We start from the raw sequence: 57,671 nt of genomic DNA on the forward strand, positions 1-57,671 counted from the left end.
TGATTGTCCAAAGAAAACCCCAGGAGAACGGTGTAGCTGAGATACTACTACACGCTCGGCACCATTAATTACAAAGGTACCACTTGGAGTCATGTAAGGAATTGTTCCAAGATAAACATCTTGTACAATAGTTTCAAAATCTTCGTGTTCTGGGTCTGTACAGTATAGTTTTAACCTGGCTTTTAAAGGCACACTATAGGTAAGTCCTCTCTCTATACATTCTTGAATTGTATAACGTGGCGGGTCTACAAAATAATCCAGGAACTCCAATACAAAGTTGTTTCTTGTATCTGTAATTGGAAAGTTTTCCATGAAGGTGTTGTATAGACCTTCGTTGCCTCTTTCGTCAGATTTAGTTTCTAATTGAAAAAAATCTTTAAAAGATTTAACCTGAACATCTAGAAAATCCGGATAGTCAGGAATATTTTTTGTAGAGGCAAAATTCAATCTTTCAGTCTGATTTGTTATCATCAATGAACAAAATTTTGATTAAAAAAAAGTAGTTTTTTGTGTAAAACACATTGTTTAGTTTATACTTTCTTTTTAGAATCAATACATCTTTAAAAATAAACCGGACAAACCAGGTTCTATTTTTTTTCTTCGTATTGATCAAAAACTCTTCCGTATTTTAAACTATTTGATAATAAAATTTAATGTATTTTATTATACGAAAAATGGTTTAGGCCTTTGAGTGTTAACTCAGGACCTAAACCTAGTTCTTAAAACTGAGTTAAATTATTTAAGCTCAACTACAGCTCCAGCTTCTTCTAATGATTTTTTAAGACCTTCAGCCTCTTCTTTAGAAACACCTTCTTTAACGTTACTTGGAGCACCGTCAACTACATCTTTAGCTTCTTTAAGACCTAAACCTGTAAGTTCTTTTACTAATTTCACAACTGCTAATTTAGAAGCTCCAGCTTCTTTCAATACAACTGTAAATTCAGTTTGTGCTTCTTCAGCAGCACCTTCTCCACCACCAGCAGCAACTACTACAGCTGCAGCAGCAGGCTCGATACCATACTCGTCTTTTAATATTGTTGCTAATTCGTTAACTTCTTTAACTGTTAGGTTAACTAATTGTTCTGCGAATTGTTTCAAATCTGCCATTTTTTCTATCGTTTAAAATGATTTGTAAAATTATATTTTGTTTATTGTGCGCTATTTAAGCAGCAAGGAGAATAAACTCCCTGCGGTAATTATTATGCTTCAGTTTCTTCTTCGCTACCTGCGAATTTGTTTTGTAAAGCAGAAATAATTCTTTGAGCTGGTGATTGTAACAATCCAATAAGTTCTCCAAGAAGTTCTTCTTTAGACTTAATAGTTGCTAATGCATCTAATTGATTGTCTCCAATGTAAATTTCATTGTTAATGAAAGCACCTTTTAAAACTGGTTTATCAGATTTCTTACGGAAATCTTTGATAATTTTTCCAGGAGCATTAGCTACATCAGAAATAAATATAGCACTGTTACCAGTTAAAACTGTTGGTAAATCACCATAATCATTAGCAGAAGCTTCCATTGCTTTTGCAAGCAAAGTGTTCTTTACAACTTCTAATTTGATTCCAGCTTTAAAACAAGCTCTACGTAAGTTTGAAGTTGTCTCTGCGTTTAAACCAGAAATATCAGATACATAAATGATATTTGTACCAGCTAACTGCGCAGTTAAATTTTCAATCGCGATTGATTTTTCTTCTCTAGTCATACTAAAAATTTTTAACTACCAATTATACTGCTTTTGGGTCTAATGCTATAGCAGGACTCATAGTGCTTGTAAGGTGAATACCTTTAATGTAGGTACCTTTAGCAGCAGTTGGTTTAAGTTTTATTAATGTTTGAATAATTTCGTGTGCGTTGTCAACAATTTGCTCAGCTCCAAAAGAAACTTTACCAATTCCTGCGTGAACGATACCAGTTTTATCAACTTTAAAGTCAATTTTACCAGCTTTAACCTCTGCAACAGCTTTTGCAACATCCATAGTTACAGTACCTGTTTTAGGGTTTGGCATTAAACCTCTAGGTCCTAAAATACGACCTAATGGACCTAATTTACCCATAACAGCTGGCATAGTGATGATTACATCAACATCTGTCCAACCATCTTTAATTTTTTGTAAATAGTCATCAAGACCTACATAGTCTGCACCAGCTTCTTTAGCTTCCGCTTCTTTATCTGGAGTAACTAATGCTAATACTTTAACATCTTTACCTGTTCCGTGAGGTAATGTAACCACACCTCTTACCATTTGATTCGCTTTTCTAGGATCTACACCCAAACGAACTGCGATATCAACAGACTCATCAAATTTTGCAGAAGCAACAACTTTCAATAATGCCGCAGCATCTTTTAGAGAGTATAATTTGTTCTTTTCAATTTTTGAAGCAGCCTCTTTTTGCTTTTTTGTTAATTTTGCCATGTCTTTTTCTTAATTAAAAAGGAGCATCTCCTGATACAGTTATACCCATAGATCTAGCTGTTCCAGCAACCATACTCATAGCTTTCTCAATTGTGAAAGCGTTTAAGTCCGGCATTTTGTCTTCAGCGATAGTTCTAATTTGTTCCCAAGTAACGCTAGCTACTTTTTTACGATTAGGCTCACCAGAACCAGATTTTAGCTTTGCAGCTTCCATTAACTGAACTGCTGCTGGAGGAGTCTTAACGACAAAATCAAATGATTTGTCTTTATACACAGTGATTTGCACTGGGCAAATTTTGCCAGGTTTATCCTGAGTTCTAGCATTAAATTGCTTACAGAACTCCATGATGTTAACCCCAGCAGCTCCTAAAGCAGGTCCAACCGGTGGCGACGGGTTCGCAGCACCTCCCTTAACTTGTAGTTTAACTACCTTACTAATTTCTTTAGCCATTTTTAAAAAATTTATCACTGTAATCAATGGAAGCGATTACAATGGTTTATTATAGTGTAACAAAAAATTATACTTTTTCAACTTGCATAAAACTCAATTCTAATGGTGTTTTTCTTCCGAAAATCTTAACCATAACTTCAAGTTTACGCTTTTCTTCATTGATTTTTTCAACCGAACCGTTAAAGCCGTTAAAAGGACCATCGATCACTTTTACCGTTTCACCCAGGCTGAAAGGAATAGCGCGAGTATCTGTATTAACAGCCAACTCATCCACTTTACCTAACATTCTATTTACTTCAGAAAGTCTCAAAGGAACCGGTTCCCCGCCTTTGATCTCACCTAAAAACCCAATTACACTAGTAATTGACTTAATAATATGAGGTATCTCACCAACTAAATTGGCTTCGATCATAACATATCCAGGGAAATAAACTTTATCCTTAGACATTTTCTTTCCTTCTTTTACAGTAACTACTTTTTCTGTAGGTACTAAAACTTGGGAAACATAATCGCCCATACCTAATCTGGCAATCTCGGTTTCGATGTAAGCTTTGACTTTATTTTCTTGCCCGCTTACAGCTCTAACCACATACCATTTTTTCACATTATTATCTGCCATCACAAAAAAAATTATCCTTTTAACCAGTTAAAAAATCCAGCCAAAGCTTTTGCAAAAAATTCGTCTACTCCCCATGTTGCCAAAGCGAACAGAATCGAAAATACAGCTACAACAATTGTCAATTTTTGAACCTCAGCCCAAGCTGGCCAAGTAACATTTGACTTTAACTCTTCGAAAGCCTCTGATAAATAATTAGTAACTTTTGTCATTTGATATATTTTTTTATTGCACGGGCGGAGGGATTCGAACCCCCATCAACGGTTTTGGAGACCGCTATTCTACCCTTGAACTACGCCCGTAATTAAAAGCCAGTGATTTCAATTAAGAAAATCAGCTGGCTTTTTTTTTATTTTTTTATAGGATTATCCTACGATTTCAGTTACCTGACCTGCTCCTACAGTTCTACCACCTTCACGGATAGCGAAACGTAAACCAACACTCATAGCGATTGGGCTTAATAAAGCAACATTGATAGTCAAGTTATCTCCTGGCATTACCATCTCTACTCCTTCTGGTAAAGTAATAACTCCTGTTACGTCAGTTGTACGTACGTAGAACTGTGGACGGTAGTTATTATGGAATGGAGTATGACGTCCACCTTCTTCTTTTTTCAAGATATAAACCTCTGCTTTGAAAGTAGCGTGTGGTTTTACTGATCCTGGCTTAATGATAACCATTCCTCTTTTGATAGATTCTTTATCAATACCTCTTAACAATAAACCTACGTTATCTCCAGCTTCACCTCTATCAAGGATTTTACGGAACATCTCAACTCCTGTAATAGTAGAAGTTAATTTATCAGCTCCCATACCAATGATTTCAACTGGATCTCCTGTATTAGCAATACCTGTTTCGATACGACCTGTAGCAACAGTTCCACGACCAGTAATTGTAAATACGTCTTCAACCGGCATCAAGAATGGTTTTGCTACGTCACGTACTGGCTCTTCGATCCAAGCATCAACAGCATCCATTAATTCAATGATTTTTGGTACCCAAGCAGGATCATTATTCAATCCTCCTAAAGCAGAACCTTGAACTACAGGACCATTATCTCCATCATATTCGTAGAAAGATAATAAATCTCTAATTTCCATTTCAACAAGCTCTAACAACTCAGCATCATCAACCATATCCACTTTGTTCATGAAAACAACGATTCTTGGAATACCAACCTGACGACCTAAAAGGATGTGCTCACGAGTTTGTGGCATTGGACCATCTGTAGCAGCAACTACTAAGATAGCTCCGTCCATTTGAGCTGCTCCAGTAACCATGTTCTTTACGTAATCCGCGTGACCTGGACAGTCAACGTGAGCGTAGTGACGGTTAGCTGTTTCATACTCTACGTGTGATGTATTAATAGTAATACCTCTTTCTTTCTCCTCTGGAGCGTTATCGATTTGATCAAACGATTTTGCTTGACAGTAACCAGCATCAGACAATACTTTTGTAATTGCTGCAGTTAATGTAGTTTTTCCGTGATCCACGTGTCCAATTGTACCTATGTTTAAGTGCGGTTTGGAACGATTAAAATTCTCCTTTGCCATTTTACTTAATTTTTAATCTTAGTTATATATTAATTTTCAATTTCCTACTTACTTGAGCCAACTACGGGAATTGAACCCGTGACCTCTTCCTTACCAAGGAAGCACTCTACCCCTGAGCTAAGTCGGCAGAGAGTTCTGACTTTTAGATTTAGATCTCAGATTTTAAAAATCCGAAACCGATAGCCCAAAACCTTAACTTCTTCTTTATTTGTGGGGAGAGCAGGATTCGAACCTGCGAAGTTCACACAGCAGATTTACAGTCTGCCCTCGTTGGCCGCTTGAGTATCTCCCCTTAATAATTTATGATTCCAGAATCCTGATTTTAGATTTAACTCCAAAACTTCACCCTGCTAACCACAAACCTTTTTCAATAATTTTTAAGAACCAATTTCAAATCGCATTTGAAATATTTTTGAGCCGATAGAGGGACTCGAACCCACGACCTGCTGATTACAAATCAGCTGCTCTAGCCAGCTGAGCTACATCGGCAATTACATTAAAAAAGTCCGCTATTTCTAACGGACTGCAAATGTAGCTATTTTATCTTTGAATCAAAACATTTTTTGAAAAAAATTTCAATTATATATGTGCTCTTATTTTTTCTTTCCTTTTAACAAGTAATCTTTCTAAAGATTCTGCTGAAAGCTCAACCGCCTCTTCAAATGTCTTACACTGCTTTTTAACTAAAAAATCATCCCCCGGTACATTAATCTTAATCTCTACTGCTTTATTCTCCTTATCACTTGTTCTTTCCACTTTTAAAAAAACATCCGCCGAAACAACACGATCATAATATTTCTCCAATTTATCCATTCTTTCCTGAATAAAATCTACCAATTTTCTGTCAACAGTAAAGTTAACTGCATGAACATCTACCTTCATAATACAAATTTTAGGGTTAAACATTTCAGAACTATTGTTTATTCCTAGGATGCGCATTTGCATACACTTTTTTAAGCTCCGCTAAACTATTGTGAGTATAAACCTGTGTAGACGCTAAACTCGAATGCCCCAATAATTCCTTAACTGAATTCAAATCTGCTCCGTTATTTAATAAATGAGTCGCAAAAGTATGCCGAAGCACATGCGGACTCTTTTTTACCTTTTCAGAGACTTTACTAAAGTAAGAATTTATTAATCGATACACAAAAGATTCACTCAATTTTAACCCTTTGCCTGAAATAAAAAAATACTCTTCGTCTACTACCTTTTCAATCAAAGCTCTTTCCTGCAAATACAATTTCATCTGCCCCGCAATTATTGGCAATATCGGAACAATACGCTCTTTATTTCTCTTCCCCAAAACCTTCAACAAACCAGAAGACAAATCAACATCACGTTTCATTAAATGAATCAACTCAGCCCTTCTTATCCCGGTGGCATAAAACAAATCTACAATAAGCCTGTCACGAACCTCCTCGAACCCACAAGGATCTCCAACCTCCAACAACAAATCAGTCAGCTCTTTTTCAGAAAAAGGAATCTGGATAATCTTAGGCGTTTTCAATACTTTATGCTTTAACATCGGACTCACTTCAATTTGCTTTGTTTTCAAAAGAAACCGATAAAACGCTTTCAAAGACGACATTTTTCGATTAACAGAAATATTCGAAACACCCTCATCCACTAAAGAAACAATCCAACTTCTAATTTGACCGTAATTCACCCCCTCAATTCCCTCTTGCTCAAAATTAACTCTATTAAATTCTTTAAAAGAAAAAACATCGTTCAAATAAGCCGTAATCGTATGAACCGAATACTTCTTCTCCAATTCCAGATAATCACGAAACGCCTCTACATTTGATTTCATAAAAACACAATTCTTACAACACCTGTTAGTCCGATAAAAAGAAAACCAACCCAGCCAAAAATTAAACACAAAAAAACCGTTAGTATCAAAATTAATTCTTTTTGATAACTAACGGTAATTATTTTTAAAAAAGCTACTACTAACTCTCTAAACTATCTTTCAATGTTTGGATGTAAGCCGCTTTTTGAATTTGAGCTCTTTTGATAACAGAAGGCTTAATAAAAGCAGTACGTGCTCTTAATTGACGAACAGTTCCTGTTTTATCAAATTTTCTTTTATAGCGCTTTAATGCTCTATCGATATTTTCTCCGTCTTTAATTGGTATAATTAACATAATATTGACACCTCCTCTCGTTAAGGCTGCAAAAGTATGTATTAATTATGGATTATGGATTATAAATTGTGATTTTTTTTAGAAAATAGAATATAGAGCAAAGAATAAAGACTTCAATACTGTGTATCCTGCATTCTTCATCACGTGATTTTTTTTTTAGAAAATAGATTATAGAGCAAAGAATAAAGACTTCAATACTGCGTATCCTGCATTCTTCATAATGTGATTTTTTTTTTTAGAAAATAGAATATAGAACAAAGAATATAGATTTCAATACTATGTACCCTGTATTCTTTACTCTGTATTCTTTACTCTATATTCTTTACTCTATATTCTTTGTTCTATTCTCTTTACTCTATATTCCTTACTCTTTCAACAAATTTCTGGAAATAACCACTTTTTGAATTTCGGTTGTTCCTTCTCCAATGGTACACAATTTAGAATCTCTATAGAATTTCTCTACCGGAAAATCTTTTGTATAACCGTAACCTCCATGAATCTGAACCGCTTCGTTGGCAATTTTCACGCAAGCTTCGGAAGCATACATTTTAGCCATAGCTCCTAATGTTGTCACCGACTTATGTTGTTGCTTTAAATAGGCCGCCTTATGCAATAACAACTCCGACGCTTCTATTTCGGTAGCCATATCTGCTAATTTGAAAGATATACCCTGAAAATTACTGATAGGCTGACCAAATTGGTATCTCTCTTTTGAATATTTCAAAGCTGCTTCATAAGCTCCTTTTGAAATTCCCAAAGATAAAGCTCCGATTGAAATTCGTCCCCCGTCTAATATTTTCATCGCCTGAACAAATCCTTGTCCTACTTCTCCCAATCTGTTTGCATCCGGAACGCGACAGCCGTCAAAAACCAACTCGGCAGTTTCACTGGCACGCATTCCCAATTTATTTTCTTTCTTTCCTGAGCTAAATCCTTTCATTCCTTTCTCCAAAACAAAAGCCGTCATTCCTTTTGAATCTCCTTTTTCACCGGTACGAACAATTACTACTGCAATATCTCCGGAGATAGCATGTGTAATAAAGTTTTTCGCTCCGTTTATAATCCATTCATCTCCCTCTTTAACTGCGGTCGTATTCATTCCTCCCGCATCTGAACCGGTATTGTGCTCGGTTAATCCCCAGGCTCCAATATGTTCGGCCGTTGCCAATTTTGGCAGCCATTTTTTCTTTTGTTCTTCGTTACCGAAAGTCAAAATATGATTGGTGCATAATGAATTATGAGCTGCAACAGATAAACCAATTGAAGGATCGACTTTTGCAATCTCTTCAACAACGGTGATATATTCGTGGTACCCTAAACCGGAACCACCATACTCTTCAGGAACCAAAACTCCCATAAACCCCATTTCTCCCAATTGCTTGAACAGGGAAACTGGAAAAATTTGAGATTCATCCCATTCCATGATATTTGGTCGGATATTTTTCTCAGCAAAATCTTTTATTGATTGCGCAATCATCAACTGCGTTTCATTATATTGAAAATCCATTGTAATTCTGTTTTTTTTTAGAACTCCAAATATAAACTAATTATTTTTGCTTTTTCAATAGGAAAACCTTTAATTTTTGACAAATCCTCAATATTATTAATATTTCCATTCATACTTCGATACGTTACAATTTCTTTGGCCAATGCATATCGGAAGTAAGGAAACTTTGCCAACTCTTTTAAAGAGGCTTCGTTTATGGAGATTTTTTTTAAAGAGGAAGGAATTACCACTTTAAAATGCGCCGTCAATTCTTTTACAACCTCTGGTGAAAGCCCCCAAACCTCATTCATTTGTTCCATGGAAACAAAACCTCCCAAAACTTCTCTTTGCTTCAATATCCTTAACGATAAAGCTTCCCCTATACCATATATCTTAACTAAATCTTCCTGGGTAGCATCATTAATATCCAGCACTATAATTTTCCCTTTCTTATAAACAGGTTCTTTTACAAACTCGTTTCTTTCCATCTTATGACTTGATTTATTCTTAACCCAGTTCGGAAATTTAAAAAGTGGAGAAATTACATCCAGTAAAGAATCTGAGATTTTTGTGACCTCCTGAAATTCTTTTGCTGAATTTACATATTTGTTCTCTTTTCGGAACGCCAGCAGACGATCGATCTCCTGAACAGACATTCCTAATTTGTACGCTTTGTAATCGGTGATGAAATTTGGATTAAAAGCATAGACCTTTCTTTTCTCTCCAAATTTTAAAAGTTTTAAAGAATCTATTTCGGATTGCAAAGTCAACCACTGCTTTTCTTGAGGAGCAATCTTCTCCGAAATATCGAAATCAACAAGAAAGTAAACCGCCTGCAGTACAACTATAATAATAAAGAGCAAAAAAACTCCTTTACGCTGTTCTCGTGTAAACTTCAAAAGAACTTCAAAACGCTTTAATTTCATTTTATTAAAAATTTTCTTTCATTTTGTAAATTGCTAAAATAAGAAAATCTTAAAGCTTTATTAAGAAAATTAGCAAAAATATTGCGTTTTAAAAAATTACATTTTTCATTATTTATGACTAATTAATTTAATGAATCTCAGCCCGGAAAGATTGATAAACGGAGGTTTTGTCAAAATATTTAATATTTTACAACTAAAAATGAGATAATTGTTTTTATTTTTTACAAAAAACGATACATTTGGAGCTTAGTAACAAATAAACCAATATAATATATGTCAATTTGGAGAGTTAAACCTATATCAGCCTTTGAGGCCGATATGAAAAAAAGTGATTTAAAAAGAGTTTTAGGAAAATGGAGCCTTACAGCCATTGGTGTTGGTGCCATTATTGGAGGAGGAATTTTTGTACTTACAGGTACCGGAGCCTATTACCACGCTGGTCCGGCCTTAGCTGTTTCCTTCATCATTGCAGGGATTGCCTGTGTTTTCGCAGCTCTTTGTTATTCTGAGTTTGCCTCTATTTTGCCTGTTGAAGGTTCTGCTTATGCCTACGCATATGGAACAATTGGAGAAATTTTCGCCTGGATTATCGGTTGGGGACTTATCCTCGAATATGCGATGGGATCGATGACCGTCGCCGTTTCCTGGTCCGGATATTTTAACAAATTGCTTAAAATGTTTCACATCCATTTGCCCGAATGGCTCACAACAGACCCTGCCAGTTACTCGGGAGAGGGTTTTTCTATGAATCTTCCGGCTTTTTTAATTGTTATTTTGGTTATTTCTTTACTTATTAAAGGAACTAAAAGTGCTGCAAAAGCAAACAATTTCATTGTTATTCTTAAAGTTTCAGCTGTAATATTTGTAATTATCGCTGGTCTTTTCTTTATCAATACTGCAAACTGGAGTCCATTTATTCCGGCAGCTACTCAAATTATTGAAAAAGAAACTACTCACAATGCTTACGGTATTGGAGGAATTGTTTCCGGTGCTGCTGCCATTTTCTTTGCTTATGTAGGTTTCGATGCTGTTTCGACTCAGGCCGGAGAAGCGGTAAACCCTAAAAAGGATGTTCCGTTTGCGATCATTGCTTCCTTATTAATTTGTACTACCTTATATATTCTTGTTTCTTTAGTACTAACAGGAATGATGAACTATAAAGATTTCAATCCACTAGGAAAATATCCTGATGCTATTAAAGCTCCTGTTGCGTATGCATTTGATATTGCCGGACAAGGATGGGCTGGTTTTATTATTACAATTGCTGCAACAATAGGTCTTGTTTCTGTATTAATGGTAATGATCATGGGGCAATCCAGAATTTTCCTTGGTATGTCAAAAGATGGATTAATTCCTGCTGTGTTCTCTAAAGTAAATCCACTTTCAGGAACTCCAAAAACGAATCTAATCATCTTAGGTGGTATCATTGCTACAGTTGCTGCTTTTACACCTATTAATAAACTAGCTGATATGACGAGTTTTGGAACTTTGTTTGCCTTTACAATGGTTTGTATCGCAGTTTGGATTTTAAGGGTAAAACAACCTGGATTAACGAGAACTTTCAAGGTTCCTGCTTTACCAATCATTGCTGTTTTAGGTATCGCTATCAATACTTACTTAATGATCAATTTAAGCCATGATGCTCAACTACTTTCACTTGGTTGGCTGGCAGTTGGTATTCTGGTTTATTTTGGATACAGTAAGAAGAGATCAAGACTTAACAATAACGAAATCGAAGAATAAAAAACTAAAAAAGCTCCAAATAAAATTTGGAGCTTTTTTTATAAATCAAATACCGAAGTTCGTTTGGCGCGAATCAGATCTTTTAAACGAATCCAAAAAGCCAGAGTAAGGTAAATTCCGAATCCAAGTCCGGCGGTAACAAATGAAATGTAAATAAAAAACAATCTCACACTTGTCACGCGCATTCCAAGTTTATCAGCTAATCTTGAAGATACGTGAAAACCATATTTTTCAAAAAAGAATTTAAGTTTTAAAATAGCCGACATTTTATTGATTTTAGATTGTAGATTTTTGATTTGTCTATTTCTACAAAAATACAAAATTATCACATTGTCTCGTTTTCTAATTTTCTAATTATTCTTAAGCAGCTCAATGCCCAATGCACATCTTAAACAGGCTTTCTGATTGCAATATTCTTTTTTAAGTTCTAAAAGTGCCTGAGTTTCAAAAGCATTTTCAGCCTTTACTCCAAAGAGCTCAAATTTACTAATAATCGCATTGCTCTCCGGTGCTACCTGATTCATAAAAGAAATTAACTCTTCAGCAATTGATTCATCTCTTGTAGCTGCATAGGCAAACTGCAGCGGAATAATCGTATTTATAATGAGTAAGTCGATAAATGCACGAGATAAAGCCTTTGGTTTTCTGGAACTTTCTCTATCAAACTGATAATGGTTCTGCCAATATGGATTTGCAGATACTATTAACAGCTTACGTACTTCCTCAACTGATTTTGCAGCGATTATTTTTGAAAACAGGTTTTGTTTTTGATATAAATTAGCAAGTTGTGAAAGCCGAATGGTTGGAAAATTATCCGGACGATGCTTATAAAACTGAATTGGATCTATATGGCGCTTTTTTAACTGGTATTTGTTCAACAGATAATAATACCTAATTTTTAAGTTCGTAAAATACACATCTTCTTTATCAGCGTCTAACAACCCAATGGTACCGAAAAACAATGCTTCCAGGTTTTCAACTTCAAAACTTTCCTTTCGAACAATTGAAAACGGAAGGGATTTTGCCATTTGCAGAAAAGAATTTCCATTGGTATTCAATCCAAAATTCCTTGCGAACAATGAGAATAAGACTTCTTCCCAGTCCTGCTGATATTCCTCCAGTAAATCATAAATAAATATTGCTTTACGCTCTAAACGCTCAAAAAATAGTCTTTCCTGCCAGTTTTTAAAAACAAACTCGTCAACTTCAGTGATACTTTTTTCGCAGAATATCCATGATTTGGGTGCTATAAGAGCATTATAATTAGTAATCATTTCTTTAGAAGTATACTCTTTTAAAACCAAAACCGGAATCTCGATATTATTCTTTCCAAAAATCTCTGTATCGTGTTCCCAAACCACATGCAAAATTACATTGTCGTAAGCGGTATCTTTTTCGTGACCGTGTACATACCAATCTGAAGACTTGAGATGTATTTCGATATTACCCGCCCATTTTTGATTTTCTATTATAATTTGAGCATTGAAGAAATCCGGCCCGGAAAGTTCCAGATAATCACCCGTTTTAATAATGATGAGCGGTTCATTCTGAGTAGTTCTAAGATCCAGAGTTTCAAATTTTTTGAATCTCCACAGGTAATGAAGAAAATCTTCTTTCATAATTCAGGCTTATACAATGATTACATTGTCCTAAATTAATGAATTTTACTAATATTCTTACAAAAAATATTCTTTCATTTACTTAAAATCCATACTATACAAACAAAACTGATTTACATTTATACAAAAAATCCATAAATCCAGTCGCTTAAAACTAGATTTATGGATTTAAAAATGTATAAAAAGGATCTTATTTTATTGACCCAATGATATCATATTTTGTAATAATATGATGGCTTCCGTTTCCAAGATCTACTAAAACGGCATCATTTTCTTTTGTAAACAGCTTAGAAACTTCTTCAATTGGAGTTCCTAATTTTACGATTGGAAAAGGTTTCCCCATTACTTCTTTAATTGGTTTTTCGGCAACGTTTTTATCGGCAACGTAACTTCTGAATAAATCCGTTTCGTCAACAGATCCAACAAATCCATTGATATCTACCACCGGAATTTGTGAAATTTTATACTTACGCATACGTTCGATGGCATGAGACACTAATTCTTCAGTACGAACGACGATTAATTGTTTATCGATATGATCTTTAATAACGTCTTCTGCTTTTGTAACATTTTCTTCCAGGAAACCACGTTCGCGCATCCAGTCGTCATTAAACATTTTACCTACATAACGGCTTCCTGAGTCATGAAATAACACTACTACAACATCATCCGGTTTGAAATGCTCTTTTAACTGTAACAATCCTTTTATACAGGCTCCTGCTGAATTCCCAACAAAAATAGCTTCTTCCAAAGCAATTTTTCTGGTGTAAACTGCCGCATCTTTGTCAGTTACTTTGGTGAATCCGTCAATTAAAGAGAAGTCGACATTTTTAGGTAAAATATCTTCCCCAATTCCTTCTGTGATATAAGAATAGATTTCATTCTCGTCGAAAATTCCGGTTTCATGGTATTTTTTAAAAACAGAACCATAGGTATCAATTCCCCAGATCTTAATATTTGGATTTTGCTCTTTTAAATATTTCCCAACTCCCGAAATAGTTCCTCCTGTTCCTACTCCCACTACAAAATGAGTAATCTTTCCCTCTGTCTGTTTCCAGATTTCCGGTCCGGTTTGCTCATAATGCGCCAATGCATTAGACATGTTATCGTATTGATTTACGTACCATGAATTTGGCGTTTCACTAGCCAGGCGTTTTGAAACCGAGTAGTAAGAACGTGGATCGGTAGGCTCAACATCGGTAGGGCAAACTACCACTTTAGCTCCTACTGCACGTAAGATATCCATTTTTTCTTTCGACTGTTTGTCAGACATTACACAGATCAATTTGTAGCCTTTAATGATCGCTACAAGTGCTAATCCCATTCCTGTATTTCCTGAAGTCCCTTCAATAATAGTTCCTCCCGGTTTTAATCGGCCATCTGCCTCTGCATCTTCAATCATTTTCACAGCCATTCTGTCTTTAACAGAATTTCCGGGATTAAATGTTTCGACTTTTGCCAATACCAGTGCATCTATTTCAGCAACAATTTTGTTGAGTTTTACCAATGGTGTATTACCTATTGTTTCTAAAATGTTTTTTGAAAAGTCCATTTCTATTTGAATTTTAATATTTGGTTTTTAATCTATGAAGCGCCTAATCTTATTGGAAGAAATTCCAAACCAAACCAAATCGGATTACAAAATCACGATAGGGATTATTAGGTGCTGAATAATAATCGCTTTTTGAGAATAATGCGTTTATGTGTTCTGCTTTAAAATAAAAGCGGGTCTGACGAATTCTGGCGTTCAGAAAAAGATCGAATAACGGATAACCGCCAATCTTTTTATCATTCTGAACAAAAAACTCTCCTACAACCGGATTATAGTCATTTCCGTAATATTTTGTAAAATAATTGAATACAACTCCGGATTGCATGTACAATGCTTTCTTAAAAAAGTAACCTGAATAATAGAAGGTATTTCTGGTCACAAAATCAGGTACATTAAGAATCAAATCCGACTGACCAACCTTTTGATATAAAAGTGTGTTGTCTAAAGCAAATCGGCCAAATTTAAACTCACGGCTTGCTTTAATTTCCAGATAGTTAATCGCATTCCCATATTGAGCCGGCTCAATAATCTGAATATGTGCAGCTGCCTGAGCATCAGTAGATTTATCTCTAAAATAAAGATGATCGTTTAAAACGGTATATTGAACTTCTGCATTTAACCAAGGTGTTGACACATTAGCACTAAGCGAGTTAATTTTTTCATTTTTAAAATTATTCGACCAGTTGTACTCTGTGTAACTGCTTTGGTATAAATTGAAGTTGTTGTTTGGTAATTTATTGATGTTACGATATCTGAAATCAAACTGAATTTTATCATTCATATCGTATCTTAGTTTTGCATCTAAGTTAGAAAGCGACTGATTTGTAATCGATCTAGAATACAGAAAACGACCGTTCCATTTATTTTTTTGGTATTCGTACTGACCTCCGAAATTATTAATTTGTACAAATAAATTATCCGGTACAACTGTTTTGTCTTTCCTAATAATAATTCTTCCATACTCGTAATTGGATCGGTAATCGTCTACAAAAAAATTAAATTTTCCTAAAAGGGAGTTTTCGTAAGTAAGTCCTGCCTTATTGTAAAGTCTTTCGTATTTCGTTTTATCGTTAATACCACTTGTAACATACGAATCTCCAAAGCGTTGAAACGCCGTCCCATTGCCAATATTTGAAGCTAGTGTTGCCTGAGTGTATTCAAAAAGTTTATTTTCGTAATTAAACTGATGTGTTACATATAAATTATTGCTTCCGTTTTTTGGATTTACTCTGAACGCATGATCAAAAAACAGGCGTCTTCCTTTTAAAAAGGATTTTGCATCTGTAAGGTAAACTTGCAATCTCTGACGGTTTTTATAATCCTTATTATCACTTTCAAAATCTGTGGGTGTCGTAATCCCGCCATTCTCTTGATTAGAAATATCCTGATACGTATAGTGTGCATTTATAGCATATCTTTTATCCGTTGTAGCATAACTTGTTGTAAACCTAAAATTTCCGGCACTTACCAGCTGATTGATATAATCTCCTTCTGAACGCAACCCTTTATAAGCTATAGAAAAATTAAGATTTTTTGAGGTGTTTAAGGTAATAAAGGAGTCGACGTTTTGTCCTTTATTAATAGTAGTATTAAAGAACAATTCTGTTAAAGGAGTAGCCGCCGAATAATAATTAATCTGATCGGCCTGCATGTAATTAAAATGTTTACCACTAAAACCAATTTCAGGATAAGGAGAAAAACTGGTCAGACTGTATTGTAATGTATTAAATGTTTGTCCGATGTTCGAGAAAGCCAAAAGTCCGAAATCGTCTTTTCTAAGGTGATTTTGTTTATAAGCACTTTTTAAAGTTAACGAAGTATCTACATATGTTGTATCGTGTTCCAATGTGATAATTTGATATTGATCTATGGTAGCGATCTTAGCTTTTTTCTTTTTTACCGTATCCGTTATACTCGAATATTTAGTATTCATGTCTAAACTATTTTTAGAAGTCGTTTTTTCCTGAGAAAATAATAAAGTTGGTACAACTAAAAGATATAGAAAAATGAATATTCTCATTTGATTGTTTTATAGGTAATTATTTGGATAAAATTTATCAAGCAAAGGTAAAAGATAAAAACGTATAAAAAAACAAATCATTGTTATCTGGATTCTTTTTCAAACCAAATTATTAAAACAAAAACCCCCAATCAAAAAAATGATCGGGGGCTTTCAAAAAAAATCAAAATATTTATCGTAATCCTACCAGTCTGGATTTTGTCCTAAACCTGGGTTTGTATTCATTTCAATTTGTGGTATTGGCCAGATAAATTTATAATCTGTATAAGGAAGAGCCGGAACTCCATAAGGACCTGGATAAGGTGTTCCTAAAGTATATAAAGCAGCAGCAGGTGCAGCATTAGCCAATTTCGCAGGGATACCATTAATTGCAACACTTAATATTGGATCTCCTTGTAATCTGTGAATATCAGACCATCTGCGTCCTTCTACTAAAAATTCGATTCTTCTTTCAACAAGAATACCAGCAACCAAATCAGCAGGTGTAGCAAAAGAAGCAGCAGTATAAGCCTGTCCAACTGGATTGGCCGGAGTTGCTACCGGATTAGCCAACGCTCTGTTTCTTACAGAATTCAATAAATTAAGAGCTACTGTAGTGTTTGATAAACGAGCCTGAGCCTCAGCCATATTCAATACTACCTCAGCATATCTGATAACCGGAGCGGCATCAGTTAAGTTTGTAACATCTGAATATTTATTAGTATATTTTCTTCCGGCTACGGTTTTAATCATAACTCCCTCTTCTCTTCTTTTATCATCAGCTAACCATTTAGTATTTCTCCAAATAATCGGGCTAATATTTACTAAAGCTCTAGCATTAAGAATACTCGCTAATCCTGCATTAACTCCTGGGTTAGCAGTAGCTGAATGCTGAATAGAGAAAATAGATTCTGTATTAGAAAGGTTACTCGCTGGAACAAATACATCATTAGGTTTAGCAGTCAAAGTATACAAACCATTAAGCTTAACACCTTCAGTAATTACATTCGCCCAGTCTCTTTTTTGAAGATATACTCTCGTTTTGAAAGCAATAGCAGCAGATTTAGTTGCTTTCGCTACAACTCTAAGACCATTATTAAATCCATTTGATACAATTAAGCTTTCAGCATCATTTAAATCTGCAATTACTTTGTCGTAACATTGAGCAACTGTATTTCTAGGCTTTGCATTTTCTGAATCTATTTCTGCCTGAGTATTAACACCAACTTCTCTGTAAGGAACACCTGGATGAGTACCACCAGCAGTAAAGTGATAAGGTCTAGCAAAGTAGTTCAACAATTCGAAATGTGTGATTGCTCTTAAAAACTTAGCTTGTCCGATATAATCATCACCAACTGCTTTTGTAATGATACCTTTCGCAACAGCTTCAGTTGTACCTTCAATCATTAAATTACATCTATTGATTAGTCTGTAACCATCAACCCAGTAATACACATTGTTAGCTGATGTAGGATCATAAGTCTGAGTATATGTAAGTTGATAAAAAGTTGCATTGTTTACAACATCTTCTCCCATACATTCTCCTTGCTCCACAAAAGCAGCACCCCAAACATAACCTCTACCACCGTTTGAAGTTCCACTGTTATAAGTACCGATTGCAGCCGCATTGTAAACACCATTCATATATGTTTCAATATAAGTAGGCGTTGAAAAAGCAACATCTGTAGGAACGTTATTTACAGGAACAAGATCTAATATCTTATCTTCTGAGCATGAGTTCAGTCCTAAGACCGCTACAGTTAGTAAAATTGATTTTATTATATTTTTCATATTTTTTATTTTATAAACTTACATTAAGACCCACTGATATCACTTTAGAACGAGGAGTACCATTAACATCAACTCCTGACGTTTCCATCTCCGGGTTAATACCTTTATAATCAGAGATCAACCAAATGTTTTGTGCCTGAACAAAGATTCTAAAGTTGTCCACTTTGATTTTGTCTAACAATAATTTTGGCAATGTATATCCAAAACTAATGTTATCAAGGGAAATAAAATCACCTTTTTCAACGAAACGAGTAGTAGCACTTCCTGAAAGATTTGATGAAGTGTTAGAACTAGCATATAATCTTGGCGTCCATCCGTCTCCAGGATTATCAACACTTTGCCATCTTCCTAAGATTTCTGTTCCGTTATTATTAAAGTTTGTATTCATTAATTCTCTTCTGGTAGAGTTAAAGATTTTATTTCCTCCACTAAATCTGAACATGAAACCAAAATCAATATTTTTATATTTCATGCTTGAACTAACTGATCCGTAATATTTAGGAAGCGTGTTTCCTAAAATAGTTTTATCAGCCGTTACTAATGTTGCCGCTGCACCAGCTGCTGCAGGATTACTTGGATCAAAAACTGAGTAAGTAGAACCTGGTAAATTTCCTTGTACTAAACTTCCATCAGCTTTGTAGTAAACTGGGTTACCATTTGCTTTGTTAACTCCCCAATATCTAAATCCGTACAATGAGTTCATAGACTCTCCTTCTCTAAGAATTAAGTTAGGAGCAATATTAGTGTCTCCAGAAGTACCTCCAATAATATCCTGACCGTCTACTAAATCAGTTACAACGTTTTTAGACAATGTTAAATTAGAAGATACATCCCATTTAAAATTCTCATTATTGATCGCTTTAAAGCTTACAGCAAACTCATATCCTTCATTGTACAATTTACCAATATTCTTATTTGTTGTATTAAAAGGAATACCCAAAGAAGGAGAAACCGGTACGGCTAAAATTAACTTGTCAATATTATTTCTGTAGTAATCAAATCCAATTGTCAATCTGTTATTAAACAAACCTAAATCAGCACCAAAATCGATTTTCTCACTAGATTCCCACTGAAGTGTTGGGTTTCCAAACTGAAAGTAACCAATACCATTTGTAGGACCGTAAGGTGACGGAGCTGTTAAATCCATGTACGGGTAATTTCCAATTTCAGTATTTCCAACTTTAGAATAAGAAGCTCTAAGTTTAAAATCAGAAAGTGTATTACTTATAGGTTGCATGAAGTCTTCTTTAGAAACTGTCCAACCTGCAGAAACTCCAGGGAAATTAGTCCATCTTTTATCTTTACCTAATTTAGAAATACCGTCTCTTCTGATCGATCCCTGAAGGAAGTATTTTTCTTTATAGTTATAAGTGAAACGTCCTAAGTAAGACATAATACCATTCTCAGTAATAGATCCTCCTGAATCTTTAGTTATATATGAGTTAGTAACAAGGTTTTTGTCATAAAAATCACTGATGATATCACTTCCCTGTCCAAAGAAGTATTGATATCTTTGTTTTTGATACTCCGCTACTGCAGTAACACCAATATTATGATTTTCTGCAAAAGTCTTTTTATAGTTTAAGATATTTTGCCAGTTCCATCTTAAATACTCTGTATTATCATTGATTAAATAACCATTTCTTGAACGACCATCACCATGAACCGGGTTCCAGTATTGGAATCCACCAGTGATTGAATTATCGGCACTTACCTGAAGTTTATAACTTAAGTCTGAAGTAATTTTAGCATTTGCAAAAACATTCAATAATGTTCTGTTTACTTTAGAGTAATATTTATTGTGATCTAAAGCATACACGATATTAGTAATGTTATCTCCTACTGGATCCGTATTATCCCATTTTCCTACTGTGTTAGTAGATAATGGTAAAGTTATGTTATATCCAGTTGGATTAGCTGCATCATAAATTGGAACGTTAGGTAACTGTCTGATTGTGTTGAAAATGTTTCCAGAAAGTCCACTTGCACTAGTATTCAAACCATTGTACTCTGTTCTGGTTACACTTAAATTTGTACCTACACTTAACCATCTATTAACATCCTGATCGATATTTGCTCTAACAGAATATCTCTTCATACCATTCGCCAAGTTGATACCTTCCTGATCTGTATATCCAAGAGATAAGTAGTATTTAGTTTTATCAGAACCTCCACTAAAAGAAAGATTATGAGTCATTTGAGGAGCGTTTCTTAAAACTGCACTTTGCCAGTCTGTATTATAAGTACTTCCAACAGCCCAAGGAGCTTGTCCTCTATTCGTTCTTTTTTCGTTAGCAATAACTAAGAAATCAGGAGTTTGTAGTACATCGTATTTTTTAGCAGCACTAGCTACACCAAAAGTAGTTGAGTACGTTACTTTTAAACTTCCTTTTTTACCACTTTTTGTAGTAATCAAAATAACTCCATTTGCAGCTCTGGAACCATAAATTGCAGTCGCAGCACCATCTTTTAAGATATCAAAAGATTCAATATCATCCGGATTAATATCCGCTAATCCATTTGTATTAGCTGAACCCCCAATATCTCCAGAAAGAATAGGCATACCATCTACAACAATTAATGGATCAGTTCCACTTGAAATAGAAGCAATACCTCTAATTCTGATTTTTGGAGCTACCCCAATAATACCAGAATTAGTTACAACCTGAACTCCAGTTGCTCTACCTGCTAATACTCCCTCGAAACTCGGAGTTACAAGATTAGAAATCTCACTTCCGGCAATTTTAGAGATCGAACCAGTTACTTCCTTTCTCTTTTGTACACCGTAACCTACGACTACAACTTCATTCATTAATTGAGCTTCTGACTCCAGCACTACATTTACTGAATTTGAAGAACCAACAGTTACTTGTTTGTTATTCATACCAACATATGAATAAACTAAAACATCACCTGTCTTTGCCTTTATGGAATAACTTCCGTCAAAATCAGTTTGAGTACTTACTTTAGATCCTTTCACAAGAACATTTACTCCCGGAATCACCCCTGTTTTATCAGAGACTTTTCCAGTAACAGTTCTCTCCTGAGCAAAAGAAAACTGCATAGACAACGCCACAACAAGCGTAAAAATCCATTTAAATTTTAATTTCATTTTAATTTATTTTGAATTAGTATGGCGCAAACATCTTAATTATTTCTTAAAACACCAAAATTTTTTAACTTATTTTTAGCCTAAATTCCTAAACATCTACTAAGATCTATCACAATTTATTTAGATTATATACTTTTTAGTAGCAATATTCCTTAATTTATGCTAAAAACATCAATTTATGTAAATTTAACACTTAACAGAGTTTTAACACTTGAACCCGCGAAAAAGCAAGCCTCTTAAAAAACAACGGACCCTTTTACAGACCCTTTAAAAATTGAATCTTTTATTTTCTTTTTCGCAAATCCAAGCTATTATTTAAAAAAGTTTTTCAGCACTCTTAAAAAAAATCACAATATTTGTGACCTTGAATATAAAAACTCAGAAAATGCTTCAAAAAAACTTCTCAGGATACCTTTTAGAAACCGGAACTGATGAAGCAGGCCGAGGATGTCTGGCTGGTCCGGTAACTGCAGCAGCCGTAATTCTCCCTGCCAATTTTGAAAACCAAATTTTAACCGACAGTAAACAATTGTCTGAAAAAGCACGATTCTTATTAAAACCTATTATAGAAGAGCAGGCCATCAGTTTTGCCGTTACACATTTACTGCCTGATGAAATTGACGAAATAAACATCCTGAATGCTTCGATGAAGGGTATGCAGGAATGCGTTTTAAAGTTAACCACCCTACCTGAATTTATTATTGTTGACGGAAACCGATCCTTGAATGCAAAACTAGGATTAAGGAATACTGTGGGAAAACAATTTTCTACAGCTGAAATCGAATTACTAAAATCAATCCCTAATCAAAGTATCATAAAAGGAGATGCTAAATTTTTAAGTATTGCAGCAGCTTCGGTTCTTGCTAAAACGTATCGCGATGAATACATGGATCAAATTCATGAAGAGTTCCCAATGTATAATTGGAAAAAAAACAAAGGTTATCCCACAACAGAACACCGCGAAGCCATTAAAAAATACGGCACGACAAAATACCATCGAATGTCTTTTAAACTACTTCCTACTCAATTGGAGCTTTTCTAAAAAATAAAATAGCAACAGACCAATTGCTCTCATATAAAATGTAAGGCAGACAATCTGTCACAAAATACAGAACCGAAACAACATTAACCATCACTTTTTCAAAACATTACATTCAAAAAAAAATCGATTAAACGGAGTCTTTTTCTTTGTTAAAATCTCTTTGCTTTGTTATCTTTGATTCTCTAAAAACTAACCAAATGAAAATCAAAGCTTTAACATTACTTCTAATTACATGCATAATCGTAGCCTGTAATTCCAACAAAAAGCAGAATGATGTGACGGATACCACAGATTCTCTTGTAACGCCCCCAGCTACCGAAACCAATTCCGGACCGTCGTCGACTAAAAAATTTGATATCAATTCGATTCCGATTTCAGACAAAAGCCTCGGTGCATTCCCATATTTTAATCTGCCTGACAATTACGAAGACACTTCAAAGAACACTATTGCTGATTATGACGTTGCTTATTTTTGGGTAAAAGATCATTTCGAAAAACCGGAAGGAAAAATTTTCTATTCCAGAATTAAAGCAAAAGAGGGGAAATCTTATAGCGATCTCGAAGTAGCACGAAATTTAGATGAATTGATTAAAAGTGTGGACGGAGTAAAAATCTCTGAAATGAAAGTTCCAGCAGATTCTTCACATACAATTCCAGACAACAATCGGGTAAAATATATGAATGGTTACGGTTTCATGGCAAATGCCATTACCACTACCTATTTGATTCGACGTGCAGACAGAAATATCTGGATTCAGCTTACTCCTTATGACGATGCCGTTTCGGCGGGATGGATGGTTTTGGAGACAAAACCTTTTAAGATTACCGCCTCTCTTATCAAAGCGGATGCCATAAAAAAAGAACTTGATACTAAAGGACACATTGCTTTGTATATTAATTTCGATACCGATAAGGCTACTATAAAAACAGAATCTGCACCTATAATTGATGAGATTCAGAAATTGCTAACGGCTAATCCCAATCTTAAAATTGCTATTGAAGGTCATACAGACAATAGTGGCGACGCAGTCCACAATAAAAAACTTTCAGAACAGAGAGCAAATGCTGTAAAAGCGGCACTAACTTCTAAAGGAATAAACACCTCAAGGCTACAAACAAAAGGCTGGGGCTCTGACAAACCAATTGTTGAGAATACAAGCGAAGAAAATAAAGCAAAAAATCGCAGGGTAGAAATTGTAAAATTATAATACAAATCCCCGATTAGACCCGGGATGAATATTAAACTACGAAAAATGCAGACAATAGATGTTCTTTTGTCTGCATTTGTTCTGTAAACTAAACTCTTAATAATTTTAAAACTGAAATTTATATCCAAAATCAGGAGAGAATCCAATCTGATCCTTCTGATTTACACTATTCGTTAAACGATTATACTCCTTCGTAAAGATATTGGTATGGTTGGTTACATTTTGGAAATCGATATAAAACTGATGAAACCTCTTTTTTGTTTTACTGTTAAATTTAATTCCAAACTTTACATCCAACCTTAAATAAGGATCATACTGTTTGCTAAAGGCATTCGCATCATCCCTAATCTCATAACCCGCATTGTTGGAAGCAGCCAAATCAACCGGCGTGTAATAACGCCCTCCCGCAGTTGTAAATTTGGTATCAATAGAAAAGACATTTTTCTTTGCTTTTCCTATTCTAAATTCTTTCCCCCCTAACAGATTGATGACATATCCATTATTAAAAGGTGAATTACGTTCTACACCGTCGCTCCCTTTATACTTACTTTCAAAAAGCGAAGTAGTAAACAAAGCATAATATCCTTCACTAAAGAATTTTTCAACTGTAAATTCAATCCCCTGATTGTATCCGCTTCCCTTACTTACTAAAGACGTTTTATCAATTGAATAACCAAAATCAGCACCTTCTGTTAAGGTAGAATAACTGCTTGGAAAGGACTGAACCCCTGCCTTACTAATATCCTGATAGTAAATTTCTACTTTCCCTCTCCACTTTCTGGCCAATCGTACATCATAACCCAAAACATAATGCTGACTTTGAACTAAATCGAGATTCTTATTAGTCTGAATCTGATTTCCATTTACCCATTCATTCAGAAATAATATTGGAGCCGCAACGCTTTGATGATGCAATCCATAACCAAAACTAATGGTATTCCTTTGATTTACCGCATAAGCCAAAGCGGCTCTGGGCTCGAAAGCAAACTCTTTGTTTATCGAAAAATACTGTCCGTGTATCCCCGCATTAAATGTTAGTTTTTCGGTCAGACGAAATTGTCCCTGAGCAAAGGGCTGAATAATATTGTAATTCCCATTATTATTTATGAGCTGTACAAAGTCAGGATAACCATCTCCGTTATTGTCCTGTTGCCTGTCACGGGTAGCCATTTTAGCATCGAGCGTATAATTCTCAAAAAGTAAACCTGCTCTGAAAGTTGTTTTTTTATTGATTTTAGAATTGAACAAAGTCGAGAAAGTAACTCTGTTTTCATTGTTACTAATATCCGTAAAAGGCAAACGATTTACTGCGGGCGTACTGAAATTATAATAGCGGAAATTCTCATAAGAGTTGCTCGAATTTGAAAAACCGACAATTGTTTTCAAATATGATTTTGTTCCAATTTCCAAATTATGTTTTAATCCAAAAGAAGCAAATCCCGATTTAACATAGGCATCCTCATCCTGTGCAGCAAAAGGATCTTCCTTATCAATTTTATCTCCTAAAAAATCGATATCCGATGTTCCGTAGATTCCAAAAAGCGAGAAATTACCCATTTTACTTTTTCCTAAATCTACATTAAAACTAATGTCTCTGTAATTAGGCTGTGCATCTGTACCCGCTAAACCTAAAACCCCAACAAAACCGTATCTTGCCGATGCTACAAAGGAACCTCCTTTTTTGCCAAGCGGACCTTCGGCCATAAATTCGACACCCGGATAAGCTCCGGCACTAATCATATACTCATAATCATCGGGATTTCCTTTTCGGAAACTCAGATCAAAAACACCTCCAATTGCATTTCCATACTCCGCCGGAAAAGCAGATGTTAAAAAGTCAGAATTAGCCAGAAGATTTGGATTCAGAGCCGAAATCGGGCCTCCAGTCGTTCCCAATGTCGAAAAATGATTGGGACTCGGAACCGGCATTCCTTCTATTCTCCACAACATTCCCGATGGTGAATTTCCACGTACCACAATATCGTTTCGACTGTCATCTCCGGTAGAAACTCCCGCAAAATTAGAAACCAAACGTGCCACATCGCTCCTTCCTCCTGCATACCGATTGACTTCTTCTGTCGTGAATTGTTTAGTGGATACCAACGCCATTTTATTAATGGGTTTGGCTTTACTTAAACCCGAAGTCACTACAATTTCATCCAGTGTATTAAACTTCTCCATCATCGAAACCGTCAGCAGATTGTCTTTTCCCGTAGTAACATCCAGGTCCGAAACAGAAGTATTTTCATAACCCTCAAAGCTAAAACTCAAACTCTGTCGGCCAACCGGAATATTGGTTAATTTAAAACTACCTTCGGCATCTGAAATGGCATTTTTTTTCTCATCGCCAATTAATACTATCGCAACTCCGATAATTGGTTTTTCAGATTGTTTGTCAATTATTTTTCCTTTTACGGTACCCGTTTGAGCATAGGTAATCCACCCAAAAAGACTTATAATAATCAAGAATATTCTTTTCATTTTTATTTTGCTTTACAGTTATAAAAGCAAAAATAAAGAGCCGAATTTTCTTAAAAATTGACTTGAGTTAAGATTTACTGTTCAATGTAATTCTGGTTCGAATTCGGCTTAAACTTTCGGGTTGGATTCCCAGATAACTGGCAATGTATTTTAACGAAACCCTCTCCACCACTTTGGGACAGTACTTTAAAAATCGTAAATAACGTTCTTCATGCGACAATAAAGACATTGCCATATTTCTGCCGGTTAGACCTTTTATGGTTCTTTCCATCATAATTCGTAAAAAGGAATTGAATACAGGGTATTCAGCAACCAGTTTTTCAAAATCATGTTTGTACGCCAGATACAACACACAATCTTCCAGAGCTTCTATATTGAGCAATGAAGGCTTTCCGTAAAGAAAACTCTCAAAATCAGAATACCAGTCATTTTCAAAGAAGAAGTTTCCGGTAGACTCTACTCCATCAAGCGAGTAATAGTAACGAATACAGCCTTCCGCAATAAAAACTCCGAAATTACAAACCTCTCCTTCGACTAAAAGGTGCTCATTTTTTTTGATTTTCTTTAGCCTTAGTATGTTTTTAAAGGCCATACTTTCCGCTTCATTAAATTGCATAAATCGCGACAGGTCTGTTATTACATTTTGCATGATTGGTTAGTTTTTAGAAAAAAGTGGTTTTATAAATAACTTCAACAATTCCAAAAAATTGCCTTAAACAGCTATAAAACAGAAATATAACAAATTAGACACATAAAACCTTTTCCTGAAACACTTCTTTAATCTGATTGCTCCATCCGGAAACATTCTCGTCAGAAACTCTGTCTGCTTTATCAAAATAAAAATGCTTCTGAATCTCCAGTCCGCAATAATTAAAAATTCCGATATCTGACGTTAGCGCTAATGCTTTATCCATTCCTATTGATTCGTATTCTGCATTTGATTTCCCGTGCGAATTGATTATGATTGCCTTTTTTCCTGTCAATAAACCTTTCTGAATTCCCTGATCGTATCGATAAGCAAATCCATAACTAAAAACACGGTCAATATAACCTTTCATAATCGCGGGCATTCCTGTCCACCAAATTGGGTATATAAAAACAATGCGATCAGCCCATGCGATAAAATCCTGTTCGATCTTAACCTCCCCGGCAATTTCCCCTACTCTCTGACCCTTCATATCTGCCAAAGATAAAACGGGATTAAAGTTGATTGCGTTTAAATCTCTCACGATAACTTCCTGCCCTGATTTTTCAAGATTTTCCGTGATAATTTGTTTGAAAAAGTGATTTAAACTTCCTGTGTTTGGATGTGCGTAAACGATTAAATTTTTCATGTTTTCTGTTTTTTAAGATTGAACATGACAAATGTAAATCCAAGGGCCTCATCACAATTGTAAGAAAACGAAAAGCAGACTTCTAAAACTTCTTTAAACTACAAATATCGCTCTGAAATTTCAAAAATTGGGTTGGAGAAATATTCATGTAATGTTTAAAATCATGTATCAACTGACTCTGATCGTAATAACCGCATTGCTCTACAACAGCAAGCCAGTCTGTTTTGGAATCCCGTAAAATATCTTTCTGAATTACTTCAACGGCTTTTAAAAAACGATCGTATCGACTAATTTCTTTAATTGTATAGCCAAAAAACTTCTTTTGATTCAACTGAACATTTCGCTCTGATTGATTTGTTTCTGATGCGACTGCTTTTATGGGATCTATGTTTTTTTCTCTAAAATCGGTTAAAAGAGAAGTCATGGCATGTTGTTCTCGCAAATAAGGTTTGCAAAATTCTAAAATATGGTCAACACGTTCGTTTGGATCAGAGAGCTCGTTAAGTTCTTCCCATAAAAGGGAAAAACAATTTTCGGCAATCAAAGTATCGGGATCAACAGGTAAAGAATGAGTAAGAAGTGCATTCCCAAAAAATCTATAAAATGCATCTTCTTTAAAATTGGCAACTAAAATCTCCGAATCAGGATTTAAAGTGTATTCAAAAGCTTGTTTTATTGGTCCTAAAACAACACATTTCTGCACTTCAAGAGTTGTATTTTGCTGTGATTTTAAAGAAGCTCCTTCTCCAAAAATAAAAACCAGAATGGTCTGAAAAGTAGGCAATAATGTTTTCGTTACAGGAATATTGCCTTTATTCTCTGCAAAATAAAAATGTGAAAAAACAGTATCGAATGCTGAAGGAACAGCAATTCTATAATTGTTATTTTCTTCAGCATGTATCATACTATTTTATATTTCAAAAGCTCTTTTTTTAAACAAACTCCGCTTCAAACAAATGGGTTAAATGTTTGATGATTTTCGCTTTTACTTCTTCTTCATCAACTTTTTCGACACCAAGCTCTACCTGTAAGGAAGTAACTCCTTTACCACGGATTCCGCATGGGATAATGTTATCAAAGTAGCCCAAATCGACATTTACATTTAAAGCAAATCCATGCATGGTTACCCAGCGTGACGCACGAACACCAAGCGCACAAATTTTTCTGGCAAACGGAGTTCCAACATCTAGCCAGACTCCTGTTTCGCCGTCACTTCGTCCGGACTTTAGACCATATTCTTCTAAAGTGAGGATAATAGATTCTTCCAGAAAACGTAAGTACTTATGAATATCGGTAAAGAAATTCTCCAAATCCAAAATTGGGTACCCTACAATTTGTCCCGGTCCGTGATATGTAATATCACCACCACGATTGATTTTATAGAAGGTAGCTCCTTTGGCCTCAAGCTGTTTTTCGTTCAAGAGTAAATTTTCAAAATCCCCGCTTTTGCCTAATGTGTAGACGTGCGGATGCTCTACAAACAACAAATAATTGGGAGTTTCCAGATCGAGCTCTTCTCTTCTGTTTCTGATTTTTAGGTCGACTATATCTTTGAACAGTTCTTCCTGATATTCCCAGGTCGATTTATAGTCTCTGCTTCCTAAATCCTGAAGTTGGATTTTTTTATTCATCTTAATTATTTTTCAAACTCAACATCAAAGTTAAGTTTGTCAGGATTCTCCATATAATCCGTGAAAGGGTATTGAATTGTAATTGTTTTTCGGTCTTCACTAAACAAAGCAGTCGGATTTGATACTTTTTTAATGCGTTTTGGGAAATGGTATTTTAAAACATAAGTAGAAGATGCAAAAACCATTTTTGACATTTCGGCTGTCGTATCTTTCACTTTCTCGGCTTGTTTTTGTTTGTCGATTGTCGCTTTACGGGTAAATTTCTTTCCGTCGTAATTAAAACTTACTTTACTGTTGTTGTCTCCCAAACCTCCTACAAAGGGTGTTGAAGCATCTGCTCCTCCAACCAGTTTTTGAAGTGTATTCACCGATTGTAATATGTCATGTAAGTCATTTACTTTTTTAAAGTCTTCCGAAAATGTCATCAGAAATTCTTTCTTCTCCTCATTCACTTTAATATTAACCACAAGGTCTTCCAATTTTTTTATTTCACTTTGAACTTCCGGAGATAATTTTGAAATACTTTCCCCTTTATCCGCCAACAGCTGTTTGAAGGTAAAAGTAGAATCCATATTTTTTTTGTTATTCGCTCCCAATTGATCCCCAATCTGATCTCCTGCCATTGCCATTAAAGAAGAACCGTCCATATCTAAAGAAAATTTTCCGGTCCCGTTATCACTTACATAAATATTTTCGGTAAAAGTACAGCTTGCCAGAGTGGCGAATAAAAAAGAAAAACTGAGTAACTTATATAATTTCATCGTGGTTAATTTTTCTCAAAGATACGAAGTTTCGTGGATTGTTTAAATGGTGATTTGTTTAATCGCTTAACTGTTTAATCGTTTTGTTGGATCCTTAGATTCTCAGAACTTCAGAACCTCATAATCTTAGAACCTTAGAAAAGATACAAGTGGATAGCGGGACAAAACTACCTTGAAAACCTGAAAATTACTGCTTCAAAAAATCTAAAATCAGCATTCTGAAATCTACATTCTTTTCTTTATCTTTGCACACTTAAAAAAGAGCACAAAATGGCATTATCAGAACAAGAAATCATCCGAAGAGAAAAACTTCAAAACTTACGCAACTTAGGAATCAATCCTTATCCGGCTAATCTTTTTCCTGTAAATCATACTTCAAAGCAGATAAAGGAATCTTTTGAGGAAGGTAAGAAGGTGATCGTTGCGGGACGTTTGATGAGTGTGAGAGATCAGGGAAAAGCTTGTTTTGCTGAATTGCAGGATAGCGAAGGGCGTATTCAATTGTACGTGAATCGCGATGTTTTGTGCGAAGGTGACGATAAAACGTTATACAATCAGGTTTTTAAAAAATTAACCGATTTAGGAGACTTTATCGGTATCGAAGGAGAATTGTTCACGACTCAGGTTGGAGCGAAATGTATTCGTGTGAGCGGGTTTACTTTTTTGAGTAAAACATTACGTCCGCTTCCTTTACCAAAAGTTGATGAGGACGGAAATGTACACGATGCTTTTAATGATGCTGAATTGCGTTACAGAATGCGTTATGTAGATCTAACGGTGAATCAGCATGTTAAAGAAACGTTTATCAAACGTACCAAGTTGTTTACCGCTATGCGTGGTTATTTTAACGATGCCGGATATCTTGAGGTTGACACACCGGTTTTACAATCGATTCCTGGTGGTGCTTCGGCAAGACCTTTTATCACGCACCATAATTCGCTTGATATTCCGCTTTACATGCGTATTGCAAACGAATTGTATTTAAAAAGATTAATTGTTGGTGGATTTGAAGGTGTTTATGAGTTTTCCAGAAACTTCCGTAATGAAGGAATGGACAGAACACATAATCCTGAGTTTACCGCAATGGAAATATATGTAGCCTACAAGGACTACAACTGGATGATGGAATTTGCAGAAGGCCTGCTGGAACATTGTGCGATTGCCGTAAACGGAACAAGCGAAGTTACTTTTGGTGAGCACAAAATCAACTTTAAAGCGCCTTACGCCCGTGTTACGATGACGGATTCGATCAAACATTTTACCGGTTTTGATATCTCAGGAAAAACAGAAGAAGAACTGTTTGAAGCTGCAAAAGGAATGGGAATCGAAGTTGACAAAACAATGGGGAAAGGAAAACTGATCGATGAAATTTTTGGCGCGAAATGCGAAGGAAATTACATTCAGCCTACTTTCATCACGGATTATCCAAAAGAAATGTCTCCGTTATGTAAAGAACACCGCGACAATCCAGACTTAACCGAACGTTTTGAACTAATGGTTTGTGGTAAAGAAATTGCGAATGCTTACTCAGAATTAAACGACCCAATTGATCAGCGCGAGCGTTTTGAAGACCAAATGCGTCTGGCTGCAAAAGGTGATGATGAAGCAAACGGTATCATCGACGAGGATTTCTTAAGAGCTTTAGAATATGGTATGCCTCCAACATCAGGAATGGGTATTGGAATGGACCGTTTGATTATGTATTTAACCAATAATGCATCAATCCAGGAAGTTTTATTATTCCCGCAAATGCGTCCGGAGAAAAAACAGACTGTGGAATTATCAGACGAAGAGAAATTTATCGTTGATTTATTGAAAGGAAATGAAAACAAAATGGATCTTCAGCAACTAAAAATTACTGCTAATTTAAGCGGTAAAAAATGGGACGCTTCCATGAAAAACTTATCTAAACACGGTTTGACTAAAGTCGCTGTTGAAGGTGAGTTTAAATTTGTAGAGTTGGTAGGATAATTTAAAAAAAAATCAAATTTTGGAAAATCCAAATTCCAAAACTGATTTATAATAATTTAAACCCGACAGGTTTTAAAAATCTGTCGGGTTTACTATTTAATACAATTTGATTAAAACGAATACTTCTCCAACTTCTTCCCATCAATATCCAAAACCTTTGCACTTTCTCTTGTAGCCTCCTCTTTGACAACTTCCTGAACAGATGGATTTGACGGATATTTTCCGTTTTTCAGTTTTAGAAGATGAAATTCCCCTCCACTTACAGCTATTAGATTATAAAATTTTTCAGATACTGAAGTGGTTACATAAATTGGAAAATCAGTTACTGTAAAAGAATTAATCAGACTTCCGTCATTATTTAAAATGTATCCTGAGCAGCCACCACTTCCACAAAAATAGGAATTAGAAAAACCTACAAAATACTCCTCTTTCTGATCATTATTTAAATCAAATGCATCATAATAAAAAAACCTATCCTCTTTTGTCAAAGCCGGTAAATCCTTTTTTAGCAAAACCAGAAGCTGCTTTCTGATTAACTCTACCGTTTTATCGTCTTTTACAGGAACATCACTTACATCCGCAGTTCCGACTGCTGTTTTTGTTATAGTATCGGTTGCAATGGCTTCGACCACATTTTCTTTTTCCGTTTTTTCTTTATTCTGGCACGAAATCATTCCTAAAATTACAAATGCCATTAAAATTTTTCTTTTCATGTTTTCTCTTTTTTAAATTTTTACGATTCCGTTTGAAAACCTGTTGGGTTTGTGATTCCATTTAAACTAACAAGGCAGTTTTATTTTCAATATCATTCTCTGTCAATAAAGACTCTATATTGTTAAAGGTAACCAAAGCGATCTGTGTTAGGGCTTCATTGGTAAAAAACGCCTGATGTGCGGTCACCAAAACATTTGGAAAACTCATCAAACGCTGAATCGCATCGTCCTGAATAATATCAGCCGAAAGATCTCTAAAGAATAGTTTTTCTTCCTGTTCGTAAACATCAATCCCTAAATAGCCTATTTTACCTTCTTTCAAACCTTCTATAACAGCCGCTGTTTCAATCAAAGCTCCACGGCTGGTATTGATGATCATCACACTGTCTTTCATTAAAACAATAGACTCCTTGTTAACAACATGTTTCGTCTGATCGTTTAAAGGACAATGTAAGGAGATAATATCACTGGATTTGAAAATCTCGTCCAACGAAACAAACCGAACACCGTCTTTTTCCATTTCTGCGCTTGTTACGATATCATACGCAAGAACTTTACAGCCAAATCCTATCGCAATCTTTGCAAAAGCTTTTCCAATGTTTCCCGTTCCGATGATTCCGATGGTCTTCCCAAACAAATCAAATCCTAGTAAACCGTTTAGTGAAAAATTTTGTTCCCTCACTCTATTGTAAGCTTTATGCGTTTTTCTGTTCAGTGTTAAAATCATTGCCATTGCATGCTCTGCAACAGCCTGAGGCGAATAAGCCGGAACGCGGCAAACTTTCAAATTGTACTTTTTAGCAGCATCCAAATCAACATTATTAAAACCCGCACAACGCAAAGCAATAATTTTCACTCCTTTTTCTGCCAATTGCTTCAATACAGCCTCGTTGACAATATCATTCACAAAAACACAAACAATCAATGCTTTTTCAATCAATGCAGCCGTTTGAGGATTCAATTGTGTTTCAAAGAAATCCAATTCAAAACCAAACGAATCATTGTATTTATTAAAGAAGGTTTTGTCGTAAGGTTGTGTTGAAAAAAAAGCTATTTTATATGTATTTACTGTATCCTTTAAACTCATCTTGATTACAATTTTTGAGATTTTTAACTTCCTGTTCTACTAAATTAAACAATTCTTCTGAAGTAACTTCTGATCCTGAAAAATCAACTTACTTTAAATATTCTTTTCCATGTGCAACAACCAATCCGTCTTTTGGGCAAAGACCCGAAACATCATAACCTAAACTTTTAAGAATCTCTAAACCATCTATAACTGCTACTTTATTGCCACCATTCCATCCCTTTTTCAATCCGTATAAAATGCATTCTCTGATATATTTTGGCCGGTTTAAATTAACGGTTTCGGTTTCTTTATCTGATACTCTGGTTAACACTACTCCAGTATTTAAAGGGTTTCCAGCATACAAATCTTCCCATGTAACAAAACTGATTTTCAATGGAGTTTGTTTATGTCCTTCCAGGAATATCGTTATTTCAAATGTTGCCGCTTCTGTATCAAGTGCATATTTAGTAACGCTTTTGTACCAATAAACATTCTCTTCAACTGTAATTTTTCTTAATCCCATACGTGTAAAATGTTACCCTTTGAAAAACCAAACGATCTCTTCGTCTCTCTTTTTTAGCCAAAAAATCCTTCCTGCTTGTTATCCTCTAAACTTCAAATGATCGGTACTAAACAATAATCCGATTCCACTGTAAGGATCTCTCTTTAAATCATAAAAATTATTCACTCCCTTCATCTCTTTGTACAAATCAGAAATGATCGAAGCGGGTTGAAATCCGTCTATGGTATGATTGATAATCGTATCTGCCAAACAGGTCAACTCTTTTGTACTATTTGTGACGCCCAGATTATTTCCGGTTTCCCAATCCCAGACAATCCACTCCCAATTGTGCTTTTTATGCATACAATCCATCCATAAATAAGACAGATTTTTAATTTTGATCTTCCCTAGTTCATTGTTTTTCCAATATTCGACACTTTCAACAATGGCGTTTACTGCTACATCTGTATTATCGTAAACAAAATCGGTTTTTGAAAGCTGAATAATCTTTATAGCATCTGCTATGCGGCTGGCAATCGTTTTCAGCTCTTTTTCGTTCGGATTTCTTAAAAAAGCAAATTCAATATCCTGTCGTTCGAAAGCGACTCCTTTTGTCTTAGTCAACATTTCAGACGGAATACCTTCGAGATTGGAATTTTCATCCACAAAACTTTCTTTGGGATCAAACGAAAAATTCTCGTCCTGATAAAAACCTGTTGTATACCTTCCTTCGATTTCTTTCAATAATTTATATTGCTCGAAATACAAATCTTCTCTTGCCTCATCTTCACTTTTAAACCTGCTAAAATAATCGGGCTGCAACAGCCAATACAAACAAAGAACTGTTCCCTTATCAAGTGTTTTTTGTTTGATAATCCACTCAAAAGGTTCGATCCCATCATCATAATTCCAGTTTTGAACAAACTGATGCCACTCTGCAGCAGTTAACTTCTGATAGGACATCTCTCCGTTTACCGCTTTTAAAACCCGGTTTTTATTTTTTTTACTAAATAATTCTTCCATTTTTTGATTCTGATGATAAGTGTCTCTTCTTTCTATTATGAAAACAAATTTAATTAACCTTTTCTTATAAAAACATGATAAAAAACATAGACTGACAAAACCATTATTAAAACACTAAAGGTCAAGCCGTAAACCTTTTTCACTGCTAGTTTTGTTAAATAAACTATAATTACGACAAGCTCGTTAAACCTCTTTCATCCGATAAAGTCTAAATGCTATAAACAATTAAAAAACGTACCTCATGAAAAAATTAATTATTGCAGCTTTCCTATTCGTTGGAATAGCGAGTTTTGCACAAGAAGCGGATCAGACTGTTCAACCACAAAGAGAGCGACTAACTCCGGAACAACGCAATGACAGACAGTTAAAAAAACTTACTTCTGAACTAAATTTAGATGCCAATCAGCAAACTCAGATAAAACAGCTTCTGGCTGACAGAAGCGCTAACGCTGAAAAGTTTAGAGAAGACCGTAAAAACAGAAAAGACAATGGTACAAAGCCAACAACAGAAGAAAAGGCTGCTTTTAAAAAACAAATAATGGATGAAAAAACGGCTAACGATACCAAAATGAAATCGATTCTAAATGCCGACCAATACAAAAAATGGACAGCTTTACAAGACGAAAAAAAAGAAAAAGCAAAAGAGAAAGTGAGAGAATACAAAAAAGCAAATAACTAATATCATTCATAAAAAAAAGAGGCCCAAAAGCCTCTTTTTTTGCAAGTTTTTATTTCGGATTAAGAATTAAATCAATTCTCTTAATGCAATCCTCGTAATGGTATTTGGTTTCTGCATTTACCGGTCTTGCTTTTGCTGCTAAAAGTGTACTTCTTAATGCATTCAATTCTCCACGAACCAGGGCTCTGACATCAGATTGTCCCACATTATAATACACCGTTGATCTGTCAGATGGCTTTATTTCTTCTATCATTAAGGCTCCCATTCGATCAATATAGCCGCGTTGCAGGTTTCTTCTGTAAATCGTAACATTTCCTGGTGTTGCGGCTTCTTTCCAGATTCCTTTTCGTGTATCTCTTAATAAATCCAGTGCTTTGTAAGTGTCCCCTCCAAGAACTTCATTATCTACCAATCTACCGATACGTCCAATACTAAGCAAACTATTCAACTGTCTTACCTGTAAGCTTCTGAATTTCTCTGCATAACCTGCAAAATCCGTATTCTTTAAAGTTGTCACATTTACGATCCATGTTGGTGATGCAAAAGCATTAGCCTGAAGCCAGTTCATTGCTTCAATTTGTTTCGCTTTCGGTACTACTTCATAAACACTTCCTGCCTGATTTGGATTTTTAGTATTTTCATAAACTCCGCCAACATTCGTCACCACATGACCTACATATCGGCTCCAAACGTCCAGCATTTCTTTAAACAGTTCGTCCAGATCTTCATAATTATTGGTCACGTTACTCGTCCATTCGTTTAAATGGGCTGCCACATATTCCAGGTTTTTAAGTCCATATGTACTCGCTTTCATTGAGTTATTTCCAATATCTTCGGTTTGCGAAGTAGGGTCAAAAGCACTACTTTGTTTTCCAAATTTATACAAAGGATTTCCGGCTTTGTCCAAAATCCATTTGTCCAGAGTTGCTATTTCATCCTGAGGAGATTTTGCATTTGGAATTACTCTGTATCCCCAGTTTAAAGCATAGTGGTCGTAAGCCCCCATTTTACGAATAAAACGAATATTTTTATCTCCCGGCTGCGCGATATAATTGTATCTCGCATAGTCCATTATACTGGCAGAAATTCCGTTTTGCTGGGTAAAATCACCATTTCGGTAACTTTCTACGTCATAGGCACAGCTTGCGCCCATATTATGCGGAAAACCTAAAGCATGACCCACTTCGTGAGCAATTACCATACGCATCATCTCTCCCATTTCTTCGTCGCCGGTTTGTAAAGTTCTGGCTGATGGGTTTGCTGCTCCGGTTTCTAGTAAATATCGGTTTCTGTACGAACGTAAATGATTGTGGTACCAAATCACATCACTTTCGATTATTTCACCGCTTCTTGGATCTGAAACACTCGGACCAACTGCATTTCGTGTGGTACTTGCAACATAACGAACAACAGAATATCGAACATCTTCCGGACTAAAATCAGGATCTTCTTCTTTTGTCGGAGCATCTTTTGCGATAATTGCATTCTTAAATCCTGCTGTTTCAAAAGGCTTCTGCCATTCTTCTATTCCTTGTTTGATATACTTGCGCAGTTTTTCAGGAGTCGCAGGATCCAAATAGTAAACGATAGGTTTTACCGGCTCAACTAGTTCTCCCCTTGCATAGGCTTCAGGATCTTTTGGTTCCAATCTCCAACGACGAATATAGGTTTTAAGATCAGACTTTAATTCATTACTGCCATAATCGTACTGACTTACAGTAAACCAACCAACTCTTGGATCTGCCAACCTGGGTTTCATTGGCACTTCAGGCAATAAAATCATCGACTGGTTCATCTGAATACTAATCGATTCTGTATCTTCCAGCATCGATGGCTTTGAAGCATTATAGGTCATATCCTGAATGACCTCGATATTCATCGGAAAACTCTTGATGGTGTTAATAAAACTTCTCGAATCATCAAGTCCTTTTACTTTATACGCTTCACGCATTTCTGCCGATATTCCGCTGATAGCCTTAACATCTGTACTGTAAAATTTGGTAACATCCACAACAGTGTTGGCCGAATCTTTACTAAAAGCTACAATATCAAAAGCAAACAAAGTAGGTTCGTAGTTATTAGCTTTTACCGAAATACTGATTGGCAAGGTATCATTGGCTACTGCATTGTATGATTTTGACTTGATGAGAATTTTATCCTGAAAACGCTGCCAAACAATTAGTTGCTCATTAGTTTCTGATCCTGCATTTACATAACCGCCACCCAAATTAGAAGGCAATTTGGATAACCTGCTCACTAAAAGCATGTCTTTGTTCAGGTATTTATTCGGAATCTCGAAATAGTATTTTTTATCGACTTTATGCACTTTAAAAAGTCCGTCATCAGAAATAGCGTCTTTGGTGATTACCTTGCTGTAGTCTTTAATTGCTGATTCCGGTTTTTTCTCCGGCGGGGCAGCTGCCGATTCGTCTTTTTTAGATTTTTTCTTATTTGATTGTGCAAATTGAGAGGTGGGAAATAGCACAAATGCCGCTATTGTAGTTAAAATGAGAAATTTCTTCATTTACTGCAGGTTTAATGGTTATTTAATAAACAAAAATAATTTTTATCCTGAATATACGACGGAAAACCTTTTTATTAACTTTTCATTAACTACTTTGTGATTTTAATGTTTAAGCTGCAAAACGAGGTCAAATATTGTAAATGTATTCTGTAAAATGTGAAATACGGCCGAAAACTGCGACTGAAAACTACAGTAAAAAAAAAGACCCAGCTTTACTAAAAAAACTGAGCCTTCGATTGAAAAAAAATATATACTTTAATTTCTAAGATTTAAAAAGTCTTCGAAACTTTATCGATCGCATTGATTGTAAAATCCAGGTCTTCATAAGTTAACGCATCGGTAATAAACCAGGTTTCATAAGCCGATGGGGCAATATAAACACCTTCCTGTAACAAGCCGTGGAAGAATTTCTTAAACGTTTCATTATCACCTTTCGCAGCAGTTTGAAAATCAACAACCGGATTTGCATCAAAGTGAACAGAAATCATCGATCCTACTCTATTGATTGTAAAAACAACATTATTGGCTTTTAAAACCCTGTCGATTCCAGCTTCTAAATAAGCTGTTTTTTCTTCTAAACGAGTAAAGATTGCCGGATCATTATTTAGTGCCTGTAACATTGCCAAACCTGCAGCCATTGCCAGAGGATTACCTGATAATGTTCCTGCCTGATATACCGGACCAAGCGGTGCCAAATAATTCATGATTTCTTCACGGGCTGCAAAAGCACCTACGGGTAAGCCTCCACCAATTACTTTTCCGAAAGTTACAATATCGGCATTGATGCTGTACAATTCCTGAACTCCTCCGCGAGCCAGACGGAAGCCTGTCATTACCTCATCAAAAATCAGTAAAATTCCGTTTGCCGTACACAATTCTCTTAAGCCTTCCAGAAAACCTTTTTGTGGTGGGATACATCCCATATTTCCGGCAACAGCTTCGATAATAATAGCAGCGATTTCGCCTTTATTAGCTTCGATTAAAGTTTTTACATTCTCTAAATCATTGTATTTTGCCAATAAAGTATCTTTTGCAGTTCCTTCCGTAACTCCGGGGCTGTTTGGTGATCCGAATGTCACGGCACCACTTCCCGCCTGAATCAAAAATGAATCAGAATGTCCGTGGTAACAGCCTGCAAATTTTATGATTTTATCTCTTTTTGTAAATCCGCGAGCCAAACGAATAGCACTCATACAAGCCTCTGTACCTGAATTTACAAATCTTATTTTATCAATATTCGGAACCATAGAAACCGCTAAAGCAGCAATCTCCGTTTCTAATTCCGTTGGCATACCAAATGAAGTTCCCAGTTTTGCTTTTTCGATTACCGCATCCACAACTGGCTGAAAAGCATGCCCTAAGACCATTGGGCCCCATGAATTGATATAATCGATTAATTTATTTCCGTCTTCGTCATACAAATAAGCACCCTTGGCACTCTTTACAAAAATTGGAGTTCCACCAACCGCTTTAAATGCTCTTACCGGTGAATTTACTCCTCCCGGAATTACTTTTTCTGCTTCAGCAAAAAGCTGACTACTTCTTTTATAAATCATTATGATTTTAGATTTTAGATTTCTGAATTTAGATTTTAGATTTTAACGAATTCGAACCAAAACTGAAAACTGTTACTGAGACGGAACACTATTTCACTCTCAACTTCTGTCCGATCGAAATCGCGTTATCCGAAAGATTATTTTTTTGTTTTAAATCATCAACCAATACATTGAATTTTTTTGAAATCGAATACAAGGTATCTCCTTTCTGCACTTCATATAGATTTGGATCGTTCGAATTAGAAGATAAAGGAGCGGTAGAAGAAACGGAAGAACTTCTTACCGGAGTTGATTTTTCAAAAGGTTTATAGCTTTTTCCGGTAACCTGACAATCGTATTGATGCAAATTGTATCGTTCGATATAGCTAATTAATTTGTCCGGATAGTTAGGATCTGTAGCATAACCTGCAGCCCTTAATCCTTTTGCCCATGCTTTATAGTCGTCTTTTTCGTAAGTAAATAAAGTCGCATATCTATTTTTGCCAACCAAAAATAAAGCATGATCTCTATAAGATTCTGCAGCTTCTGTATATTTTCGGAAACATTCCTGAGCAGAATCATCATCATGACGAACACTTTCTCCCAGCCAGTCTTTATGGCACTTAATTCCAAAATGATTATTGGCCTCCAGGGCTAAATCTCCTTTTCCTGCACCGGATTCTAAAATTCCCTGAGCCAGAATGATACTTGCAGGAATGCCATATTTCTGCATATTGCCTATTGCAATATCTTTGTACTGTAAAATATAATTATTGATTAAATCGCTGGTTACAACTGTTTTTGAAGTAGACTGAATAACCTCAGTTGTATTATTTGTAGAAGGGTATTTTTTGCCAATTGGTTTGGTGTAAGTTGGCTTTTTAGTTGTTGCTACTCTGGGCCTCTGGACCGCCGCCGCTTTTTTGGTCGTCGCGATAGTAGGTTTACTTGAGGAGCAGCCCACTATAGTTGCCAGAATTAAAAGTGCTAATATTTTTTTAACCATTGCTTTTAAGTATTGGTAATTTTTTCCGCTTCAATTTAATATTCATCCCTTCAATTCCCTGCAATCCGCCGGTGTGAATGAGTAAAATTCTTGAATGTTCAGGAAAGTAATTTTTATGTATTAAGTCTATAACGCCAAAAACCATCTTTCCCGTATAAATTGGATCTAAAGGCACTTTAGTTTCTTCAAAAAAAGTATTGATAAATTCAATTAATTCCAAATTTACCTTCCCATAACCTCCAAAATGATAGTCAGAAATTAAATCCCAGTTATCTTTCTTTGCAAAAATACGAATTTCATCGGTTAAAAAGTCACCTTTTAACGCCGGAAATCCTAAAATTTTCTGATTTGGCAACGCACTATTAATCAATCCCGATATCGTTCCGCCCGTTCCTACCGCACAACAAACAAAATCAAAAAAGGCATCTTCTTCGGTTAAAATCTCTTCACATCCTTTTACAGCCAGTTCATTTGTCCCGCCTTCGGGTACTAAATAGAAATCACCAAATTTATCTTTAAGTTTTTCTATAAAGGAATCTTCATTTTTATCCCGGTACTCCTCTCGCGTCACAAACTCAAACTGCATTCCGTTTTCCTGAGCAAATTTTAATGTCGGATTTTCTTCTATTTTATCAAAAAGTTCCTCCCCTCTAATCACTCCAATTGTTCTAAAACCCTGTTCTTTCCCGGCATAAGCAACTGCTGCAATATGATTGGAAAAAGCTCCGCCAAAAGTCAACAGAGTCTCTTGATGTTCTGCTTTTGCCTGAAGCAAATTGTATTTCAATTTCCTGAATTTATTTCCTGAAACAAACGGATGAATTAAATCTTCCCGTTTTATAGTCAGCGTAATACCCTTTGGAAAAGCGATTTGGATTTCCTGATTCAAAATCTAATGGTGTTTTAAGGTTAAGTAATTCAAAAAGCCAAAAAAAGATCGGCTTTTCAAATAATTAAGATGAGTTTCATTGGCGTAAGCTTCTCTCTCAAAGCTTATATTCCGATAGGCCAGCTCTTTATCTTTGTATTGTATCAGCCGAATTGCATATTCAAAAACATACAAAATATAAAACGGAAGAATCAATAATTCCAATTGCTGCCGAAGATGAATTTTTTCATGATTGACAAAAACAGCATTTGCCTTATCTGCATCATATTTTAAAATCACAAACGGAAACACAGCCATTCCCCGATACCCTTTTGGAATTAAATATTTAGCAACAATCAGAAACATTAGCTGTAAAATTTATAAATTTGTAGATGAAAATTGTTCAATTTCATTAAAGTCACAATCTATTAATTATTTTTGATTTTAAAAAATGAGGAACACGAACGCAATGCAGATTTATGAAGGAGCAAAGTAATGAAAATAAATTAATCGAAGGGGAAGATTTTTACTATACCCCCGAAGGTTATAAATGCTTTACTGAAAAACACCATTTAAAACGTGGTTATTGCTGTAAAAGCGGCTGTCGTCATTGTCCGTATGGATTTGACAAACGAACAGGGGAAATAAGAAAAAAGTAGCTTGTTAGAATGTTAGACTTCTTAGATTATTAGATTTTTTTTCATCTGAGTAAGCTAACTTCAAACAATCTTTCAAAGTAACAATTGTAAAATTACATAATCACGACTTCAGTATTTATACAAAAATCGAAGAAGTCTAACGATCTAAAATCTAAAAATCTATTTATGGATATTCTGTTTCGAAAATTTAGGATTACCATCCACAAATCCTATCACAGGTCGGATATCCGTTATCCTTAGTTATTTTTTAATTAGAAAATGTGACAATTTGAAAATGAGATAATTATTTTATTTCTTTAATTGTCATGTCGCTCCGATGGAGCTTATAGCCTATTTAATAAATCGCAGATTATAGCTTGCTTAAATCAAAACCTTAGCAGCTTAGAATCTTAGCAACTTAGCACCTTAAAAAAATGACTTTCAAAGAACAAATACAACAAGGAATACCTACCATATTACCTCCAAAGGCAACATACGATTTAGCGATTAACCATGCGCCAAAGCGAAAAGAAATCCTATCAGCAGAAGAAAAAAAACTGGCTTTAAAAAATGCATTACGTTATTTTGATACCAGGCACCATGCCGAATTAATTCAGGAGTTTTCAGAAGAATTAGAAACTTACGGACGCATTTACATGTATCGTTTTCGTCCGGAGTACAGAATGTATGCCCGACCAATTGACGAATATCCGGGAAAATCATTGCAGGCAAAAGCCATCATGCACATGATTCAGAACAATTTGGATTATGCTGTAGCACAACATCCACATGAACTGATTACTTATGGTGGAAATGGAGCTGTTTTTCAAAACTGGGCACAATATTTACTAACGATGCAATACCTGTCTGAAATGACAGACGAGCAAACTTTGACCATGTACTCAGGCCATCCGATGGGATTATTCCCGTCGCATGCAGAAGCTCCAAGAGTTGTCGTAACGAACGGAATGGTGATCCCAAATTATTCGAAACCGGATGATTGGGAGAAAATGAATGCCTTAGGTGTTTCGCAATACGGACAAATGACTGCAGGAAGTTATATGTACATAGGACCACAAGGAATTGTACACGGAACAACGATTACGGTTTTGAACGGTTTTAGAAAAATCAAACAAAATCCGGAAGGAAATCTTTTTGTAACTTCAGGACTTGGCGGAATGTCGGGTGCACAGCCAAAAGCCGGAAATATTGCTGGCTGTATCACGGTTTGTGCAGAAGTAAATCCAAAAATCACCAAGATTCGTCATGAGCAGGGCTGGATAAATGAAATCGTAACTTCGACAGAAGAACTGGTAAAAAGAGTCCTTAGAGCAAAAGCCAATAAAGAAGTGGTATCTATCGCTTACTTAGGAAATGTAGTAGACGTTTGGGAATGCTTCGACAAAGAAAACATCAAAATTGATTTGGGTTCAGACCAGACTTCTCTTCACAATCCTTGGGCAGGAGGTTATTATCCAGTTGGAATTTCTTTTGAAGAAGCTAACGAAATGATGGCTAATAATCCTGAATTGTTCAAAGAAAAAGTGCAGGAATCATTACGTCGTCAGGCGAAAGCGATTAACCAACACACTGCAAAAGGGACTTACTTTTTTGATTACGGAAATGCCTTTTTATTAGAAGCTTCACGCGCAGGTGCCGATGTAATGGCCGAAAATAATATTGATTTTAAATACCCAAGTTATGTTCAGGACATCATGGGACCTATGTGTTTTGATTACGGTTTTGGTCCGTTTAGATGGGTGTGTACTTCGGGAAAACCGGAAGATTTACAGAAAACAGATGCTATTGCCAGTCAGGTTTTAGAAGAAATGGCTCAAACAGCTCCAAATGAAATCCAGCAGCAAATGCAGGACAATATCAAATGGATCAAAGGTGCACAGGAGAACAAACTGGTTGTAGGTTCGCAAGCGAGAATTTTATATGCCGATGCCGAAGGCCGAATTAAAATTGCTGAGGCTTTCAATCAGGCGATTGCCAAAGGTGAAATTGGAGCCGTTGTTTTAGGACGCGATCATCATGACGTTTCGGGAACAGATTCTCCGTACAGAGAAACCTCTAACATCTACGACGGATCACGCTTTACAGCCGATATGGCCATCCAAAACGTGATTGGAGACAGCTTTAGAGGAGCAACCTGGGTTTCTATACATAATGGCGGCGGAGTTGGCTGGGGAGAGGTTATAAATGGTGGCTTTGGTATGGTTCTTGATGGATCTAAAGAGGCTTCAAAACGTTTAGCCTCAATGCTTTTTTGGGATGTTAACAACGGTATTTCAAGAAGAAGCTGGGCCAGAAATGACGAGGCTATTTTTGCAATAAAAAGAGCAATGGAAGTTCAGCCTTTATTAAAAGTGACCTTACCTAATATAGTAGATGAAAATCTATTTTAGATAGTAATGTCAAGCTGAGCGGAGTTGAAAAAAAGAGACTTCGACTCCGCTCAGTCTGACAGAGCTATGCTCCGTCTGACGGGCTGCGCTCAGTCAGGCAGATCAAAGAGAACATTAAATTTTTAACATATGAAAACATTCAAATTAGTACCCGTTTTTTTGCTTTTAATACTAGCGTCATGCAGCACAGTCAGCGTTTACTCTGATTACGACAAAAACGTAAATTTTGCCTCTTACAAAACGTATGCTTTCTTCAAGCCCGGAATTGACAAGGTTGAAATATCTGATTTGGATAAAAGACGTATTTTACGTGCCATCGATGATCAAATGCAGGCCAAAGGTTTTACCAAAAGCGAAAACCCCGATTTATTAGTTAATATTTTCACTAAAGCAAGAGAACAAGTCAATGTAAATCAATTTAGCGCCGGCTGGGGTTACGGTTGGGGTTGGGGATGGAATCCTTACATGATGTACGGAGGAAATCAAACTACCGTTTCTACTTCTACCGAAGGAACTTTATTCATTGATTTGATTGATGCTAAGAAAAAAGAAATGATCTGGCAAGGAGAAGGTGTTGGAACGCTAACCAAAAACGTTGCTAAAAAAGACGAAAAGGTTGCCGAGTTTGTATCTAAAATTCTGGCACAATACCCTCCGGTTAAAAAGTAGTTTTCAGTCTCTGTTTTCAGTTTTTTTACAAAAACTAAAGAAAGTTATTGAAATCTTCTCAAAATAATTAATACATTTGCGATTCAATTATCTGAAATGAAAAACTTAAATAACATTATTATCGCTATTACTATTATTGCAATTCAGCAATAATGGCGAGGTAATGTATAAATAAGTAAACAAAATACAATTTATAAAACCTCCCAAAACGGGAGGTTTTTTTATTTAAAAAAATATAGTACAAAACATTTTGCCACAGATTTCACAGATTCTCACAGATTAAAAATCTTTTTAAATCCTTTAATCTGTGGCAAAAAACAATTTAATCTTTATGAATTTATTTAACGAAGTACTTGCTGCTCAAAAGCAACTTGAAAATGTGGTTGCCGCTACTCCACTCACCCAAAATTTAAATCTTTCTGACGAGTTTAAATCAACTATTTTATTAAAAAGAGAAGATTTACAAATTGTGCGATCGTATAAAATCAGAGGAGCTTACAACAAAATTTCTTCGTTAACCGAAACCGAAAAAGCAAGCGGAATTGTATGTGCCAGCGCGGGAAATCATGCGCAGGGCGTAGCTTACTCCTGTCATCTTCTGCAACTAAAAGGTAAAATCTACATGCCTAAAACCACTCCAAAACAAAAAGTCAAACAGGTACAATTGTTCGGAAAATCATTTGTTGAAATTGTACTTACCGGAGATACTTTCGATGATGCCTATGCTTCCGCTACAGCAGATGCAACTGAAAATCAAAAAACGTTCATCCATCCTTTTGACGATGACAAAGTAATTGCCGGTCAGGGAACTGTAGCATTAGAAATTCTGGACAGTTACAAAGAACCTATTGATTATGTTTTTGTTCCCATTGGCGGCGGTGGGCTGGCTTCAGGTTTATCTGAAGTTTTTAAGCAACTGAGCCCAAATACAAAGATTATTGGAGTAGAACCCAAAGGAGCCCCTTCAATGAAAAACTCTATTGAAGCAAATAAAAACACGGCTTTAAAAACAATTGACAAATTTGTGGATGGTGCTGCCGTTAAACAAGTGGGTGACAAAACTTTCGAGATCTGCCGAACTAATTTAGACGATATTATTCTGGTACCGGAAGGAAAAGTCTGTACTACGATTTTGCGCTTGTATAACGAAGAAGCCATGGTTGTAGAACCTGCAGGAGCTCTGACTATTGCCGCTTTAGATTTTTATAAGGATAAAATAAAAGGCAAAAAAGTGGTTTGTGTGGTGAGCGGAAGTAACAATGACATTGAAAGAACAGCCGAAATAAAAGAACGTTCTTTATTATACGAAGGTCTGATGCATTATTTTATGATTCAGTTTCCACAGCGTCCGGGTGCTTTAAAAGAATTTGTAAACAACATCTTAGGTCCCGATGATGATATTACTTATTTCCAATTTGCTAAGAAAAACAGCCGCGAGGTAGGCTCAGTAGTCGTTGGTTTAGAACTAAAGAACAAAAAAGACATTCTGGCGATTAAAATGAACATGACCAAAAACGGATTTGAATTTCAATATTTAAATGACCGTCAGGATCTATTTACACAATTGATCGGATAATGTAAAAAAGGGTGTGATTTAAAACTGTCTATTTTTACAATAAAACCTTTTCAATCGAATTTACAAACAATCTGAAATGATAAATATCAGCGATCACAAATTAGTTAATCGTATTTTTGTCTTTCATTTATAGTAAAAAATATGGAAACGCTTAAAGATATTTCAAACATAGAAGATATAAAATTAATGGTGGACAGCTTTTATGGTAAAGTGAGAAAAGACGATTTACTGGGATCAATTTTCAACGACAAGCTACAGGATCGCTGGCCGGAGCATTTAGAAAAAATGTACGGCTTTTGGCAAACTATTTTGTTTGATGTTCGTGCCTATTCAGGAAGCCCTTTTCCTCCACACAAACAACTACCGGTAGATAAAACCCATTTCGATCGCTGGGTACTGCTTTTTAATACTTCTATCGACGGGCTTTTCTCGGGAACTATTACCGAAGAAGCAAAAATGCGGGCAGCCAACATGGCTTATATGTTCAATTATAAAATTGACTATTTCAGAAATCCCGAAAATCATTAATTTTTTAATTGATAATTAGCGGATTTTACGGTTTGTCTTAACTAAAATATACCGTACTTTTAAATCCAAATAAAATCATCCTAACCAACCTGTTATTGCGTTTACACATGAAAAAAATAGTACTATCTTTTTTGTTCTCTCTTTTATTTTTAAATTTTACTAAAGCACAATCCTCAAAAAACACTTTATACAAAGGAACAATTGACGGAAAAATAAATGTCACTTTTTATATAAAAGCGGAAGAAAATCCCTGTACAGCCGACCTAATGTACACTTCAATCTATCGTTATGACAAATCAGGAGGTTGGATTCAGCTGAATATTACGCAAAACACAAAAAACGAAAATCAGTTCGCGCTTGTAGAACATGGATTCTCAGGTATGATGATTTTAACGAAAGAAGGCACCAATTTTAGTGGCTTATGGATAAGTCCTGACACTAAAAAACAATTAAAAGTGGTACTAAAAGAAGCCAGTATGTCTAAAAAAGACATCGAATCGTACGAAAAAAAACTGGAGAAAGTTAATTACGAAAACAATGACTGCTAAAAGACAAGCTTTCTTTTCTTATTGGGAAAAGTCACGAAAAATGCAATTAAAAAACATTTCGGATAAAAAAATTGATATAAATAGCAAAAATTAGCACTGTAAATCCGTAATTTTACATTCTAATCTACAACGTTTTCGAAATGAATGCAAGTATTGAAACAAACCCGTTACTAGAGCGATTGCCTAAACATTTAAAGCAATTTATTAAACCTCAGGATTATGGTGATTATACACCAATTAATCAAGCTGTTTGGCGTTATGTAATGCGTAAAAATGTAGATTATCTTTCAAGAGTTGCGCATCATTCTTATCTGGACGGTTTGAAAAAAACCGGAATCGAAATTGACTCTATTCCAAGTATGTACGGAATGAATCGAATTCTGACTGAAATTGGTTGGGCAGCTGTTGCGGTGGATGGATTTATTCCACCAAACGCTTTTATGGAATTTCAGGCGTATAACGTTTTGGTTATTGCTTCAGATATTCGTCAACTGGAACATATCGAATATACTCCGGCACCGGATATTATTCATGAAGGTGCGGGACATGCTCCTATTATCGCTAATCCTGAATATGCGGAGTACTTAAGACGTTTTGGAGAAATTGGCTGTAAAGCTATTTCATCTCATAAAGATTACCAGATGTATGAAGCGATTCGACTACTTTCTATTTTGAAAGAAGCGGAAGATACGCCTCAGGAAAAAATAGACGAAGCGGAGAAAGCAGTTGCCGATTTACAAAACAATATGGGCGAATTGTCTGAAATGGCACAAATTCGAAACCTGCATTGGTGGACAGTAGAATATGGCTTAATCGGAACCGTTGAAAATCCGAAAATATATGGCGCGGGCTTACTATCCTCTATTGGGGAGAGCGCTTGGTGCATGACAGATAATGTAAAGAAAATCCCTTATAACATTTCTGCAGCCAATCAAAACTTTGATATTACACAATTACAGCCTCAACTTTTTGTAACACCAAATTTTTCCTATTTGAGTTTGGTTTTAGAAGAATTTGCCAATAAAATGGCTTTAAGAACAGGAGGTCTTTCCGGTATACAAAAACTAATTCACTCTAATGCTTTAGGAACAATTGAGTTGAGTACCGGTTTACAGATTTCAGGTGTTTTTACCAATGTTCTGGAAGACGAAGGAAAACCTATCTACATTCAGACTACCGGGAAAACGGCTTTATCCTACCGTGAAAAAGAATTAGTTGGTCACGGAACGCTAACGCATCCTCATGGATTTGGAAGTCCGATTGGAAAACTAAAAGGCTTCAATTTAGCGATCGAAGATATGAGCCCAAAAGATTTACAGGCTTACTCTATCGTAGAAAATGAAACTGTGAAATTAGAATTTGAAGGTGATATTATTGTAGAAGGTGAAATCATTACCGGTTCAAGAAATTTACACGGCGAAATCATTTTAATCAGTTTCAGAAATTGTACTGTAACTCATGGCGAAACCATTTTGTTTCAGCCTGAATGGGGAAATTATGATATGGCAATTGGTAAAAAAGTCGTTTCGGCTTTTTCCGGTCCGGCTGATGTGAACAGTTTTGACCTGATCAATACCGTACCCAAAACAACTACTATAAAAGCACAACATACTGCCGAACGTGACGATCTGGAAATCCTTTATCAAACCGTTCGCCTGACCAGAGAAAATAAAAGTGCTACAACTGAGTTAAACACTGTATTTCATAAACTGAAAGAATCTCATCCTAATGATTGGTTATTGGCTGTGGAAATCGTCGAGCTTTTGGAGCGTTCAAATGAGAAACAACTTTTACAGGAAGTTCTGGTTCATTTGGATCAATTAAAAGAAAAACGCCCTGAAGTGGCACATTTGATTTCTGGAGGCTTAGATCTGATTTTTGATAAAGAAGCGGTTTAGTTTAGAAGTTATTCTAAGTTGCTAAGGTTCTGAGATACTAAGGTTCTAAGTTTTTAAAACAATTATATTAAATCCGACAGGTTTTAAAAACCTGTCGGATTTTGTGCTTTTATAATATTTAGAGCGAAGGGAGAAATCGAACCTTTGTTAAGCTTCTTACGAAGATTTCTCCTTCCGCCCGAAATGACAATATTGAAAAAACCTCAGAACCTTAGCGTCTTAGCCTCTTAGTACCTCAAAAAACTAAAGCTTCAAGTCCTCGCTAAACTCCTTTTCAGACTGGATTGTTTTTCCGTTGTATTGCAGTTTCCAACCCATTGAATTGGTTAGAATTAAAATCTTTGATAATTCGCTGATCAATCGGTTTTGAGCATTTGTTTTTAAGGTAGATTTCTCTATTTTTTTGGCCAGATTTGCTTTTACCGATTTGTTGATTTTGTTGTAATCGTCACCCGTAAATGGATTCAGTTTACTTTGTTCAACATCATAAAACTGTATATCAGGGTTGATGGTGATTTCTTCTTTTGGAATATTTAAAATGGTAATCGTTTTGTTTTTTTCATCGATATCATACTTCACTTTGTGCAAATCGTAGGCTACAGTAACATTTGCGTTTACCACTACAAGTGCTTTTTTCTCAAAAGAAACCATGTCCATTAAATACTTCTGCTGGTTTTTATAAGTAATAACTTCTGAAAAATGGCCTTCGGTAACTACCAGTTTACCAACATTTAAGATTTGCTGCTGAATAAGATTGGTATTATAATCAATAGTTGAATCGTCGTCTTTTTTGAATTCACAATATCTGAAAGCCAGCACTATGACAAGTACAGCTACACCTAAAACTATTATTCTCTTTACTAAATTTTGCATTCTATCCATTTATTAAACCAAATTACTTCTTTTTTTTACAAATGCCCCCTATTTGGGTAAGGTTTTTTTCTTCAGATTCATTGATGTGCTACTTCTTAAAGCTAATTTCTCAAAATCGAATCGTTTTTTATTTTGGGTTTTAATGCTCTTTTAGGAATTATGCTCTGTATACGATTTCAATCTTCATCCAAAAAATTCACCCTTACCATCTGTAGATCGATCCTTTTGTAATCTTTAACTTATATCTGAATTTTTGTTCCTGCCAAAATCTAAAACACGGGAACTTTTAGCCAATCAAGTGTTACTTAAAACAACCAGTTATATCATTGATAATCCGATTATTAAATCTGAATTATTTATCTCAATTGTCCTAAATACATTTGCATTAAGTTAAGATGAAGATAGAAGATGACGCCCATCAATTCAGCTTTGAAGGCACTACTTATTTCATTATTGAGTTAAACGAAATTTTAGTGCTTTCTTCTGAATTGTCATCCTTCTAAACTTAACTATACCACAATCCAAAAACACAATTTAACGGACTCATTATGAAATTTTCAAAATTACTAAATGTGCTATTCTATATACTGCCTTTAGCCGCAATTGCCCAAACAGAAATTTCTGCTGTTGCCACAGATGCTTCTTGTACCGGTGATGGTAGAGCAGACGGTACCATTAAGATCACAGTCAAAAATGTTTCTGAACCTATAGTCTATGCTGTTGCAAAATCTCCTTATGATCCGGCAAATATCATTGCCTCTACAGATTCTCTGATTACGCATTTAGAACCGGGAGATTATTTCTACGGCTATTACGAAAACAATACTTTTATAAAAGCTGCAACTACCATAAAAGTAGGCAGTACCTATTCTTCAATTTCTCCAACTATTGGACTTTTTACCGCAAAAAATTATACTTACTGTGCATCAGATCCTGATCCTCTGGGGGATATTGCTATTAATGTCGAAAAAGGAAACCCTCCCTATACCGTTAACTTGCTAAATGCTTCAGATGGTACCGTTGTAAGAAACGTACAAACAACAACCGGTATCGTCAAACTTAGTGGTATACCAAGTGGCCAATATAAAGTTTCGGCTACAGATAATTGCGGTACTTTAATTTCACCTGTAACCGTATTGAATCTTCCGCCAAATGAAGTTCTTAAGAATTTTAACCTTGATAAAGGAACCATTAATGCTGTTGATTTAATTTATAATACTCCAAATGATGTCTGTTCCGGTATTAGCAGTGCTACCCTTCCAAATGGATTATTAGCGGTAAGTACTGGCGGCGCTTATTTTAATACTCTTCCTGCTCTTTATGGAGTTCCGAATTTTATTTACAAATTAGAGATTCAGAACGGATCAGGTTGGGATGTTTATAACAATCTGACACTTACTGATGTAAAGAAGAAATATGCAATGCCTTCAGATCGCTCCAAATGGGGTATTGTCCGTTTGAGCGCAACCTATTGCAACATAACAAAAACTGTTGAACTGGATTATGGAGCATCAACTATAGGGACTGTCAAACCTTTTACTGATTTTGAATTCAGTATCGAAGATGATCCTTTGAATACCAATTGCAATGACACGGGACAAGTTCTGCTAAAAAACGTACCTAAAGATCAGGGGGGCTGTCTGCCTTATACCGTAGAAGTAACAGACAACAGTACAGGTATCAAAAATACTTATACCGTTACAGGCATAAATAGTTTGGAAATTTGTAAACTAAATATTGGCAAAAGCTACACTATAAAAGTCACGGATAATACAGGAATCGCAATAAAAACTTACACTTTTACGAACAATACTTCAAACACTTTTTCTCAAAAACCTGTTATTACTGATCCTAAAAATGTTTTTATTGATCCCAATTATTTTGCTCCCGATAAAGACATCAAAGGCAAAATACAATTTTTCACAGGGCCAAGTGCTACATTTTTTGGTAAATGTGCACTGGCAGTATATCCTCCTATGGCCACTCCCGGTTATGTAGGCTTGCAAGGTAAAGTTACCGTAAGTCTTGTAAACGGTCCGTCACCACTGGCAGTAACCTACAAAGAACCTATTTTCGGATTAGGAAATGAATTACTTCCAGGAACTTATACCATAAGAATAAAAGATTCGGCTTGTTTTGATGAAGAATTTCAAGTGGTTTTAGACAGTTATTTTACAAAAATTGAAATCACCAACGTTAGTTTTAATCCGGACGCCTCAAGATGTGATCGTTATAACAAAAATGTAACTATAAAAGTATCAGCTGTCGGTACAGGTGCAATAAACAGTACATTGGCCAGTTTTTATGGAAATAACCAAATTTTCCCCGGAATTGTCAGTGGACCTGCAGGCATGGGAACTTTTAATGCCATTTTAGGTTCTAATTCTTTAAAACAGGGAATCAGTAATTTTTCTTTTTTTCAGGATATAGCAGGAAAATATGAAATAGGGATAGCCCGAAAATTTATAGGTGGAAGACCTCTCTTGCAAAGCGAATTAATTGAAAACACTCAAACTGCTTTTGTAGATGTTCAACCTAATTTCCCTGCGTTTGATTTATCTAAATCCGGCGGAATTGTCTGTTTGGGAAATACAACAGGAGATCTTTATACCCAGGTAGATCAGGTCACCGAAACGGTCACTTACTTTATAAAAAAAGAAACAGATTCCGATTTTCCGTCAACAGGACAATCAAGCCCTGTATTTAAAGGACTGACACCGGGAAATTATATTGTAAAAGCAAAAACAGCCTGCTATGAAGTCTTACAGCCTCTAATTTTAAGAAGTTCATTTTCACAATTAATAAATGGTGGGGACAGGGCTGTTTGTATCGGAGGTGATATCAAATTGTCTATCATACAAATGGGACCGATAAACTCGATAAAATGGACACTGCCAGACGGTACCCAAATTGATGCCCCTGAATTAAACATCAATAATGTAACGGCTGCCCAAATTGGTACTTACAAAGTAGAGATTAATTCTTTCGGAGGATGTTATTTCACCGAATCTATCAACATTACACTTGGAGGTCTGCCAACTCCAACAGGAAATTCTACTCAACAATTTTGTGCTGCTGCTAAAGCCACTGTAGCAGATTTAATTACTGTAGAAACTAATGTTGTTTGGTACGATGCAGCTATAGCTGGAAATATAATTCCGTCTGCAACATTACTAATTGATGGTAAAACTTATTACGCAGCAGCAAAGACAAGTACATGTGAGAGTACAAACCGTTTAGCTGTAACCGTTAGCATCAGTGATCCAAAAACACCAACGGGTGCTGCTACGCAAGAGTTCTGTGCGGCAACAAACGCTACAGTAGCAGACTTAGCAGCTTCCGGAACCAATATTATCTGGTACGATGCATTTACAGGAGGAAATATAATTCCGTCCTCAACACTATTAATGGATGGCAAAACTTATTACGCAACAGCAAAGACAGGTACATGTGAGAGTACTAATCGTTTAGCTGTAACCGTTAGCATCAGTGATCCAAAAATACCAACGGGTGCTGCTACGCAACAGTTCTGTGCAGCAACAAACGCTACAGTAGCAGACTTAGCAGCTTCCGGAACCAGTATTATCTGGTACGATGCATTTACAGGAGGAAATATAATTCCGTCCTCAACACTATTAATGGATGGCAAAACTTATTACGCAACAGCAAAGACAGGTACATGTGAGAGTACTAATCGTTTAGCTGTAACCGTTAGCATCAGTGATCCAAAAACACCAACGGGTGCTGCTACGCAACAGTTCTGTGCAGCAACAAACGCTACAGTAGCAGACTTAGCAGCTTCCGGAACCGGTATTATCTGGTACGATGCCTTAACAGGAGGAAATATAATTCCGTCCTCAACACTATTAATGGATGGTAAAACTTATTACGCAACAGCAAAGACAGGTACATGTGAGAGTACAAATCGTTTAGCTGTAACCGTTAGTATCAGTGATCCAAAAACACCAACGGGTGCTGCTACGCAACAATTTTGTGCAGCAACAAAAGCAACAGTAGCAGACTTAACAGCCTCCGGAACCGGTGTTATCTGGTACGATGCCTTAACAGGAGGAAGTATAATTCCGTCCTCAACACTATTAATTGATGGTAAAAACTATTACGCAGCGGTAAAGACAGGTACATGTGAGAGTACAAATCGTTTAACCGTTACCGTTAGCATCGCTGATCCAGTAACACCAACGGGTGCTGCTACGCAACAATTCTGTGCAGCAACAAACGCTACAGTAGCAGACTTAGCAGCTTCCGGAACCGGTGTTATCTGGTACGATGCCTTAACAGGAGGAAGTATTATTCCATCCACAACACTATTAATGGATGGTAAAAACTATTACGCAGCGGCAAAGTCAGGTACATGTGAGAGTACAAACCGTTTAACCGTTACTGCAATTGTTAAAAATGATCTTCCTAATAAAGATCCTGATTGGCTTACGTCGGCCTGTATTTCAGAAAAAGTAACCTACACTACTGCGGCCGGAATGTCCTCTTACAATTGGCTCATTTCAAATGAAGGCACTATCGTAAATGGAGGTCAGCAATCAGATGATTTTGTAACAGTTTTGTGGAATAATGCCGGAAAAGGGGCTGTAGAAGTCAATTATATTGATGAAACTAAATGCAATCCTCTTGTAAATATTAATTTTTCTATAGAGATAAAGTCCTGTTTAAAGCCTAATGAAGATGCAGATATTGAGATAAGGAAAACTATAAATAATCCAATGGCAAACATCGGTCAACAGGTCGTGTTTACCATATCTGCTGAGAATCTGGGAGGAAATAATTTCAACAATGTTCAAATTAGAGATATACTTCCATCAGGATATATGTATACCTCATCCAAAACTTCTTCAGGAGATTATAATATAACAACCGGGATATGGAATTTGCCTGAACTGTTAGCCAAACAAACAGAAACATTGACGATAACAGCAAAAGTAAAAGCAACAGGCGATTATCTGAACATTGCTTTTCTGGAAAATTCAACTCCGGAAGATCACAATCCGAATAATAATAAAGCGCAGGCGGGCATTACAAATCCGGAGGTAATTGTTTTCAACATGGTTTCTCCAAATGGAGACGGCAAAAATGATTACTTCGAAATTAGAGGTCTGGAACGGTATCCAAATAATTCGGTAACCATATATAATTCCTGGGGAGTCATAGTGTTTGATACTACTAATTATGGTGCAAACGATCATTTTTTTCGTGGAATTTGTGAAGGAAGAGCAACGGTAAACCAAAATGTAGGATTACCCCCAGGAACCTACTTTTATGTGCTTTCCTATGGAAACGGTGCGCTGATGACAGAAAAAAGCGGATACTTACATCTTACTTCCAGATAAAACAAAGAAGATTTCAACGTCCTCTCCCAAAGAAATTTCATTAAAAATAAATATACAAATGAAAAAGAGTTTAATTTTTTTAAGGTTCTTATTGCTTTTCAATGTAATAAATATGGCGGCTCAGCAAAATGCTCAATACACACAATACATGTACAATACCATAAATATTAATCCTGCTTATGCCGGATCAAGAGGTATGCTAAGTACTTTTGTGCTGTATCGAGCGCAATGGGTAGGCCTTGAAGGAGCTCCAAAAACCAGCGCTTTTTCAATTAACACCCCTATAAACGACAGTAATTTAGGTATCGGTGTTTCTCTTGTAAATGACAAAATTGGCGCTTCTGATAAAAGCTCTTTATCGACTGACTTTTCTTATACGGTTCAGACTTCAGATAATTTTAAACTTTCATTCGGGCTTAAAGGAACTGTTAGTCTATTTAATCTGGACACTAGTAGGCTCAATCCCGCAGATTTGGACGATCCGAATTTACAAAATTTAAATAATGTCATATCTCCAAATATAGGAGCCGGGATCTATTGGCATTCTGACAAAGCTTACATCGGTTTATCGGCGCCGGATTTTATAGTGACCAATTATTATGACAATAATGAAGTAGCCATATTCAAAAACAAAATTAACTACTACTTAATAGGGGGATATGTATTCAATTTAAGTCCTTACAATAATATAAAATTCAAACCTGCAGTGCTCGCAAAAGTAGTACAAGGTGCTCCATTGCAGGTGGATGCCTCCGCCAATTTTATGTTCAACAATAAATTTATGGTTGGAATCGCCTACCGATGGGATGCCGCTTTCAGTACCATGGCCGGTTTTCAGCTTACAGATGGAATGTACATCGGTTACGGTTATGACCTTGAATCTTCAAAACTAAACAATTACAGTAATGGTTCGCATGAAGTATTCCTGCGTTTTGAGTTTATCAGAAAACAAAGCAGAATGACAACCCCTCGTTTCTTTTAAAATTATTTACTATGAAGAATTATATACCCTTTTATCTATTAATACTAAGTTTTTTTTCATTTCATACTTATTCTCAAAAGAATAAAATAGCTACGGCAGACAAACAATATGCCAACTACGCTTATATTAATGCGATTGAAACCTATGAAAGAGTAGCTTCAAAGGGCTACAAGTCTGCAGACATGTTCAAAAAACTGGGCAACTCTTTTTACTTTAATGCTGAATTCGATAAAGCTGCAAAATGGTATGATGAGTTATTTACCATGACTAACGATGTAGAGCCCGAATACTATTACCGATATGCACAATCGTTAAAATCAACAGGTCGTACAGAGAAAGCCAATCAAATGCTTGATTTATTCTTTCAGTATTCAAAGAATGATACAAGGGGGAAACTGTACAAAAAAAATGAAAACTATCTGGATTTGATTAAA

At 35.7% G+C, this 57,671-nt stretch carries 50 protein-coding genes and 4 tRNA genes (2 of these 54 cut by a window edge); 15 read left to right on the forward strand and 39 right to left on the reverse strand.

All coding sequences use genetic code 11. The annotated features are described in order from the left end of the window. The 17 genes from rpoB to BHE19_RS00275 form a co-directional block, all read right to left on the reverse strand. Positions 1 to 471, reverse strand: the 5' portion of a protein-coding gene (rpoB, locus tag BHE19_RS00195) for a DNA-directed RNA polymerase subunit beta (protein WP_070905493.1). It extends 3,342 nt beyond the left edge of the window; 471 of the gene's 3,813 nt are visible here — the first part of the coding sequence; the start codon lies at positions 469 to 471; the stop codon falls past the left edge of the window. 264 nt (positions 472 to 735) lie between these two features. Then, entirely contained in the window at positions 736 to 1,107 is a 372-nt protein-coding gene (rplL, locus tag BHE19_RS00200; protein ID WP_007807437.1) for a 50S ribosomal protein L7/L12, read from the reverse strand. A gap of 92 nt (positions 1,108 to 1,199) precedes the next feature. Next, a complete protein-coding gene (gene rplJ, locus BHE19_RS00205) occupies positions 1,200 to 1,703 on the reverse strand; it encodes a 50S ribosomal protein L10 (protein WP_017496726.1) in 504 nt (167 codons plus the stop codon). A 22-nt stretch (positions 1,704 to 1,725) separates the two neighbouring features. Then, entirely contained in the window at positions 1,726 to 2,415 is a 690-nt protein-coding gene (gene rplA, locus BHE19_RS00210) for a 50S ribosomal protein L1 (protein ID WP_017496725.1), read from the reverse strand. A gap of 13 nt (positions 2,416 to 2,428) precedes the next feature. Then, positions 2,429 to 2,866, reverse strand: a complete 438-nt coding sequence (rplK, locus tag BHE19_RS00215; protein ID WP_008466923.1) for a 50S ribosomal protein L11 — start codon at positions 2,864 to 2,866, stop codon at positions 2,429 to 2,431. A gap of 67 nt (positions 2,867 to 2,933) precedes the next feature. Beyond that, positions 2,934 to 3,485: a transcription termination/antitermination protein NusG gene (nusG, locus tag BHE19_RS00220; protein ID WP_017496724.1), complete on the reverse strand. Its 552-nt coding sequence runs from the start codon at positions 3,483 to 3,485 to the stop codon at positions 2,934 to 2,936. An 11-nt stretch (positions 3,486 to 3,496) separates the two neighbouring features. Next, complete coding sequence (gene secE / locus BHE19_RS00225; RefSeq protein WP_008466927.1) at positions 3,497 to 3,694, reverse strand: preprotein translocase subunit SecE; 198 nt, start codon at positions 3,692 to 3,694, stop codon at positions 3,497 to 3,499. 19 nt (positions 3,695 to 3,713) lie between these two features. Beyond that, a tRNA-Trp gene (locus BHE19_RS00230) sits at positions 3,714 to 3,784 on the reverse strand. A gap of 63 nt (positions 3,785 to 3,847) precedes the next feature. After that, the gene (gene tuf / locus BHE19_RS00235) at positions 3,848 to 5,035 is read right to left on the reverse strand and encodes an elongation factor Tu (RefSeq protein WP_017496723.1); all 1,188 of its coding nucleotides are present in this window, start codon (positions 5,033 to 5,035) and stop codon (positions 3,848 to 3,850) included. A 55-nt stretch (positions 5,036 to 5,090) separates the two neighbouring features. Beyond that, positions 5,091 to 5,162, reverse strand: a tRNA-Thr gene (locus tag BHE19_RS00240). Positions 5,163 to 5,246: 84 nt separating this feature from the next. Then, a tRNA-Tyr gene (locus tag BHE19_RS00245) sits at positions 5,247 to 5,327 on the reverse strand. Between the two features lie 123 nt (positions 5,328 to 5,450). Then, a tRNA-Thr gene (locus BHE19_RS00250) sits at positions 5,451 to 5,524 on the reverse strand. A gap of 90 nt (positions 5,525 to 5,614) precedes the next feature. Continuing rightward, on the reverse strand, positions 5,615 to 5,917 hold the full coding sequence (gene hpf, locus BHE19_RS00255) for a ribosome hibernation-promoting factor, HPF/YfiA family (protein WP_017496722.1): 303 nt from the start codon (positions 5,915 to 5,917) through the stop codon (positions 5,615 to 5,617). Between the two features lie 31 nt (positions 5,918 to 5,948). After that, a complete protein-coding gene (locus BHE19_RS00260; protein WP_070905494.1) occupies positions 5,949 to 6,845 on the reverse strand; it encodes a tyrosine-type recombinase/integrase in 897 nt (298 codons plus the stop codon). Between the two features lie 139 nt (positions 6,846 to 6,984). Next, positions 6,985 to 7,179 carry a 30S ribosomal protein S21 gene (gene rpsU / locus BHE19_RS00265; RefSeq protein WP_070905495.1) on the reverse strand — a complete coding sequence of 65 codons (195 nt, stop codon included), beginning with the start codon at positions 7,177 to 7,179 and terminating at the stop codon, positions 6,985 to 6,987. Between the two features lie 364 nt (positions 7,180 to 7,543). Then, positions 7,544 to 8,686 (reverse strand): acyl-CoA dehydrogenase family protein, encoded by a 1,143-nt coding sequence (locus tag BHE19_RS00270; RefSeq protein WP_070905496.1) that lies wholly within the window; start codon positions 8,684 to 8,686, stop codon positions 7,544 to 7,546. Positions 8,687 to 8,703: 17 nt separating this feature from the next. Continuing rightward, on the reverse strand, positions 8,704 to 9,591 hold the full coding sequence (locus BHE19_RS00275) for a ComEA family DNA-binding protein (protein WP_070905497.1): 888 nt from the start codon (positions 9,589 to 9,591) through the stop codon (positions 8,704 to 8,706). A 273-nt stretch (positions 9,592 to 9,864) separates the two neighbouring features. Here BHE19_RS00275 and BHE19_RS00280 point away from each other — a divergent pair, with 273 nt between their 5' ends. After that, positions 9,865 to 11,334 (forward strand): APC family permease, encoded by a 1,470-nt coding sequence (locus BHE19_RS00280; protein WP_070905498.1) that lies wholly within the window; start codon positions 9,865 to 9,867, stop codon positions 11,332 to 11,334. 38 nt (positions 11,335 to 11,372) lie between these two features. Here BHE19_RS00280 and BHE19_RS00285 read toward each other — a convergent pair whose 3' ends face one another. The 6 genes from BHE19_RS00285 to BHE19_RS00310 form a co-directional block, all read right to left on the reverse strand. Further along, complete coding sequence (locus tag BHE19_RS00285) at positions 11,373 to 11,600, reverse strand: PspC family transcriptional regulator (RefSeq protein WP_026985787.1); 228 nt, start codon at positions 11,598 to 11,600, stop codon at positions 11,373 to 11,375. An 84-nt stretch (positions 11,601 to 11,684) separates the two neighbouring features. Next, a complete protein-coding gene (locus BHE19_RS00290; RefSeq protein WP_070905499.1) occupies positions 11,685 to 12,953 on the reverse strand; it encodes a DUF2851 family protein in 1,269 nt (422 codons plus the stop codon). A 190-nt stretch (positions 12,954 to 13,143) separates the two neighbouring features. Then, entirely contained in the window at positions 13,144 to 14,505 is a 1,362-nt protein-coding gene (locus BHE19_RS00295) for a pyridoxal-phosphate dependent enzyme (RefSeq protein WP_070905500.1), read from the reverse strand. Between the two features lie 49 nt (positions 14,506 to 14,554). After that, positions 14,555 to 16,525, reverse strand: a complete 1,971-nt coding sequence (locus BHE19_RS00300) for a putative porin (protein ID WP_070905501.1) — start codon at positions 16,523 to 16,525, stop codon at positions 14,555 to 14,557. A gap of 183 nt (positions 16,526 to 16,708) precedes the next feature. Beyond that, the gene (locus BHE19_RS00305; protein ID WP_070905502.1) at positions 16,709 to 18,295 is read right to left on the reverse strand and encodes a RagB/SusD family nutrient uptake outer membrane protein; all 1,587 of its coding nucleotides are present in this window, start codon (positions 18,293 to 18,295) and stop codon (positions 16,709 to 16,711) included. 10 nt (positions 18,296 to 18,305) lie between these two features. Continuing rightward, positions 18,306 to 21,407 carry a SusC/RagA family TonB-linked outer membrane protein gene (locus tag BHE19_RS00310; protein WP_070905503.1) on the reverse strand — a complete coding sequence of 1,034 codons (3,102 nt, stop codon included), beginning with the start codon at positions 21,405 to 21,407 and terminating at the stop codon, positions 18,306 to 18,308. A 385-nt stretch (positions 21,408 to 21,792) separates the two neighbouring features. Between BHE19_RS00310 and BHE19_RS00315 the strand changes: the two genes are divergently transcribed. Then, on the forward strand, positions 21,793 to 22,449 hold the full coding sequence (locus BHE19_RS00315) for a ribonuclease HII (protein WP_070905504.1): 657 nt from the start codon (positions 21,793 to 21,795) through the stop codon (positions 22,447 to 22,449). Between the two features lie 197 nt (positions 22,450 to 22,646). Then, complete coding sequence (locus tag BHE19_RS00320) at positions 22,647 to 23,657, forward strand: OmpA family protein (protein WP_070905505.1); 1,011 nt, start codon at positions 22,647 to 22,649, stop codon at positions 23,655 to 23,657. A gap of 105 nt (positions 23,658 to 23,762) precedes the next feature. Here BHE19_RS00320 and BHE19_RS00325 read toward each other — a convergent pair whose 3' ends face one another. The 6 genes from BHE19_RS00325 to BHE19_RS00350 all read right to left on the reverse strand — a co-directional run bounded on the left by BHE19_RS00325 (position 23,763) and on the right by BHE19_RS00350 (position 29,864). Continuing rightward, positions 23,763 to 26,138 carry a TonB-dependent receptor gene (locus tag BHE19_RS00325; RefSeq protein WP_070905506.1) on the reverse strand — a complete coding sequence of 792 codons (2,376 nt, stop codon included), beginning with the start codon at positions 26,136 to 26,138 and terminating at the stop codon, positions 23,763 to 23,765. Positions 26,139 to 26,205: 67 nt separating this feature from the next. Then, positions 26,206 to 26,787: a Crp/Fnr family transcriptional regulator gene (locus tag BHE19_RS00330; RefSeq protein WP_070905507.1), complete on the reverse strand. Its 582-nt coding sequence runs from the start codon at positions 26,785 to 26,787 to the stop codon at positions 26,206 to 26,208. Positions 26,788 to 26,881: 94 nt separating this feature from the next. Beyond that, positions 26,882 to 27,472 (reverse strand): NAD(P)H-dependent oxidoreductase, encoded by a 591-nt coding sequence (locus BHE19_RS00335; protein ID WP_070905508.1) that lies wholly within the window; start codon positions 27,470 to 27,472, stop codon positions 26,882 to 26,884. Positions 27,473 to 27,554: 82 nt separating this feature from the next. Continuing rightward, positions 27,555 to 28,376 (reverse strand): helix-turn-helix domain-containing protein, encoded by an 822-nt coding sequence (locus BHE19_RS00340; protein ID WP_070905509.1) that lies wholly within the window; start codon positions 28,374 to 28,376, stop codon positions 27,555 to 27,557. 28 nt (positions 28,377 to 28,404) lie between these two features. Further along, positions 28,405 to 29,103 carry a lipoyl(octanoyl) transferase LipB gene (gene lipB / locus BHE19_RS00345; protein WP_017496704.1) on the reverse strand — a complete coding sequence of 233 codons (699 nt, stop codon included), beginning with the start codon at positions 29,101 to 29,103 and terminating at the stop codon, positions 28,405 to 28,407. Positions 29,104 to 29,108: 5 nt separating this feature from the next. Further along, on the reverse strand, positions 29,109 to 29,864 hold the full coding sequence (locus BHE19_RS00350) for a hypothetical protein (protein ID WP_070905510.1): 756 nt from the start codon (positions 29,862 to 29,864) through the stop codon (positions 29,109 to 29,111). Positions 29,865 to 30,134: 270 nt separating this feature from the next. Here BHE19_RS00350 and lysS point away from each other — a divergent pair, with 270 nt between their 5' ends. Continuing rightward, positions 30,135 to 31,835, forward strand: a complete 1,701-nt coding sequence (lysS, locus tag BHE19_RS00355) for a lysine--tRNA ligase (RefSeq protein WP_070905511.1) — start codon at positions 30,135 to 30,137, stop codon at positions 31,833 to 31,835. Positions 31,836 to 31,945: 110 nt separating this feature from the next. Here the strand turns inward: lysS and BHE19_RS00360 are convergent, their stop codons facing one another. The 4 genes from BHE19_RS00360 to BHE19_RS00375 all read right to left on the reverse strand — a co-directional run bounded on the left by BHE19_RS00360 (position 31,946) and on the right by BHE19_RS00375 (position 35,142). Beyond that, complete coding sequence (locus BHE19_RS00360) at positions 31,946 to 32,548, reverse strand: hypothetical protein (RefSeq protein ID WP_070905512.1); 603 nt, start codon at positions 32,546 to 32,548, stop codon at positions 31,946 to 31,948. A 61-nt stretch (positions 32,549 to 32,609) separates the two neighbouring features. After that, the gene (locus BHE19_RS00365) at positions 32,610 to 33,635 is read right to left on the reverse strand and encodes a 2-hydroxyacid dehydrogenase (protein WP_070905513.1); all 1,026 of its coding nucleotides are present in this window, start codon (positions 33,633 to 33,635) and stop codon (positions 32,610 to 32,612) included. Positions 33,636 to 33,723: 88 nt separating this feature from the next. Continuing rightward, the gene (locus BHE19_RS00370) at positions 33,724 to 34,140 is read right to left on the reverse strand and encodes a hypothetical protein (RefSeq protein ID WP_083342424.1); all 417 of its coding nucleotides are present in this window, start codon (positions 34,138 to 34,140) and stop codon (positions 33,724 to 33,726) included. Positions 34,141 to 34,218: 78 nt separating this feature from the next. Continuing rightward, on the reverse strand, positions 34,219 to 35,142 hold the full coding sequence (locus tag BHE19_RS00375) for a DUF4274 domain-containing protein (RefSeq protein WP_070905514.1): 924 nt from the start codon (positions 35,140 to 35,142) through the stop codon (positions 34,219 to 34,221). Between the two features lie 241 nt (positions 35,143 to 35,383). Here BHE19_RS00375 and BHE19_RS00380 point away from each other — a divergent pair, with 241 nt between their 5' ends. Further along, positions 35,384 to 35,821, forward strand: a complete 438-nt coding sequence (locus tag BHE19_RS00380) for a hypothetical protein (RefSeq protein ID WP_070905515.1) — start codon at positions 35,384 to 35,386, stop codon at positions 35,819 to 35,821. Between the two features lie 49 nt (positions 35,822 to 35,870). Here the strand turns inward: BHE19_RS00380 and BHE19_RS00385 are convergent, their stop codons facing one another. From BHE19_RS00385 to BHE19_RS00405, 5 genes are all read right to left on the reverse strand, one after another. Then, a complete protein-coding gene (locus BHE19_RS00385) occupies positions 35,871 to 38,345 on the reverse strand; it encodes a zinc-dependent metalloprotease (protein WP_070905516.1) in 2,475 nt (824 codons plus the stop codon). Between the two features lie 269 nt (positions 38,346 to 38,614). After that, a complete protein-coding gene (gene hemL / locus BHE19_RS00390; protein WP_070905517.1) occupies positions 38,615 to 39,901 on the reverse strand; it encodes a glutamate-1-semialdehyde 2,1-aminomutase in 1,287 nt (428 codons plus the stop codon). 88 nt (positions 39,902 to 39,989) lie between these two features. Next, complete coding sequence (locus BHE19_RS00395; RefSeq protein ID WP_070905518.1) at positions 39,990 to 40,886, reverse strand: glucosaminidase domain-containing protein; 897 nt, start codon at positions 40,884 to 40,886, stop codon at positions 39,990 to 39,992. Then, positions 40,879 to 41,775 carry a 1-aminocyclopropane-1-carboxylate deaminase/D-cysteine desulfhydrase gene (locus BHE19_RS00400; RefSeq protein ID WP_070905519.1) on the reverse strand — a complete coding sequence of 299 codons (897 nt, stop codon included), beginning with the start codon at positions 41,773 to 41,775 and terminating at the stop codon, positions 40,879 to 40,881. Before BHE19_RS00400 ends, BHE19_RS00395 begins: the two co-directional genes overlap by 8 nt. A gap of 3 nt (positions 41,776 to 41,778) precedes the next feature. Beyond that, positions 41,779 to 42,120 (reverse strand): hypothetical protein, encoded by a 342-nt coding sequence (locus tag BHE19_RS00405; protein WP_070905520.1) that lies wholly within the window; start codon positions 42,118 to 42,120, stop codon positions 41,779 to 41,781. 113 nt (positions 42,121 to 42,233) lie between these two features. Between BHE19_RS00405 and BHE19_RS00410 the strand changes: the two genes are divergently transcribed. The 7 genes from BHE19_RS00410 to BHE19_RS00440 all read left to right on the forward strand — a co-directional run bounded on the left by BHE19_RS00410 (position 42,234) and on the right by BHE19_RS00440 (position 50,022). Then, on the forward strand, positions 42,234 to 42,413 hold the full coding sequence (locus BHE19_RS00410) for a DUF5522 domain-containing protein (RefSeq protein ID WP_066032608.1): 180 nt from the start codon (positions 42,234 to 42,236) through the stop codon (positions 42,411 to 42,413). 413 nt (positions 42,414 to 42,826) lie between these two features. Continuing rightward, positions 42,827 to 44,803: a urocanate hydratase gene (locus tag BHE19_RS00415; protein ID WP_070905521.1), complete on the forward strand. Its 1,977-nt coding sequence runs from the start codon at positions 42,827 to 42,829 to the stop codon at positions 44,801 to 44,803. 129 nt (positions 44,804 to 44,932) lie between these two features. After that, positions 44,933 to 45,472: a DUF4136 domain-containing protein gene (locus tag BHE19_RS00420; protein ID WP_017496687.1), complete on the forward strand. Its 540-nt coding sequence runs from the start codon at positions 44,933 to 44,935 to the stop codon at positions 45,470 to 45,472. Positions 45,473 to 45,803: 331 nt separating this feature from the next. Next, positions 45,804 to 47,048: a threonine ammonia-lyase IlvA gene (gene ilvA, locus BHE19_RS00425; protein ID WP_070905522.1), complete on the forward strand. Its 1,245-nt coding sequence runs from the start codon at positions 45,804 to 45,806 to the stop codon at positions 47,046 to 47,048. Between the two features lie 141 nt (positions 47,049 to 47,189). Beyond that, a complete protein-coding gene (locus BHE19_RS00430; protein ID WP_070905523.1) occupies positions 47,190 to 47,576 on the forward strand; it encodes a group III truncated hemoglobin in 387 nt (128 codons plus the stop codon). Between the two features lie 107 nt (positions 47,577 to 47,683). Further along, entirely contained in the window at positions 47,684 to 48,124 is a 441-nt protein-coding gene (locus BHE19_RS00435) for a hypothetical protein (protein ID WP_070905524.1), read from the forward strand. 140 nt (positions 48,125 to 48,264) lie between these two features. Beyond that, entirely contained in the window at positions 48,265 to 50,022 is a 1,758-nt protein-coding gene (locus BHE19_RS00440) for an aromatic amino acid hydroxylase (RefSeq protein ID WP_070905525.1), read from the forward strand. Between the two features lie 243 nt (positions 50,023 to 50,265). Here BHE19_RS00440 and BHE19_RS00445 read toward each other — a convergent pair whose 3' ends face one another. Beyond that, positions 50,266 to 50,895 carry a DUF4230 domain-containing protein gene (locus BHE19_RS00445; RefSeq protein ID WP_070905539.1) on the reverse strand — a complete coding sequence of 210 codons (630 nt, stop codon included), beginning with the start codon at positions 50,893 to 50,895 and terminating at the stop codon, positions 50,266 to 50,268. A 548-nt stretch (positions 50,896 to 51,443) separates the two neighbouring features. Here BHE19_RS00445 and BHE19_RS00450 point away from each other — a divergent pair. The 3 genes in view from BHE19_RS00450 to BHE19_RS00460 are tightly spaced (at most 58 nt apart) and all read left to right on the forward strand, a layout consistent with a single transcriptional unit that may run on beyond the window. Next, complete coding sequence (locus tag BHE19_RS00450) at positions 51,444 to 56,255, forward strand: Ig-like domain-containing protein (protein ID WP_070905526.1); 4,812 nt, start codon at positions 51,444 to 51,446, stop codon at positions 56,253 to 56,255. 58 nt (positions 56,256 to 56,313) lie between these two features. Next, entirely contained in the window at positions 56,314 to 57,237 is a 924-nt protein-coding gene (locus tag BHE19_RS00455; protein WP_070905527.1) for a PorP/SprF family type IX secretion system membrane protein, read from the forward strand. An 11-nt stretch (positions 57,238 to 57,248) separates the two neighbouring features. Continuing rightward, on the forward strand, positions 57,249 to 57,671 hold the 5' end (the start) of the coding sequence (locus BHE19_RS00460; protein WP_070905528.1) for an OmpA family protein. It continues 1,515 nt past the right edge of the window; the window shows 423 of its 1,938 coding nt (coding positions 1–423); the start codon lies at positions 57,249 to 57,251; its stop codon lies off the right edge, out of view.

It is taken from the genome of Flavobacterium tructae (genome assembly GCF_001853485.1).
GTDB classification, from domain to species: domain Bacteria; phylum Bacteroidota; class Bacteroidia; order Flavobacteriales; family Flavobacteriaceae; genus Flavobacterium; species Flavobacterium tructae.

What these genes read in the sequence shown, in the direction of transcription:
- rplL (WP_007807437.1), bottom strand. Translation starts at nt 1,107, where the DNA reads ATGGCAGATTTGAAACAATTCGCAGAACAATTAGTTAACCTAACAGTT.
- rplJ (WP_017496726.1), bottom strand. Translation starts at nt 1,703, where the DNA reads ATGACTAGAGAAGAAAAATCAATCGCGATTGAAAATTTAACTGCGCAG.
- rplA (WP_017496725.1), bottom strand. Translation starts at nt 2,415, where the DNA reads ATGGCAAAATTAACAAAAAAGCAAAAAGAGGCTGCTTCAAAAATTGAA.
- rplK (WP_008466923.1), bottom strand. Translation starts at nt 2,866, where the DNA reads ATGGCTAAAGAAATTAGTAAGGTAGTTAAACTACAAGTTAAGGGAGGT.
- nusG (WP_017496724.1), bottom strand. Translation starts at nt 3,485, where the DNA reads ATGGCAGATAATAATGTGAAAAAATGGTATGTGGTTAGAGCTGTAAGC.
- secE (WP_008466927.1), bottom strand. Translation starts at nt 3,694, where the DNA reads ATGACAAAAGTTACTAATTATTTATCAGAGGCTTTCGAAGAGTTAAAG.
- tuf (WP_017496723.1), bottom strand. Translation starts at nt 5,035, where the DNA reads ATGGCAAAGGAGAATTTTAATCGTTCCAAACCGCACTTAAACATAGGT.
- hpf (WP_017496722.1), bottom strand. Translation starts at nt 5,917, where the DNA reads ATGAAGGTAGATGTTCATGCAGTTAACTTTACTGTTGACAGAAAATTG.
- BHE19_RS00260 (WP_070905494.1), bottom strand. Translation starts at nt 6,845, where the DNA reads ATGAAATCAAATGTAGAGGCGTTTCGTGATTATCTGGAATTGGAGAAG.
- rpsU (WP_070905495.1), bottom strand. Translation starts at nt 7,179, where the DNA reads ATGTTAATTATACCAATTAAAGACGGAGAAAATATCGATAGAGCATTA.
- BHE19_RS00270 (WP_070905496.1), bottom strand. Translation starts at nt 8,686, where the DNA reads ATGGATTTTCAATATAATGAAACGCAGTTGATGATTGCGCAATCAATA.
- BHE19_RS00275 (WP_070905497.1), bottom strand. Translation starts at nt 9,591, where the DNA reads ATGAAATTAAAGCGTTTTGAAGTTCTTTTGAAGTTTACACGAGAACAG.
- BHE19_RS00280 (WP_070905498.1), top strand. Translation starts at nt 9,865, where the DNA reads ATGTCAATTTGGAGAGTTAAACCTATATCAGCCTTTGAGGCCGATATG.
- BHE19_RS00285 (WP_026985787.1), bottom strand. Translation starts at nt 11,600, where the DNA reads ATGTCGGCTATTTTAAAACTTAAATTCTTTTTTGAAAAATATGGTTTT.
- BHE19_RS00290 (WP_070905499.1), bottom strand. Translation starts at nt 12,953, where the DNA reads ATGAAAGAAGATTTTCTTCATTACCTGTGGAGATTCAAAAAATTTGAA.
- BHE19_RS00295 (WP_070905500.1), bottom strand. Translation starts at nt 14,505, where the DNA reads ATGGACTTTTCAAAAAACATTTTAGAAACAATAGGTAATACACCATTG.
- BHE19_RS00300 (WP_070905501.1), bottom strand. Translation starts at nt 16,525, where the DNA reads ATGAGAATATTCATTTTTCTATATCTTTTAGTTGTACCAACTTTATTA.
- BHE19_RS00305 (WP_070905502.1), bottom strand. Translation starts at nt 18,295, where the DNA reads ATGAAAAATATAATAAAATCAATTTTACTAACTGTAGCGGTCTTAGGA.
- BHE19_RS00310 (WP_070905503.1), bottom strand. Translation starts at nt 21,407, where the DNA reads ATGAAATTAAAATTTAAATGGATTTTTACGCTTGTTGTGGCGTTGTCT.
- BHE19_RS00315 (WP_070905504.1), top strand. Translation starts at nt 21,793, where the DNA reads ATGCTTCAAAAAAACTTCTCAGGATACCTTTTAGAAACCGGAACTGAT.
- BHE19_RS00320 (WP_070905505.1), top strand. Translation starts at nt 22,647, where the DNA reads ATGAAAATCAAAGCTTTAACATTACTTCTAATTACATGCATAATCGTA.
- BHE19_RS00325 (WP_070905506.1), bottom strand. Translation starts at nt 26,138, where the DNA reads ATGAAAAGAATATTCTTGATTATTATAAGTCTTTTTGGGTGGATTACC.
- BHE19_RS00330 (WP_070905507.1), bottom strand. Translation starts at nt 26,787, where the DNA reads ATGCAAAATGTAATAACAGACCTGTCGCGATTTATGCAATTTAATGAA.
- BHE19_RS00335 (WP_070905508.1), bottom strand. Translation starts at nt 27,472, where the DNA reads ATGAAAAATTTAATCGTTTACGCACATCCAAACACAGGAAGTTTAAAT.
- BHE19_RS00340 (WP_070905509.1), bottom strand. Translation starts at nt 28,376, where the DNA reads ATGATACATGCTGAAGAAAATAACAATTATAGAATTGCTGTTCCTTCA.
- lipB (WP_017496704.1), bottom strand. Translation starts at nt 29,103, where the DNA reads ATGAATAAAAAAATCCAACTTCAGGATTTAGGAAGCAGAGACTATAAA.
- BHE19_RS00350 (WP_070905510.1), bottom strand. Translation starts at nt 29,864, where the DNA reads ATGAAATTATATAAGTTACTCAGTTTTTCTTTTTTATTCGCCACTCTG.
- lysS (WP_070905511.1), top strand. Translation starts at nt 30,135, where the DNA reads ATGGCATTATCAGAACAAGAAATCATCCGAAGAGAAAAACTTCAAAAC.
- BHE19_RS00360 (WP_070905512.1), bottom strand. Translation starts at nt 32,548, where the DNA reads ATGAAAAGAAAAATTTTAATGGCATTTGTAATTTTAGGAATGATTTCG.
- BHE19_RS00365 (WP_070905513.1), bottom strand. Translation starts at nt 33,635, where the DNA reads ATGAGTTTAAAGGATACAGTAAATACATATAAAATAGCTTTTTTTTCA.
- BHE19_RS00370 (WP_083342424.1), bottom strand. Translation starts at nt 34,140, where the DNA reads ATGGGATTAAGAAAAATTACAGTTGAAGAGAATGTTTATTGGTACAAA.
- BHE19_RS00375 (WP_070905514.1), bottom strand. Translation starts at nt 35,142, where the DNA reads ATGGAAGAATTATTTAGTAAAAAAAATAAAAACCGGGTTTTAAAAGCG.
- BHE19_RS00380 (WP_070905515.1), top strand. Translation starts at nt 35,384, where the DNA reads ATGAAAAAATTAATTATTGCAGCTTTCCTATTCGTTGGAATAGCGAGT.
- BHE19_RS00385 (WP_070905516.1), bottom strand. Translation starts at nt 38,345, where the DNA reads ATGAAGAAATTTCTCATTTTAACTACAATAGCGGCATTTGTGCTATTT.
- hemL (WP_070905517.1), bottom strand. Translation starts at nt 39,901, where the DNA reads ATGATTTATAAAAGAAGTAGTCAGCTTTTTGCTGAAGCAGAAAAAGTA.
- BHE19_RS00395 (WP_070905518.1), bottom strand. Translation starts at nt 40,886, where the DNA reads ATGGTTAAAAAAATATTAGCACTTTTAATTCTGGCAACTATAGTGGGC.
- BHE19_RS00405 (WP_070905520.1), bottom strand. Translation starts at nt 42,120, where the DNA reads ATGTTTCTGATTGTTGCTAAATATTTAATTCCAAAAGGGTATCGGGGA.
- BHE19_RS00410 (WP_066032608.1), top strand. Translation starts at nt 42,234, where the DNA reads ATGAAGGAGCAAAGTAATGAAAATAAATTAATCGAAGGGGAAGATTTT.
- BHE19_RS00415 (WP_070905521.1), top strand. Translation starts at nt 42,827, where the DNA reads ATGACTTTCAAAGAACAAATACAACAAGGAATACCTACCATATTACCT.
- BHE19_RS00420 (WP_017496687.1), top strand. Translation starts at nt 44,933, where the DNA reads ATGAAAACATTCAAATTAGTACCCGTTTTTTTGCTTTTAATACTAGCG.
- ilvA (WP_070905522.1), top strand. Translation starts at nt 45,804, where the DNA reads ATGAATTTATTTAACGAAGTACTTGCTGCTCAAAAGCAACTTGAAAAT.
- BHE19_RS00430 (WP_070905523.1), top strand. Translation starts at nt 47,190, where the DNA reads ATGGAAACGCTTAAAGATATTTCAAACATAGAAGATATAAAATTAATG.
- BHE19_RS00435 (WP_070905524.1), top strand. Translation starts at nt 47,684, where the DNA reads ATGAAAAAAATAGTACTATCTTTTTTGTTCTCTCTTTTATTTTTAAAT.
- BHE19_RS00440 (WP_070905525.1), top strand. Translation starts at nt 48,265, where the DNA reads ATGAATGCAAGTATTGAAACAAACCCGTTACTAGAGCGATTGCCTAAA.
- BHE19_RS00445 (WP_070905539.1), bottom strand. Translation starts at nt 50,895, where the DNA reads ATGCAAAATTTAGTAAAGAGAATAATAGTTTTAGGTGTAGCTGTACTT.
- BHE19_RS00450 (WP_070905526.1), top strand. Translation starts at nt 51,444, where the DNA reads ATGAAATTTTCAAAATTACTAAATGTGCTATTCTATATACTGCCTTTA.
- BHE19_RS00455 (WP_070905527.1), top strand. Translation starts at nt 56,314, where the DNA reads ATGAAAAAGAGTTTAATTTTTTTAAGGTTCTTATTGCTTTTCAATGTA.